This is a genomic window from Streptomyces sp. WI03-4A, from assembly GCF_033792105.1.
Taxonomy (GTDB): Bacteria; Actinomycetota; Actinomycetes; order Streptomycetales; family Streptomycetaceae; genus Streptomyces; species Streptomyces collinus_A.
This window is the reverse complement of record NZ_JARAUO010000048.1, coordinates 1-57,289: the sequence shown is the minus strand read 5'-3', so window position 1 is coordinate 57,289 and position 57,289 is coordinate 1. Positions and strand designations below refer to the sequence as shown.

The 57,289-nt window shown below is 71.6% G+C and carries 49 protein-coding genes and 1 pseudogene (1 of these 50 cut by a window edge); 17 read left to right on the top strand and 33 right to left on the bottom strand.

Annotated features, from left to right (window positions below; genetic code table 11):
• Together PV343_RS34510 and PV343_RS34505 are read right to left on the bottom strand one after the other, a co-directional pair.
• Window positions 1-457 carry the start of a MerR family transcriptional regulator gene (locus PV343_RS34510; RefSeq protein ID WP_319150970.1) on the bottom strand. Its footprint begins 611 nt before the window's first position, so the window shows 457 of its 1,068 coding nt (coding positions 1-457); the start codon lies at window positions 455-457; the stop codon falls past the left edge of the window.
• Between the two features lie 84 nt (window positions 458-541).
• Window positions 542-1,009 carry a DUF4240 domain-containing protein gene (locus PV343_RS34505; protein WP_319150989.1) on the bottom strand — a complete coding sequence of 156 codons (468 nt, stop codon included), beginning with the start codon at window positions 1,007-1,009 and terminating at the stop codon, window positions 542-544.
• Window positions 1,010-1,106: 97 nt separating this feature from the next.
• Here PV343_RS34505 and PV343_RS34500 point away from each other — a divergent pair, with 97 nt between their 5' ends.
• Both PV343_RS34500 and PV343_RS34495 read left to right on the top strand, forming a co-directional pair.
• Window positions 1,107-2,012 carry a helix-turn-helix domain-containing GNAT family N-acetyltransferase gene (locus PV343_RS34500; RefSeq protein WP_319150969.1) on the top strand — a complete coding sequence of 302 codons (906 nt, stop codon included), beginning with the start codon at window positions 1,107-1,109 and terminating at the stop codon, window positions 2,010-2,012.
• Between the two features lie 429 nt (window positions 2,013-2,441).
• Window positions 2,442-3,608, top strand: coding sequence for a PP2C family protein-serine/threonine phosphatase (locus PV343_RS34495; RefSeq protein WP_319150988.1), 1,167 nt, complete (start codon window positions 2,442-2,444; stop codon window positions 3,606-3,608).
• A 160-nt stretch (window positions 3,609-3,768) separates the two neighbouring features.
• Here the strand turns inward: PV343_RS34495 and dapD are convergent, their stop codons facing one another.
• The 3 genes from dapD to PV343_RS34480 form a co-directional block, all read right to left on the bottom strand.
• The gene (gene dapD, locus PV343_RS34490) at window positions 3,769-4,755 is read right to left on the bottom strand and encodes a 2,3,4,5-tetrahydropyridine-2,6-dicarboxylate N-succinyltransferase (RefSeq protein ID WP_319150968.1); all 987 of its coding nucleotides are present in this window, start codon (window positions 4,753-4,755) and stop codon (window positions 3,769-3,771) included.
• A gap of 74 nt (window positions 4,756-4,829) precedes the next feature.
• Complete coding sequence (locus PV343_RS34485; RefSeq protein WP_319150967.1) at window positions 4,830-5,363, bottom strand: TetR/AcrR family transcriptional regulator; 534 nt, start codon at window positions 5,361-5,363, stop codon at window positions 4,830-4,832.
• Complete coding sequence (locus PV343_RS34480; protein WP_319150966.1) at window positions 5,363-5,683, bottom strand: DMT family transporter; 321 nt, start codon at window positions 5,681-5,683, stop codon at window positions 5,363-5,365. The genes PV343_RS34485 and PV343_RS34480 overlap by 1 nt, the downstream gene beginning before the upstream one ends.
• 202 nt (window positions 5,684-5,885) lie before the next feature.
• Between PV343_RS34480 and PV343_RS34475 the strand changes: the two genes are divergently transcribed.
• Window positions 5,886-6,719 carry an AbfB domain-containing protein gene (locus PV343_RS34475; protein WP_319150965.1) on the top strand — a complete coding sequence of 278 codons (834 nt, stop codon included), beginning with the start codon at window positions 5,886-5,888 and terminating at the stop codon, window positions 6,717-6,719.
• Between the two features lie 81 nt (window positions 6,720-6,800).
• Here PV343_RS34475 and PV343_RS34470 read toward each other — a convergent pair whose 3' ends face one another.
• The 8 genes from PV343_RS34470 to PV343_RS34435 are packed head-to-tail and all read right to left on the bottom strand — an operon-like array spanning window position 6,801 to window position 13,369.
• Window positions 6,801-7,133 (bottom strand): metal-sulfur cluster assembly factor, encoded by a 333-nt coding sequence (locus PV343_RS34470; protein ID WP_020939292.1) that lies wholly within the window; start codon window positions 7,131-7,133, stop codon window positions 6,801-6,803.
• Window positions 7,130-7,597 carry a Fe-S cluster assembly sulfur transfer protein SufU gene (gene sufU / locus PV343_RS34465; protein WP_319150964.1) on the bottom strand — a complete coding sequence of 156 codons (468 nt, stop codon included), beginning with the start codon at window positions 7,595-7,597 and terminating at the stop codon, window positions 7,130-7,132. Before sufU ends, PV343_RS34470 begins: the two co-directional genes overlap by 4 nt.
• A gap of 16 nt (window positions 7,598-7,613) precedes the next feature.
• On the bottom strand, window positions 7,614-8,870 hold the full coding sequence (locus tag PV343_RS34460; RefSeq protein ID WP_319150963.1) for a cysteine desulfurase: 1,257 nt from the start codon (window positions 8,868-8,870) through the stop codon (window positions 7,614-7,616).
• A complete protein-coding gene (gene sufC / locus PV343_RS34455; protein ID WP_319150962.1) occupies window positions 8,867-9,631 on the bottom strand; it encodes a Fe-S cluster assembly ATPase SufC in 765 nt (254 codons plus the stop codon). The genes PV343_RS34460 and sufC overlap by 4 nt, the downstream gene beginning before the upstream one ends.
• A gap of 7 nt (window positions 9,632-9,638) precedes the next feature.
• Complete coding sequence (locus tag PV343_RS34450; protein ID WP_010987727.1) at window positions 9,639-9,959, bottom strand: bifunctional 3-phenylpropionate/cinnamic acid dioxygenase ferredoxin subunit; 321 nt, start codon at window positions 9,957-9,959, stop codon at window positions 9,639-9,641.
• Window positions 9,956-11,140 carry a Fe-S cluster assembly protein SufD gene (gene sufD / locus PV343_RS34445; protein WP_319150961.1) on the bottom strand — a complete coding sequence of 395 codons (1,185 nt, stop codon included), beginning with the start codon at window positions 11,138-11,140 and terminating at the stop codon, window positions 9,956-9,958. The genes PV343_RS34450 and sufD overlap by 4 nt, the downstream gene beginning before the upstream one ends.
• A gap of 58 nt (window positions 11,141-11,198) precedes the next feature.
• A complete protein-coding gene (gene sufB / locus PV343_RS34440) occupies window positions 11,199-12,620 on the bottom strand; it encodes a Fe-S cluster assembly protein SufB (protein WP_225828092.1) in 1,422 nt (473 codons plus the stop codon).
• A complete protein-coding gene (locus tag PV343_RS34435; RefSeq protein ID WP_319150960.1) occupies window positions 12,617-13,369 on the bottom strand; it encodes a helix-turn-helix transcriptional regulator in 753 nt (250 codons plus the stop codon). The genes sufB and PV343_RS34435 overlap by 4 nt, the downstream gene beginning before the upstream one ends.
• A gap of 206 nt (window positions 13,370-13,575) precedes the next feature.
• Here PV343_RS34435 and PV343_RS34430 point away from each other — a divergent pair, with 206 nt between their 5' ends.
• The 4 genes from PV343_RS34430 (at window position 13,576) to PV343_RS34415 (ending at window position 17,244) form a co-directional block, all read left to right on the top strand.
• Window positions 13,576-14,391, top strand: coding sequence for an AAC(3) family N-acetyltransferase (locus PV343_RS34430; RefSeq protein ID WP_319150959.1), 816 nt, complete (start codon window positions 13,576-13,578; stop codon window positions 14,389-14,391).
• A gap of 31 nt (window positions 14,392-14,422) precedes the next feature.
• A complete protein-coding gene (locus tag PV343_RS34425; RefSeq protein ID WP_319150958.1) occupies window positions 14,423-15,400 on the top strand; it encodes an ABC transporter ATP-binding protein in 978 nt (325 codons plus the stop codon).
• A gap of 47 nt (window positions 15,401-15,447) precedes the next feature.
• Window positions 15,448-16,164 (top strand): ABC transporter permease, encoded by a 717-nt coding sequence (locus tag PV343_RS34420; protein WP_319150987.1) that lies wholly within the window; start codon window positions 15,448-15,450, stop codon window positions 16,162-16,164.
• A gap of 69 nt (window positions 16,165-16,233) precedes the next feature.
• Window positions 16,234-17,244, top strand: coding sequence for a COX15/CtaA family protein (locus PV343_RS34415; RefSeq protein WP_319150957.1), 1,011 nt, complete (start codon window positions 16,234-16,236; stop codon window positions 17,242-17,244).
• A 24-nt stretch (window positions 17,245-17,268) separates the two neighbouring features.
• On the opposite strand, the gene PV343_RS34410 is transcribed toward PV343_RS34415, so the two are convergent.
• From PV343_RS34410 to PV343_RS34395, 4 genes are all read right to left on the bottom strand, one after another.
• The gene (locus PV343_RS34410; RefSeq protein ID WP_319150956.1) at window positions 17,269-18,042 is read right to left on the bottom strand and encodes a nucleotidyltransferase domain-containing protein; all 774 of its coding nucleotides are present in this window, start codon (window positions 18,040-18,042) and stop codon (window positions 17,269-17,271) included.
• Between the two features lie 366 nt (window positions 18,043-18,408).
• A complete protein-coding gene (locus tag PV343_RS34405; RefSeq protein WP_319150954.1) occupies window positions 18,409-19,515 on the bottom strand; it encodes an amidohydrolase family protein in 1,107 nt (368 codons plus the stop codon).
• A gap of 289 nt (window positions 19,516-19,804) precedes the next feature.
• Window positions 19,805-20,125, bottom strand: a complete 321-nt coding sequence (locus tag PV343_RS34400; RefSeq protein WP_166662821.1) for a hypothetical protein — start codon at window positions 20,123-20,125, stop codon at window positions 19,805-19,807.
• Between the two features lie 90 nt (window positions 20,126-20,215).
• Window positions 20,216-21,205: a heme o synthase gene (locus PV343_RS34395; RefSeq protein ID WP_043475208.1), complete on the bottom strand. Its 990-nt coding sequence runs from the start codon at window positions 21,203-21,205 to the stop codon at window positions 20,216-20,218.
• A 380-nt stretch (window positions 21,206-21,585) separates the two neighbouring features.
• Between PV343_RS34395 and tkt the strand changes: the two genes are divergently transcribed.
• From tkt to PV343_RS34360, 7 genes are all read left to right on the top strand, one after another.
• Window positions 21,586-23,673, top strand: coding sequence for a transketolase (gene tkt, locus PV343_RS34390; protein WP_319150952.1), 2,088 nt, complete (start codon window positions 21,586-21,588; stop codon window positions 23,671-23,673).
• A gap of 33 nt (window positions 23,674-23,706) precedes the next feature.
• The gene (gene tal, locus PV343_RS34385; RefSeq protein WP_319150951.1) at window positions 23,707-24,825 is read left to right on the top strand and encodes a transaldolase; all 1,119 of its coding nucleotides are present in this window, start codon (window positions 23,707-23,709) and stop codon (window positions 24,823-24,825) included.
• A gap of 1 nt (window position 24,826) precedes the next feature.
• Window positions 24,827-26,365 carry a glucose-6-phosphate dehydrogenase gene (gene zwf, locus PV343_RS34380; RefSeq protein ID WP_020939309.1) on the top strand — a complete coding sequence of 513 codons (1,539 nt, stop codon included), beginning with the start codon at window positions 24,827-24,829 and terminating at the stop codon, window positions 26,363-26,365.
• On the top strand, window positions 26,362-27,462 hold the full coding sequence (gene opcA, locus PV343_RS34375) for a glucose-6-phosphate dehydrogenase assembly protein OpcA (RefSeq protein WP_319150949.1): 1,101 nt from the start codon (window positions 26,362-26,364) through the stop codon (window positions 27,460-27,462). The genes zwf and opcA overlap by 4 nt, the downstream gene beginning before the upstream one ends.
• Window positions 27,459-28,241, top strand: coding sequence for a 6-phosphogluconolactonase (gene pgl / locus PV343_RS34370; protein ID WP_319150948.1), 783 nt, complete (start codon window positions 27,459-27,461; stop codon window positions 28,239-28,241). Before opcA ends, pgl begins: the two co-directional genes overlap by 4 nt.
• Window positions 28,242-28,442: 201 nt before the next feature.
• Window positions 28,443-28,943: a lamin tail domain-containing protein gene (locus PV343_RS34365; RefSeq protein ID WP_319150947.1), complete on the top strand. Its 501-nt coding sequence runs from the start codon at window positions 28,443-28,445 to the stop codon at window positions 28,941-28,943.
• A 26-nt stretch (window positions 28,944-28,969) separates the two neighbouring features.
• Window positions 28,970-29,419: a hypothetical protein gene (locus PV343_RS34360; RefSeq protein WP_319150946.1), complete on the top strand. Its 450-nt coding sequence runs from the start codon at window positions 28,970-28,972 to the stop codon at window positions 29,417-29,419.
• Window positions 29,420-29,490: 71 nt separating this feature from the next.
• Here the strand turns inward: PV343_RS34360 and PV343_RS34355 are convergent, their stop codons facing one another.
• The 7 genes and pseudogenes from PV343_RS34355 to PV343_RS34325 all read right to left on the bottom strand — a co-directional run bounded on the left by PV343_RS34355 (window position 29,491) and on the right by PV343_RS34325 (window position 41,164).
• Window positions 29,491-33,144 carry a DUF3320 domain-containing protein gene (locus PV343_RS34355; RefSeq protein ID WP_319150945.1) on the bottom strand — a complete coding sequence of 1,218 codons (3,654 nt, stop codon included), beginning with the start codon at window positions 33,142-33,144 and terminating at the stop codon, window positions 29,491-29,493.
• A 232-nt stretch (window positions 33,145-33,376) separates the two neighbouring features.
• Window positions 33,377-34,315, bottom strand: a pseudogene (locus PV343_RS34350) (DUF4011 domain-containing protein); the annotation flags it as partial.
• A gap of 229 nt (window positions 34,316-34,544) precedes the next feature.
• Complete coding sequence (locus PV343_RS34345; protein ID WP_319150944.1) at window positions 34,545-35,384, bottom strand: carbohydrate ABC transporter permease; 840 nt, start codon at window positions 35,382-35,384, stop codon at window positions 34,545-34,547.
• Window positions 35,381-36,739 (bottom strand): ABC transporter permease subunit, encoded by a 1,359-nt coding sequence (locus tag PV343_RS34340; protein WP_319150943.1) that lies wholly within the window; start codon window positions 36,737-36,739, stop codon window positions 35,381-35,383. Before PV343_RS34340 ends, PV343_RS34345 begins: the two co-directional genes overlap by 4 nt.
• Before the next feature lie 6 nt (window positions 36,740-36,745).
• The gene (locus tag PV343_RS34335) at window positions 36,746-38,074 is read right to left on the bottom strand and encodes an ABC transporter substrate-binding protein (protein ID WP_319150942.1); all 1,329 of its coding nucleotides are present in this window, start codon (window positions 38,072-38,074) and stop codon (window positions 36,746-36,748) included.
• Window positions 38,075-38,123: 49 nt separating this feature from the next.
• Window positions 38,124-39,758 carry a glycoside hydrolase family 13 protein gene (locus tag PV343_RS34330; RefSeq protein ID WP_319150941.1) on the bottom strand — a complete coding sequence of 545 codons (1,635 nt, stop codon included), beginning with the start codon at window positions 39,756-39,758 and terminating at the stop codon, window positions 38,124-38,126.
• A gap of 134 nt (window positions 39,759-39,892) precedes the next feature.
• A complete protein-coding gene (locus PV343_RS34325; protein WP_319150940.1) occupies window positions 39,893-41,164 on the bottom strand; it encodes an ABC transporter substrate-binding protein in 1,272 nt (423 codons plus the stop codon).
• A 128-nt stretch (window positions 41,165-41,292) separates the two neighbouring features.
• Here PV343_RS34325 and PV343_RS34320 point away from each other — a divergent pair, with 128 nt between their 5' ends.
• The 3 genes from PV343_RS34320 to PV343_RS34310 are packed head-to-tail and all read left to right on the top strand — an operon-like array spanning window position 41,293 to window position 44,894.
• Window positions 41,293-41,808 carry a PadR family transcriptional regulator gene (locus PV343_RS34320; RefSeq protein WP_319150939.1) on the top strand — a complete coding sequence of 172 codons (516 nt, stop codon included), beginning with the start codon at window positions 41,293-41,295 and terminating at the stop codon, window positions 41,806-41,808.
• Window positions 41,805-42,572 carry an ABC transporter ATP-binding protein gene (locus PV343_RS34315; protein ID WP_319150938.1) on the top strand — a complete coding sequence of 256 codons (768 nt, stop codon included), beginning with the start codon at window positions 41,805-41,807 and terminating at the stop codon, window positions 42,570-42,572. The genes PV343_RS34320 and PV343_RS34315 overlap by 4 nt, the downstream gene beginning before the upstream one ends.
• Before the next feature lie 39 nt (window positions 42,573-42,611).
• Window positions 42,612-44,894 carry an FtsX-like permease family protein gene (locus PV343_RS34310; RefSeq protein WP_319150937.1) on the top strand — a complete coding sequence of 761 codons (2,283 nt, stop codon included), beginning with the start codon at window positions 42,612-42,614 and terminating at the stop codon, window positions 44,892-44,894.
• Window positions 44,895-45,260: 366 nt separating this feature from the next.
• Here the strand turns inward: PV343_RS34310 and pgi are convergent, their stop codons facing one another.
• The 9 genes from pgi to PV343_RS34265 all read right to left on the bottom strand — a co-directional run.
• Entirely contained in the window at window positions 45,261-46,913 is a 1,653-nt protein-coding gene (gene pgi / locus PV343_RS34305) for a glucose-6-phosphate isomerase (protein WP_319150936.1), read from the bottom strand.
• 882 nt (window positions 46,914-47,795) lie between these two features.
• The gene (locus PV343_RS34300; RefSeq protein WP_003976875.1) at window positions 47,796-48,131 is read right to left on the bottom strand and encodes an RNA polymerase-binding protein RbpA; all 336 of its coding nucleotides are present in this window, start codon (window positions 48,129-48,131) and stop codon (window positions 47,796-47,798) included.
• 210 nt (window positions 48,132-48,341) lie between these two features.
• Window positions 48,342-48,572 (bottom strand): preprotein translocase subunit SecG, encoded by a 231-nt coding sequence (gene secG, locus PV343_RS34295; protein WP_319150986.1) that lies wholly within the window; start codon window positions 48,570-48,572, stop codon window positions 48,342-48,344.
• Window positions 48,573-48,686: 114 nt separating this feature from the next.
• The gene (gene tpiA, locus PV343_RS34290; protein WP_319150935.1) at window positions 48,687-49,463 is read right to left on the bottom strand and encodes a triose-phosphate isomerase; all 777 of its coding nucleotides are present in this window, start codon (window positions 49,461-49,463) and stop codon (window positions 48,687-48,689) included.
• A 5-nt stretch (window positions 49,464-49,468) separates the two neighbouring features.
• Entirely contained in the window at window positions 49,469-50,680 is a 1,212-nt protein-coding gene (locus tag PV343_RS34285; protein ID WP_319150934.1) for a phosphoglycerate kinase, read from the bottom strand.
• A 151-nt stretch (window positions 50,681-50,831) separates the two neighbouring features.
• Window positions 50,832-51,839 (bottom strand): type I glyceraldehyde-3-phosphate dehydrogenase, encoded by a 1,008-nt coding sequence (gene gap, locus PV343_RS34280; protein ID WP_319150933.1) that lies wholly within the window; start codon window positions 51,837-51,839, stop codon window positions 50,832-50,834.
• Window positions 51,840-52,158: 319 nt separating this feature from the next.
• Window positions 52,159-55,122 (bottom strand): M14 family metallopeptidase, encoded by a 2,964-nt coding sequence (locus PV343_RS34275; RefSeq protein WP_319150932.1) that lies wholly within the window; start codon window positions 55,120-55,122, stop codon window positions 52,159-52,161.
• A 151-nt stretch (window positions 55,123-55,273) separates the two neighbouring features.
• Window positions 55,274-56,263, bottom strand: a complete 990-nt coding sequence (gene whiA, locus PV343_RS34270) for a DNA-binding protein WhiA (protein WP_319150931.1) — start codon at window positions 56,261-56,263, stop codon at window positions 55,274-55,276.
• Window positions 56,254-57,289, bottom strand: a 1,036-nt coding sequence (locus PV343_RS34265) for a uridine diphosphate-N-acetylglucosamine-binding protein YvcK (RefSeq protein ID WP_319150930.1), incomplete at its 5' end; no start/stop codon positions are given. The genes PV343_RS34265 and whiA, both read right to left, overlap by 10 nt.

Below are 57,289 nucleotides of genomic sequence, written 5' to 3'. Positions count from 1 at the left end.
GCGAGGGCAGTTCGGGGTCGGTGCTGACGGCGAACCGGACGGCGTCCAGTGCGGCTGCCAGCTCGGGTGCGGCGCCGGGCATCCGGACAGTGGCGGTACGAAGCGAGGTCATGGCGTTCTCCCGTTGATCGAGTAGCGCTCGGAGCGCGGAGAACTCGCCGCGGGCATCGGACAGCCCTTGTTCGAGACGGCCGAGGTGGGCCGTGAGCAGCTTCCGGACCAGATCGGTGTCCGCGCCGGACCAGCTGGCCAGCACGAGCCTGATGTCCGGCAGCGGCATCCCGGCCCGGCGCAGGCGGGCCAGCAGCCGGGCCTCCTCGAGCTGCCCGGGCTCGTACCAGCGGTATCCGCTCACCGGATCCACCCAGGCCGGGACCAGCACACCGGCACGGTCGTAGAACCGCAGGGCGCTCACCCCCAGACCGCTGTCACGGGCCATCTCGCCAATGCTGCGCATGTCGTTCTCCACACCCCGCACTCTGAGCCCTGCACAAGGTCGAGGGTCAACCGTCCTCCGGCCCGCCGAGTCGCTACGTCGGCCTCAGGCCCGCAGGCGTGACCAGCCGTCCCGGTTGGAGAAGGTCTCGAAGCAGTAGCGAGTGGACCGCTCCCACTCTTCGCCGGTCGCCAGTTCGTACGCCCTGTCCGGCACGTAGAGGAGCGACTCGCCGTCGCACGTGGAGGCGGTGTACGGGGCGAACCGGTCCACGTCGAAGAACACCGACTCCCAGACGGACCGGCCGGCGGCCACCACGGCGCAGCGTGCGTACAGGAAGCTGTCTGCGGACTGCGGGAAGGGCGCACCGTCTCGCAGCGTCAGGTCGGCGACCGGCAGAGTGCCGAACTTCTCTAGATCAAGACGGTACAGAGCCTCAGCAAGACGCTCGGCGAAGCCCTGGATGTCGTGCACCGGGTGCGTACTCAGCTCCGCGGCAAGCCGGAGGCAACCGGCTTCATCGGCCTCGCCGTCCAGAGTGCCTATCAGCGCCCAGAAGGCGGCCCAGGTCATGATCACGGGCAGAGCGTACTCCCGCCCGCCCACATCACAACGCGGGCGAAATGTCATACCTTGACCTCACCCGATATTCTCTGACTATAGTCAGAGAATGGACTCGACGCAGATCGACCAGGTACGGCGGTTCAACCGCACCGTCACCGAACGCGTGGGTGTGCTCCACGACGACTACCTGGGACGCGACCGGCCCATCAGCGAGGCCCGGCTGCTCTGGGAGATCGGCGAGCAAGGTCAGGACGTGCGACGGCTGCGTCAGCGCCTCGGGCTGGATTCCGGGTACGTCAGCCGACTGCTGCGCTCCCTCGAGACCGACGGCCTGGTGACGGTCGAGCCGCACCCCGAGGACAAGCGGGTGCGCAGCGTCCGACTCACCGACAAGGGCCGCGCGGAGCGTGCCGTACTCGACCGTCGAAGCGACGAGCTGGCCGGTTGCCTCCTGGAACCGCTCAACACGAGCCAGCGCGCCCGGCTGGTCGCCGCCATGGCCGAAGTCGACCGGTTGCTGACCGCCTCGACGGTCGTGCTGGACGACGTCGACCCGGGCCACCCCGACGCCGAGCACTGCCTGCGGTCGTACTTCACCGAGCTTCAGGAACAGTTCGAGACCGGCTTCGACCCCGCGCGGAGCCTGCTGCCCGACGCGGGCGAACTCCGGCCTCCACACGGCCTGTTCCTCGTGGCCCGGCTGCACGGCGAGCCCGTCGGCTGCGCCGGTCTGAAACTGCCGCCCGGCGCGCCCGCCGAGGTCAAGCGCATGTGGGTCGCACCTTCCGTCCGGGGCCTCGGACTCGCCCGCCGGTTCCTGGCCGAGCTGGAAGCACGGGCCGCCCAGCACGGCCGCGACGTACTGCGCCTGGACACCAACAAGGTGCTCAGCGCCGCGATCGGCCTGTACCACGCATACGGCTTCCAGGAAGTAGCCCCCTTCAACGACGAGCCCTACGCCCACCACTGGTTCGAAAAACGGATCACCGCGTCATCGGGTGACCGGCAGTGAAGGCGAGCGGCAGCCCGCAGCGGCGAATCCCCAAGCCGGAGCGCCCGGTCACAGGGGAGGAGAAACGGCTTCGCCGACCCCAAGACTGGATCGACACCCGCTCAATGGCGCCCAGCGCTCACACACGAGCGCCCTCCCGGGCCGTCCCAGGGCCGTGACGTCGGCCCGTCGAACCGACCGGGGGCCGGTGAGAGTCTCGGCTCTGCCGGCCTCGTGCCGGAGCAACTGTGAGGGCGCGCCTCAGGGCCTCAGGGCGGCCACCACGACCGACTCGTATCGACCGTCTTCACTTACCGTGACAGCCATGCATTGACGCTCACCGTGGCAGTGTCCACGCTGGTAGCGGGGGCCGTGGAAAGGATCGCGATCGTGAGTGGTGGAAGGAGTGAGCTCCCCCGGCTGCTGACGGCAGCGGAGAGGGCAGCGCCTGTGGAGGCCGTCGATGTGATCGCCGCGGACCTGCAGCGGCGTTTCAGGGCCCGAAGGGTCTCTTTCCTCCTCGTGGACCTCACGGGGAAAGCGGTGGTGCGGCTGTCCACCGCCGGTGCCGCGGAAGCGGGGCGGGAGCAGATCCCGATGGCCGGCAGCGTCTACGACAAGGTGATCCGCACCCAGCAGCTGTACCAGGAAGCGACTGGCCAGGGACAGTGGGTGATCGTGCCGGTCACCAACCGGGGCGACGCCATCGGGCTGCTGGAGCTGCTCCTGCCGGCCGCTCCCAGTGAGGGTGTCCTTGAAGCGGTCGGGGAAGCCGCCCACGTGCTGGCCTACGTCGTGATCGCCAACGGCCGCTTCACCGACCTGTACACCTGGGGCAAACGCTCCAGGCCCCCCACCCTGGCCGCCGAGATCCAGTACCAGCTGCTGCCTGCGTCACTGTCGTGCGAGGCTGCGCAGTTCACACTGTGCGGGAGCCTGGAGCCCTCCGCAGCCCTCAGCGGCGACACCTTCGACTACGCCCTCGACCGCGACACCCTGCACGTGTCGGTGACCGATCCCATGGGCCACGACATCGACGCCGCCCTGGCCGCCACGGTTTTGGTGGCCGCTCTGCGCGGTGCCCGCCGGGCAGGAGCCGGCCTGGCCGAGCAGGCCCACCTGGCCGACCAGGCTCTGGCCGACCACAGCCACGGTCACGCCACCGGGCAGTTGCTGCGCATCAACCTCCACACCGGGCGGGCACAACTCGTCAACGCCGGTCACCCTTGGCCACTGCGCATGCGAGAGGGCACCGCGGAGACGATCACCTGCGAGGTGGACCATCCCTTCGGGCTGTCCGTGCGTGTGCCCCACCCCTACCGCGTTCAAGACCTTGATCTGCGCCCCGGTGACCGTCTGCTCATGCTGACCGACGGCATGCTCGAACATCACGGGGAGCAGATCGACCTGCCTGCCCTGCTGGCGAAGACCCGGGATCTGCACCCGCGGGAGGCCGCGCTGACGCTGACCTCCGCAGTCCTGGACGCTGCCGGCGGCCAGCTCGAAGACGATGCCACCGTGATGTGCCTGGACTGGCACGGCCCTCAGAAGACCCAGCGACACGTCAGCTCCGGCGCGGACACTCTGCAAGCCTCAGCCGCCCGCGCGAAGCGGTAGCGAGGGGCCAGGGTCTCCGACCAACGCACGAGCGCCCTCCCGGGCCGTCCTCGGGCCGTGGAAGGGCGCTCAATGGTGACCATCGTCGACCGGTGCCGACAGCTCGGCAGCAGGCCAGAGCGTTGATCGGTGAGGCGGCCGCAGATCACGGCCGCCGCGATCAGTTGTGGCTGTGCAGGATGTCGTTCAGCCCGCCCCACACCGCGTTGTTCGGCCGGGCCTCCACCACGCCCGTGACCGAGTTGCGGCGGAAGAGGATGTTGGAGGCGCCGTTGAGGTCGCGGGCCTTGACGATCTGGCCGTCGGGCATCGTCACGCGGGTGCCCGCGGTGACGTAGAGGCCCGCCTCGATGACGCACTCGTCGCCGAGCGCGATGCCGACGCCCGCCTCGGCGCCGATCAGGCAGCGCTCGCCGATCGAGATGATCACGTTGCCGCCGCCGGACAGCGTGCCCATGGTGGAGGCGCCGCCGCCGATGTCGGAGCCGTTGCCGACCACGACGCCCGCGGAGATGCGGCCCTCGACCATGGAGGTGCCCAGCGTGCCGGCGTTGAAGTTGACGAAGCCCTCGTGCATGACCGTGGTGCCCTCGGCGAGGTGGGCGCCGAGGCGGACCCGGTCGGCGTCGGCGATCCGCACGCCCTTGGGGGCGACGTAGTCCGTCATGCGCGGGAACTTGTCGATCGAGGTGACCTGGAGGTGCAGGCCCTCGGCGCGGGCGTTCAGCCGCACCTTCTCGATGTCGTCCACGGCGACCGGGCCGAGCGAGGTCCAGGCGACGTTGGCCAGGTGGCCGAAGATGCCGTCGAGGCTCTGGCCGTGCGGCTTGACCAGGCGGTGCGAGAGCAGGTGCAGGCGCAGGTAGACGTCGTGCGCGTCGATCGGCTTCTCGTCGAGCGAGGCGATGACCGTGCGGACCGCGACCACCTCGACGCCCCGGCGGGCGTCCGGGCCGATGGCCGCGGTCGCGCCGCCGCCGAGCAGCTTGGCGGCCTGCTCGGCGGTGAGCCGCTCGGTGCCGGCGGGGCCGGGCTCGCCGACCAGCTCGGGGGCCGGGAACCAGGTGTCGAGAACGGTGCCGTCGGAGGCGAGGGTGGCGAGGCCGGCGGCGACGGCGCCGGTGGTGCGGGAAGCAGTGTCGGTCATGTGGGAAAACCTAACGTGAGGGGGCCTGCGTGGGCGAACCCGCGCGGGGGGCGTCTCAGGTGCCGGGCGCGGGTTCAGGGGATCACCCGAGCCAGCACGGCGCGCGCGTACTCCTCGTCGTACGAACCGCCGGTCAGCAGCACCTGGAGGCAGATGCCGTCCATCAGCGCGAGCAGCGCCCGCGCCGTGACCGCGTCCGTGCGGCGGGCCAGTCCCTCCGCCGCCCGTTCGGTCCACTCGGCGGCGACCGGCCGCAGCGCCGGCCGCCGCAGCGCGGCGAGGTACAGCTCGTACTCCAGTTCCACGCCCGTCCGCTCGCCGCCCAGCCACTCCCCCAGCGCCCCGGCGAGCTGCGCCGCGAGGTCTCCGTGGCCGTCCTCGGGCAGCCGCTCGGCCAGCACCCGGGCGAACCCCTCGTTGGTCTGCCGCAGTGCCGCCACCATCAGCTCCTCCAGGGTGGCGAAGTGGTACGTGGTGGAGCCGAGCGGGACGTCCGCCTCGGCGGCGACCGAGCGGTGGCTGAGCCCGGCGATGCCCTTGCGGCCCACCACCCTGATCGCCGCGTCGATGATCCGCTGCCGCCGCTCCGGATCGTGTCTGCGGGCCATCAGTGGGCGCCGCCCAGGTTCAGCACCACCACGCCGCCGACTATCAGCACGATCCCGGCGACCTTGGCCGCGCTCAGCCCCTCCCCGAACAGCAGCAGGCCGAGGACGGCGATGGCCGCCGTCCCGACCCCGGACCAGATGGCGTACGCCGTGCCGATCGACACCGTCCGCAGGGTATGGGCGAGCAACGTGAACGAGACGAGGTAGCCCACGGCCGTCACGAGCGAGGGCCCGAGCCTGCTGAATCCCTCGCTGTACTTCATCGCGGTCGTCGCGGCGACCTCGGCGGAGATGGCTCCGGCGAGCCACAGGTATCCCATGTGTACGAGCGTACACATGCAATGTGTACGGGTGTACGGATGAGGCGGTATCAGTTTTCGCGGCCATCGCTTGCCGAAACGCCGTACGGCGCTCCCCCGGCTCCACTAATGTGCGGCACTCGGCCTCACATCGGCCTCACACGTCATTCACCTCACCCTCACGCCCCCGGCCGCGCTGCCGGGCGGCGGTGGAGAACCACGCATGCCCGACGACACCCCCCGCCCTCCGCACCGGCAGCCGTGGGAGCACGGCTGGGACCCGGACGCCTCCCGCACCCCCGGCACCCGAAGACTCTGGCTGGCCGGGGCGCTGGCCCTGGCCACGATCGCGGCCGGTGCGACCGCGATAGCCGTGAACGACGGGGCCGCGAGCGGGAAGACCGCCTCGCCCGCGACCCCCGGAGCCCCCACCGACAGCGGCCCGGGGCTGCTGTCCTTCACCTCACCCTCGCCGGGCGCGACCGCCCCCTCCGGTGCGGCCCCGCACCGGTCCGGGGCCACGCCGTCCGGCACCGGCGCACCGTCCGCCACCGGCCGTGCGTCCGGGCACCCGGACCGCCCTGCGGACGGTCCGGCCAAGTCGCCCGACACGCACGGAAGTTCGCCGAAGCCGTCGTCCGGGCGGCGGTCGGTGCGCTCGCTCAACCATCCCGACCGCTACTGGCACGTCAGCGACGGACTCGTACGGCTCGACCCGGCCGGTTCCGCCGCCGAGCGCCGCGACGCCACCTTCACGGTGGTCAAGGGGCTGGCGAAGGCGGGCTGTTACTCCTTCGCCACGGCCGACGGCGGCTACCTGCGGCACCGGAACTTCCTGCTGCGCGCCGAACACGACGACGGATCCCGGCTGTTCGAGCAGGACGCCACCTTCTGCCCGCGCACGTCCGCGTTCGCCGACGCCGTCATGCTGGAGTCGGTCAACTACCCCGGCCGCTACCTGCGCCACCAGGACTTCCAGCTGAAGCTGGACCCGTACCAGAACACCGACCTCTACCGGGCGGACTCGGCGTTCCTGCTGGTGGCCGGGCTGGCCTGAGCACGCGGAAGCGGCGGCACCCAGGAGGTGCCGCCGCTTCCGGCGCGAGGTCCCGCGCGAGGTTCCCGCGCGAGGGGTCGCTCAGACGTTGAAACCGAGCGCCCGGAGCTGCTCCCGGCCGTCGTCGGTGATCTTGTCGGGGCCCCACGGGGGCATCCAGACCCAGTTGATGCGCAGCTCGTTGACGAGGCCGTCCGTGGCGGACTTGGCCTGGTCCTCGATGACGTCCGTCAGCGGGCAGGCCGCCGAGGTCAGGGTCATGTCGATCGTCGCGATGTTCGCGTCGTCGATGTGGATGCCGTAGATCAGGCCGAGGTTGACGACGTCGATGCCCAGCTCGGGGTCGACGACGTCGTACAGCGCCTCGCGGAGTTCTTCCTCCGAGGCCGGCTTCAGCTCAGCGGTCTCGCTCATGCGGTCTTCCTTTCGGCTTCGGCGCCACTCAGCGCCTGGGCCGTCGCGTCCTTCCACGCCATCCAGCTCAGGAGGGCGCACTTGACCCGCGCGGGGTACTTGGAGACGCCGGCGAACGCGACCGCGTCCTCCAGCACTTCCTCCATGGCGTCGTCCGGCTCGATCCTGCCCTTGGACTGCATCAGCTCCAGGAAGGTCTCCTGGATCTTCTGCGCGTCGGTCAGGTCCTTGCCGACCAGCAGCTCGTTCAGCACGGAGGCCGAGGCCTGGCTGATGGAGCAGCCCTGCCCCTCGTAGGAGACGTCCTCGATCGTCGTGCCGTCGTACTTCACTCGGAGGGTGATCTCGTCGCCGCACGTCGGGTTCACGTGGTGCACCTCGGCGTCGCCATCCCGAAGACCACGCCCGTGCGGGTTCTTGTAGTGGTCCAGGATGACTTCCTGGTACATCGAGTCCAGCTTCACGGTGTCGACACGCCTCTCAGCCGAAGAAGTTCCGTACGTGCTCCAGCCCCTCGACCAGTGCGTCGATCTCGGCCGGCGTGGAGTACAGATAGAACGACGCTCGCGTGGTCGCAGGAATTCCGTAGCGCAGGCAGACGGGCCGCGCGCAGTGGTGGCCCACGCGTACCGCGATGCCCTGCTCGTCGAGGACCTGACCCACGTCGTGCGGGTGGATGTCACCCAGCGTGAAGGAGATCGCGGCCCCGCGGTCCTCGGCCGTGGTCGGGCCGATGATCCGCAGGTCCTGGACCTCGCCCAGCCGGCGCACCGCGTACTCGGTGAGCGCGTGCTCGTGGGCGAGGATCTTGTCCATGCCGATCGAGTTCAGGTAGTCGATCGCGGCACCGAGGCCGACCGCCTGCGCGATCGGGGGCGTGCCCGCCTCGAACTTGTGCGGCGCCGGGGCGTACGTGGAGGAGTGCATCGAGACGGTCTCGATCATCTCGCCGCCGCCGAGGAACGGGGGCAGGTCCTCCAGCAGCTCCTGGCGGCCCCACAGGACGCCGATGCCGGTCGGGCCGCACATCTTGTGGCCGGTGAAGGCCACGAAGTCGGCCTGGAGCGCCTGCACGTCCAGCGGCATGTGGGGAGCGGCCTGGGAGGCGTCGATGCAGACCAGCGCGCCGACCTCCTGGGCGCGGCGCACTATCGCCTCGACCGGGTTGATCGTGCCCAGGATGTTCGACACCAGCACGAAGGAGACGATCTTCGTCTTCTCGGTGATGACCTCGTCGATGTTGGAGAGGTCGAGCCGGCCCTCGTCGTCCAGCCCGAACCACTTCAGCTTCGCGCCGGTGCGCTGCGCGAGCAGCTGCCACGGCACGATGTTGGAGTGGTGCTCCATCTCGGTGATGACGATCTCGGTCTCGTGGTCCACCCGGTAGGGCTCGTCGGCCCAGCCCAGCATGTTCGCCACGAGGTTCAGCGACTCGGAGGCGTTCTTGGTGAAGATCACCTCGTCGCGGCTGGGCGCGTTGACGAACTCCGCGACCTTGTCACGCGCACCCTCGTAGAGCGCCGTGGCCTCCTCGGCGAGGACGTGCACGCCGCGGTGGACGTTGGCGTTGTAGCGCTCGTAGTACTCGCTCAGGGCGTCCAGCACCTGGCGCGGCTTCTGCGAGGTGGCCGCGTTGTCCAGGTACACGAGCTTCCGGTCGTCGTGGACCAGCCGGTCCAGGATGGGGAAGTCCTTGCGGATCGCCTCGGTGTCGAGGAGGCCCGGCAGCTGCGTCACGCGGATACGCCACCCTTCGTGTATGCCTCGTAGCCCTCGTCCTCCAGCTTGTCGGCGAGCTCGGCGCCGCCGGACTCGACGATCCGGCCGGCGGAGAAGACGTGGACGAAGTCGGGCTTGATGTAGCGCAGGATGCGCGTGTAGTGCGTGATCAGCAGGGTGCCGACCTCGCCGGTCTCGCGGACGCGGTTGACGCCCTCGGAGACGATGCGGAGCGCGTCGACGTCCAGGCCGGAGTCGGTCTCGTCGAGGATCGCGACCTTCGGCTTGAGCAGTTCGAGCTGGAGGATCTCGTGGCGCTTCTTCTCACCGCCGGAGAAGCCCTCGTTGACGTTGCGCTCGGCGAAGGACGGGTCCATGTTGAGACGCTCCATGGTCTCCTTGACCTCCTTCACCCAGGTGCGCAGCTTGGGGGCCTCGCCGCGGATGGCGGTGGCGGAGGTGCGCAGGAAGTTGGAGACCGAGACGCCGGGGACCTCGACCGGGTACTGCATCGCCAGGAACAGGCCCGCGCGGGCGCGCTCGTCGACGGACATCTCCAGGACGTCCTCGCCGTCGAGGGTGACGGTGCCCTCGGTGATCGTGTACTTCGGGTGACCCGCGAGCGAGTAGGCGAGGGTCGACTTGCCGGAGCCGTTGGGGCCCATGATGGCGTGCGTCTCGCCCTGCTTCACGGTGAGGTCGACGCCCTTGAGGATCTCCTTCGTGGCGTTGTCGGCCTCGACGGTGACGTGCAGGTCTCGGATTTCAAGCGTTGCCATGGGTGCCTCAGGACTCCTGGGTGAGGGAGACGAGCACGTCGTCCCCTTCGATCTTTACGGGGTATACGGGGACGGGACGCGTGGCCGGGAGGCCGGACGGCTTGCCGGTGCGCAGGTCGAAGGCGGAGCCGTGCAGCCAGCACTCGATCTGGCAGTCCTCCACCTCGCCCTCGGAGAGCGAGACGTTCGCGTGGGAGCAGATGTCGTTGATGGCGAACACCTCGCCCTCGGTCTTCACGACCGAGACCGGCGTGCCGTCGAGTTCCACCCGCTTCGGGGTGTCCTCCTCCAGCTCGCTCAGCCCACAGGCGCGTACGAAGGTCGTCATGCGACCGAAGCCTCCAGCTCCTCCTCGATCTTGGCGAGCAGGCGCTCCTCGATGTCGGTGACACCGATCTGCTGGACCAGCTCGGCGAAGAAGCCGCGGACCACCAGGCGGCGGGCCTCGAGTTCCGGGATGCCGCGCGCCATCAGGTAGAAGAGCTGCTCGTCGTCGAAGCGGCCGGTCGCGGAGGCGTGCCCGGCGCCGACGATCTCGCCGGTCTCGATCTCCAGGTTCGGCACCGAGTCGACCCGCGCGCCGTCCGTGAGGACGAGGTTGCGGTTCATCTCATAGGTGTCCGTGCCCTCGGCCTTGGCCTCGATGAGCACGTCACCGATCCACACCGCGTGCGCGTCGTCGCCCTGGAGCGCGCCCTTGTAGGCGACGTTGGACTTGCAGTGCGGGGTGTTGTGGTCGACGAGGAGGCGGTGCTCCTGGTGCTGACCGGAGTCGGTGAAGTACAGACCGAACAGCTCCGCCTCGCCACCGGGGCCGGCGTAGGCGACGCGCGGGTGCAGGCGCACGAGGTCGCCGCCGAAGGTGACCACGAAGGACTTGAAGGTGGCGTCGCGGCCGATCAGCGCGTTGTGCTGGCCGACGTGGACGGCCTTGTCGTCCCAGTCCTGGACGGACACGACGGTCAGCTTGGCGCCGTCGCCCAGAACGTAGTCGACGTTGGCGGCGAGCACGGCGTCACCGGTGTGGTCGATGACGACGACGGCCTCGGCGAAGGCTCCCAGCTCGATGACCTGGTGGCCGTAGGCGACCCCGCCCTCGCCGTGCACGGCGATGCGGATCGGCTCGGTGAGGACCGTCTCCTTGGGGACGGTGACCACGCCGGCCTTCTCGAACGCCGAGAACGCCTGGGCGGCGACGCGGTCCACGGGGGTGCCCGCGCGGCCGATCCGTGCGTCGTCGCGGCCGACGGTCTCGACGGTCACGCCCTCGGGGGCCTGGACGTCCACCTTGACGCCGTCGCCGGTGGCGACCGCGGTGCCGTCGTGCAGCCCGCGGAGCCGCTCCAGCGGCGTGAACCGCCACTCCTCCTCACGGCCGTGGGGGACGGGGAAGTCCGCCACGTCGAAGGACGGGGGCGCGCTCATGCGGGTGGCGACGGTCGACTCTGCGGCCACCGCGATCTGGCCCGCGGTGGTGGACCCCACGGGGATGTTCTGAGCCTCAGCCATGGCTGTCGGTCTGCTCTCTTCCTTCGTCAGAAATTGCTGGCTGCTGTCCGGGCGGGTCTCAGCCGACCGCGCCCTCCATCTGCAGCTCGATCAGCCGGTTGAGCTCGAGGGCGTACTCCATGGGCAGTTCCTTGGCGATCGGCTCGACGAAGCCGCGCACGATCATGGCCATCGCCTCGAACTCGCTGAGACCGCGGCTCATCAGGTAGAAGAGCTGGTCCTCGGAGACCTTGGAGACGGTCGCCTCGTGGCCCATGGACACGTCGTCCTCACGGACGTCCACGTAGGGGTACGTGTCGGAGCGGGAGATGGTGTCGACCAGCAGCGCGTCGCAGAGCACGTTGGACTTGGAGCCCGCGGCGCCCTCGCCGATCTCGACCAGGCCGCGGTAGGAGGTACGGCCGCCGCCGCGCGCCACCGACTTGGAGACGATGTTGGACGAGGTGTTCGGCGCCATGTGGACCATCTTGGAGCCGGCGTCCTGGTGCTGGCCCTCGCCCGCGAAGGCGATGGAGAGCGTCTCGCCCTTGGCGTGCTCGCCCATCAGGTAGACGGCCGGGTACTTCATCGTCACCTTGGAGCCGATGTTGCCGTCGATCCACTCCATGGTCGCGCCCTCGTAGGCGACGGCACGCTTGGTGACCAGGTTGTAGACGTTGTTCGACCAGTTCTGGATGGTCGTGTAGCGGCAGCGGGCGTTCTTCTTGACGATGATCTCGACGACCGCGGAGTGCAGCGAGTCCGACTTGTAGATCGGGGCGGTGCAGCCCTCGACGTAGTGCACGTAGGCACCCTCGTCGACGATGATCAGGGTCCGCTCGAACTGGCCCATGTTCTCCGTGTTGATACGGAAGTAGGCCTGGAGCGGGATCTCGACGTGCACGCCCTTCGGCACGTAGATGAAGGAGCCGCCGGACCACACGGCCGTGTTCAGCGCGGCGAACTTGTTGTCGCCGGCCGGGATGACGGTGCCGAAGTACTCCTTGAAGAGCTCCGGGTGCTCCTTCAGGGCGGTGTCGGTGTCGAGGAAGATGACGCCCTGCTCCTCCAGGTCCTCGCGGATCTGGTGGTAGACGACCTCCGACTCGTACTGGGCGGCGACACCGGCGACGAGGCGCTGCTTCTCGGCCTCCGGGATGCCCAGCTTGTCGTAGGTGTTCTTGATGTCCTCGGGCAGGTCCTCCCAGGACTCCGCCTGCTTCTCCGTGGAGCGCACGAAGTACTTGATGTTGTCGAAGTCGATGCCCGACAGGTCCGAGCCCCAGTTCGGCATGGGCTTCTTCTCGAACAGCTTCAGACCCTTGAGGCGCAGCTTCGTCATCCACTCCGGCTCGGACTTCTTGCCCGAGATGTCACGGACGACGTCCTCGTTCAGGCCGCGCCTGGCAGAGGCACCGGCCACGTCGGAGTCGGCCCAGCCGTATTCGTACTTGCCCAGGCCCTCGAGTTCGGGGTGGGCAGTCTCCGTGGGGAGAGTCATGCGGGGTTCCTCCCGGCCGTGCTTGCAGATGCGTTGTCGCTGGTCTTGGAAATCTTGGGGATGAACGTGGTGCAGACGCCGTCGCCGTGGGCGATGGTCGCCAGTCGCTGGACGTGGGTACCCAGCAGCTCCGCGAAGATCTCCGTCTCCGCCTCGCACAGCTGCGGGAACTGTTCCGCCACGTGGGCGACCGGGCAGTGGTGCTGGCACAGCTGTTCGCCGACCGGTGCGCTGCGCGCCGTAGCAGCGTACCCGTCCGCGCTCAGGGCCTTGGCCAGCGCTTCGGCGCGCTTGTCGGGCCCGGCCTCCTCGACCGCCGCACGGTAGGCGCCCGCCTGGGCGGCGATCCGGGCGCGGGCGAAGGCGGCCACCGCGTCGGCGCCGCCCTCCTGGTCGGCGATCCAGCGCAGGGCGTCCGCGGCGAGCGCGTCGTACGACTGGTCGAAGGCGTCGCGGCCGCAGTCGGTCAGCGCGAACACCTTGGCGGGGCGGCCGCGGGTGCGCGTGCCGTAGACCCGCTGCTCGCGCGCCTCGACGACGTCGTCGGCGACCAGAGCGTCCAGGTGGCGCCGCACGGCGGCCTGGGTGAGCCCCAACCGCTCGGCCAGCTCGGCGACGGTGGAGGGGCCGTGGTCCAGGATCGACCGCGCGACCCGGTTGCGCGTCGAGCGGTCCGACCGCACCCCGGCCGCGAGCTCCTCGTGCGGGGTCCCCGTGGGGGTCTCCCGAGCCTCGCCGTCGTATTTCACAACACCATTGTTGCGTAATTCCTCGGAGACTGACAAGCGCCGTCCGGATCACCCCACGGTGCCCTGCGTCACTTAGGCATACCTAATCCGACCTGCGGAAACGACCCCTGACCAGCCGCGGGCCGGCCGCGCACCGCCGCCCGCCGCCCCGGCCGGCCGGACAACTCGGTGGCGCCCCCGGGCCCGCTCGGGAAGACTCCCGGAACATGCCGACACCCGCCGCGACCGGCCCTCTTGTCACCCGGGACACCGTCAGCACACAGCTGCGGCGGCTGGGTGTGGAGACGGGCGAGACCCTGCTCGTGCATTCCTCGCTCAGTTCCCTCGGCTGGGTCAACGGCGGCGCCGTCGCCGTCGTCCAGGGGCTCCTCGACGCCCTCGGCACTTCCGGCACGCTCGTGGTGCCCACCCAGTCGGGTGACCTGTCCGACCCGGCGGTGTGGCAGCATCCGCCGGTGCCCCCCGAATGGTGGGCCACGGTCCGCGCCACCATGCCCGGCTACGACCCGCTGGTCACGCCCTCGCGCGGGGTCGGCGTGATCCCGGAGACCGTGCGCACCTGGCCGGGCGCCCTGCGCAGCGCGCACCCGCAGACCTCCTTCGCCGCGCTCGGGCCCCGCGCGGCCCACGTCGTGGCGGACCACGCCACCGACTGCCGGCTCGGCGAGCGCAGCCCGCTGGCCCGGCTGGAGCGGCTGGGCGCCCGGGTCCTGCTGCTCGGCGCGGGCTACGGCGCCTGCACCAGCTTCCACCTGGCCGAGTACCGCATCCCCTCCCCGCTGGTCGTGGTCGGCCGGCCGGCCCCGGGCGGCGGCTGGGAGACGGTGACCGAGGTGTCGATCACCTCGGACCGGTTCGACGAGCTCGGCCACGACTTCGAACGGGACCGGCCGGTCGTGCGCGGCCGGGTCGGGGCGGCCGAGGCGAGGCTGTTCCCGGTCGCGGAGGCCGTGGCCTACGCCGAGCGCTGGCTGCCGCTGCACCGGCCCCGTGAGGAGTACCTTCCGCACCCGCCCGCATGAGGGCCGCGGCGGCTCCCTAGACTCTGGATCCATGCGAAGTGAGCCCGCCCAGCCGTCTCCCGACCACCACCCCCCAGGAGGACGCTTCGCGCCGCACCCGGTCATCGAGGTGCAGGGCCTGGTGAAGCGGTACGGCACCAAGACCGCCGTGAACGGCCTCGACCTGGTGGCCCGGGCCGGAGTCACCGCCGTACTCGGGCCCAACGGGGCGGGCAAGACGACCACGATCGAGACCTGCGAGGGGTACCGGAGGCCGGACTCCGGCACGGTGCGCGTCCTGGGCCTCGACCCGGTCCGCCAGTCCGCCGAGCTGCGCCCCCGCATCGGCGTGATGCTCCAGTCCGGTGGTGTCTACTCCGGCGCCCGCGCTGACGAGATGCTGCGCCACGTGGCCCGGCTGCACGCGCACCCGCTGGACGTGGACGCGCTCGTCGAGCGCCTCGGCCTCGGCTCCTGCGGCCGGACGAGCTACCGGCGGCTGTCCGGCGGCCAGCAGCAGCGGCTCGCGCTCGCCATGGCCGTCGTGGGCCGCCCCGAGCTGGTGTTCCTCGACGAGCCGACCGCCGGCCTCGACCCGCAGGCCCGCCGCGCCACCTGGGACCTGGTGCGCGACCTGCGCGCCGACGGCGTCTCCGTGATCCTCACCACGCACCACATGGACGAGGCCGAACAGCTCGCCGACGACGTCGCGATCGTCGACGGCGGCCGGGTCATCGCCCAGGGCTCCCCGGAGGAGCTGTGCAAGGGCGGAGCCGAGAACACCCTGCGCTTCACCGGCCGCCCCGGCCTCGACGTGGCCTCGCTGCTCAAGGCGCTGCCCGCCGACTGCACGGCGGCCGAGCTGACCCCCGGCGGCTACCGGGTCGTCGGCAAGGTCGACCCGCAACTGCTGGCCACGGTCACCTCGTGGTGCGCCCAGCACGGAGTGATGCCGGACCGGATCTCGGTGGAGCGGCACACCCTCGAGGACGTCTTTCTGGAACTGACCGGCAAGGAGCTGCGGTCGTGAGTGTCGGTACCTACGCCCCGAAGCCGGGTGCGGCGCCCCTTCCGCGCATGATCGCGGCCCAGGCGGCGCTGGAGACGAAGATGCTGCTGCGCAACGGCGAGCAGCTGCTGCTGACGGTCGTGATCCCGACCCTGCTGCTGGTCCTCTTCAGCTCCGTCGACATCGTCGACACCGGCGCCGGCAAGGCGGTCGACTTCCTCGCCCCGGGTGTCCTGGCCCTCGCGGTGATGTCCACGGCCTTCACCGGCCAGGCCATCGCGACCGGCTTCGAGCGCCGCTACGGCGTGCTCAAGCGGCTCGCGGCCTCCCCGTTGCCCCGCTGGGGCCTGATGACCGCGAAGACGGCCTCCGTGCTGGTCACCGAGGTCCTCCAGGTGATCCTGCTGACGGTGATCGCCTTCGCGCTGGGCTGGTCCCCGCACGGGAACCCGGCCGCCGTCCTGCTCCTGCTGGTCCTCGGCACCGCCGCCTTCTCCGGTCTCGGGCTGCTGATGGCCGGCACCCTGAAGGCGGAGGCGACGCTGGCCGCCGCCAACCTGGTCTTCCTGCTGCTGCTCGTCGGCGGCGGGGTGATCGTGCCGCTGGAGAAGTTCGGCACGGCCGGTCAGCAGGTGCTCGGGCTGCTGCCCATCTCCGCGCTCTCCGACGGGCTGCGGGCCGTGCTCCAGCACGGGTCCGGCACGCCCTGGGGCGACCTGGGCGTCCTCGCCGTCTGGGCGGTCGTGGGGCTGGCCGCCGCCGGGAAGTTCTTCCGCTGGGAGTAGCCGGGCGGGACCCTCGGGTCGTGCGCGGGAGGGGACCCTCGTGAACGCGTGCACAAGCGGCGGCCTACCATGGTGCGCGTGCCAAAGCTGAACCGTGCCGACGCCGTAGTGGCCGTGCGCAACCCGCTCGCCTTCGTCGCCGACCGCTGGACCCCGGATCCCCGGACCGTGCAGCGGGCGGCGCTCGCCGCGCTCGTCATGTCGGTGATCATCGTCGTCACCGGCGGCGCCGTGCGGCTGACCGGGTCGGGCCTCGGCTGCCCGACCTGGCCGACCTGCACCGACGACTCGCTGACCACCACCCGGGCCATGGGTTTCCACGGGGTCATCGAGTTCGGCAACCGCATGCTGACCTACGTGCTGTGCGCGGCCGTCGGCTGGGCCATCGTCGCGGCGCGCGCGCAGAAGCCGTGGCGGCGCGCGCTGACCCGGCTGGGCTGGGCGCAGTTCTGGGTGGTCATGGGCAACGCCGTGCTCGGCGGGATCGTGGTCCTGGTGGGCCTGAACCCGTACACGGTCGCCGCGCACTTCCTGCTCTCCTCGGCGCTGATCGCCGTCGCCACGGTGATGTGGCAGCGCACCCGCGAGGGCGACGGGGCGCCGCGCCCGCTGGTCGGCAAGGCCGTGCAGCAGCTCGTGTGGTTCCTGGTGGCCGCATCCACGCTGCTCATCGCGGTCGGCACGGTGGTGACCGGGTCCGGGCCGCACGCGGGTGACTCCAAGGAGGTCGCGCGGATCCCGATCGACTGGGAGACGGTCAGCAAGCTGCACGCCGTGCTCGCCTGGATCGTGGTGACGCTCACCTTCGCCCTGTGGTTCGTCCTCAAAGCCGTCGACGCCCCCCGGGGGCCGCTCGGCCGTACCCGCGAGCTGTTCCTGATCCTGCTCGCGCAGGGTGTCATCGGCTACGTCCAGTACTTCACGCACCTGCCCGAGATCCTGGTCGGACTGCACATGCTGGGCTCCTGCCTGGTGTGGATCGGCGTTCTGCGGGTGCTGCTGTCGCTGCGCGAACGACCGGAGGACGCGCTCGACCTGCCCGGCCCCTCGGCCGAGGTACCGGTCGGCACCCGCGCCTGAGCCACATCTGAGCCGGGCCTGCCGTCAGCCGTACGTCGCGACCAGCGCGTCGATCGCGGGCCCCAGGTAGGCGCGAGTCAGCTCGGCCCTGACAGCGAGCCGGTGGCCGTCCGCGGGGGCTGGGTCCGGTCCGGGTGCGGGGTCCGGTCCAGGGACGGTGTCGGGGTAGCGCCGCCGTTCGATGTCCGCGACGACCTCCTCGGGCGCCCCGAGCCGGCGCAGCTCCCCCAGCGCCTCCCGTTTGGTGACGAGCCGGCCCTCGCGCAGGGTCACCGTGGCGCGGGCGAAGGTCAGCAGGCCCAGGTCGACCCAGATGTCCTGCCGCCACAGCCGGGCCTTGTCCACCGCGGGCCGCCAGTAGTCCCGCTGGTCCCGGACGACGAAGCCGCGCAGTCGCGCGTCCGGCACCTCGGGGAGCAGCCCGGCGGGCGCCTCGCCGGACAGCACCCGGCCGAAGTCGTGCAGCTCGCGCCGGGTGACGGGGGTGACCGGCCGGCGCATCAGCCGGCCGTGCGCCCAGGTGAGGTGCGGCCGCGCGGAGTCGTCCAGGGTGCCCGGGGCGACGTAGCTGCAGTGCAGCCGGCCGGCGAGCGGCTCGGCCCGCAGCCGCCGGTGCGCCGTCGCCACCTTGCGCACGGTCCCGAGCCCCGGCGGCTCCCGCAGCACCGCGATCAGGTCGAGGTCACTGCGCCCCTCCTGGTAGTCCCCGCCGGCCAGCGACCCGTGCGCCCAGACGGCACGGGTCCCCAGCGGCGCCAACTCCCTGAGGAAGCGCGCGAGAAGCACGTCGGTCGGCATCGCCCCAGTCTGCGGGGAACCGCTGCCGCGGTACACCCCGCGGGTGCGGCATGCCCTCGGAGCACGGCGAGCCCTGGCCGCTCGGACGGCGTCCCGCTCCCGCCGGGACCCGGCGCGCGCGGCGGGTGCCGCCCCACAGGGGCCGCGCCGCCCACGGCGGCGGGAGTGCCCGCACGCGTGGGGCCCGGCCCTTTGCCGCCGCCGGGGAGGGACCCGCCGCGCGGGCCGCGCAAGCCACCGTTTCCCGGGCCCGTCGATGCGCTCGCCCGCATGGGCCATGACCCCTCGGGCAGCGCGCCTCCGACGTGCCCAGCGCCCACTCGGGCGCCCCGGCAGCCGCCCCCCGCCGAGCCCCCTCGCTCCCCCTCACTCCAGCCCGTACACCCGCCGTGCGTTCCCCGCCGCCACCATGTGGGCCACGCGCTGGGCGTCCTCCGGGCACCAGGCGCCGTCGGCCACCCAGGTGCCGAGGACGCGGGCCAGGGACTCGCGGAACAGGTGGGCGCCGACGACGTGGAGTTCGGGCAGGGCGTGGGCGCCGCTGGAGAAGAGGATCTTGCCGAAGGGGGCGAGTTCCAGGATCTCGGCGAGGACGGTGGCCGCGCGGGCGCCGGTGCGGACGAGGGCCGCGCCGGAGTCCGCGTAGACGTGCGGGAACACACCGGCCAGATGGGCGGCGTGCCGGTGATACGGGTAGCCGTGCAGCAGGATCAGGTCGGTGCCGAGCCCCGCCGTGGCCCGTACGAAGTCGGTGAGCAGCACCGGGTCGGTGCGGTCGATGCGGGAGCCGGGCTCGCCGAGTCCCGCGTGCAGTTGCAGGGGCAGGCCGGAGGCTACGGCGATCCACAGCAGGTGCCGCAGCAGCACCGGGTCCGTCAGCTCGCCGCCCACCCGCCGCCCGGCCAGCCAGCGGCCGGCGGCGCCCCGCACCTCGCCCGGCCCCGGGGGTTCGGGGGCCAGGGCGAGACCGTGCCGGAGGCAGGCGACGGAGGTGAAGGCGACCGCCCCGGCGGCCGCGCCGTGCACCGACTCGGCGAGGTTGGCGAGGAAGGACTCGACGGTGCCCGAGGTGTCGGCGACCTGCTCGGCGAGCAGTTCGAGGCGGACGATCTCCCGGGCCTCGGCGTCGCCCGTGGAGGCCATCTCGTCCGGGCCGGTGAGGTCCCCGGGCAGCCCGGTGTCGACCAGGTAGGTGGTGATGCCGCTGCCCCGCAGCAGCCTGCGGCCCGCCTCCAGCACGCCGAGTTCGCGGCGCCGGGCGAGGTAGCGGGCGGGCGGGCAGTGCGGTTCGAGGCCGAGCAGGGGCGGGCACCAGCGGCGTACGGCGAAGCCGGTCTGGGTGTCGAAGAGGGTGGTGCCCGGGGCCGGCGGGCCCGCGGTCCGGACGAGCTGGGCCTCGAAGGTGCCGAGACCCAGCTCCGTGCGCAGTACGCCGTGGCAGTACTGGTCCACGAGGGACGGCGTTTCGATCATTCCGGCTCCCCGGGAGGACGCGTGGGCGCTGCGCTGGCCTACAGGTCCTAACGGGTGAGCGGGGTGTCAGGTCGCGGTCCGGCCACGGTCCGGTACCGAAGCGCGCCCGCCCGCGGGCCGCGCTCCGGCGCACAACCGCAGCTCGACCGCGGCCCGGCGGCGGCCCGTCCGCTGGTCGGGACGCTGCTCAGGCACTCCTGAGCAGCGACCGTACGCTGCTCAGGCGCTCCTCGGCCCCGACCGTACGCGGCCCGAGCGCTCCACGGCCGCGCCGGCCGACCGACCGCGCCTAGCCGCCGACCTGGATGCCGGCCATCCGCTTCCACTCGTACGGCCCCGTCGCCACCTTCGCGGCGAACTCGCCGTCGAAGGACTCGTGGACGGTGATGCCGGCCTTCGCCACCGCCTGCTCGGCGGTCGCGGTGTCCGGGGCCACCAGGTCGCCCCAGCCGCCGTCCTCGCCGACGAGCACGATCCGGGCGCCGCGCTCGCCGATGTGGGCCACCTGGCCCTCCGCACCGCCGTGCGCCTTGGCGAAGGCGGTGATCTGCCGGGCGAGCTTCGCCGCCGTGCGCTCGGCCTTGGGGTCAACCTGCTGCGTGTCTGCCATGGCCAGGATGCTACCGACGGGTAGATCGAACGGCGACGGGAGGGGTGCGTGGCCTTGGCCACGCACCCCTCCCGTCGGGAGTCAGGACGTTCAGCGCAGGAACGGGTCCACCGCGACCGCGACGAACAGGATCGACACGTAGGTGATCGACCAGTGGAAGAGCCGCATCTCCTTCAGCTTCGCGCCGGTCACCTCGGCCTTGGCGCGGTTCTGCAGCCCGTGGGCCTCCCACAGCCAGAACCCGCCGGCCGCGAGCGCGACCAGGGTGTAGAACCAGCCCGTGTAGCCGAGCGGGGTCAGCAGCAGGGAGACGGCGACCATCACCCAGCTGTAGATCACGATCTGCCGGGCGACCACCTTGTTGGAGGCGACCACCGGGAGCATGGGCACGCCCACGCGCGCGTAGTCGTCCTTCACCTTCATGGACAGCGGCCAGTAGTGCGGCGGCGTCCAGAAGAACATGACGAGGAAGAGGACGACCGGCGCCCACGACATGGAGTTCGTGACCGAGGACCAGCCGATCAGCACGGGCAGACAGCCGGCGATGCCGCCCCAGACGATGTTCTGCGAGGTACGCCGCTTGAGGATCATCGTGTAGACGACGACGTAGAAGAGGAGCGCTCCGAGCGAGAGCCAGGCGCTCAGCCAGTTGACGGTCAGCCCGAAGAGCAGCGTCGAGACGACCGCCAGCGTGATGCCGAAGGCCAGGCACTCGCGCGGGCTCACCATGCCGGTGACCAGCGGGCGCTGCGAGGTACGGTCCATCAGGGCGTCGATGTCCCGGTCGATGTACATGTTCAGCGCGTTGGCGCCGCCCGCCGAGAGGTAGCCGCCCAGACAGGTCAGCAGCACCAGCCCGAGGTCGGGCACGCCCTGCTGCGCCAGGAACATCACCGGCACCGTGGTGATGAGCAGCAGCTCGATGATCCGCGGCTTGGTCAGCGCCACGAACGCCTTGACACGGGCCCCGAACGGCCGGTGAACCGGGCTCCGGCTCGCACCGGCGAGCACACCCTCCCCCAGGGCCTCAACGGCCTGGGAGGTGGCCCCAGGACGGGATTCGACGGCCGTCACGCACACCCCTGACAGAGACATCCCAGCAAGCCTCCCCGTGTGAGGTCCCGGTAAAAGGCTCGCGCGTACCACGCCACTTTAGACGTTGCCCATACCCCGGCCTTCGCGGGGGTGGGCTCGTGTTGACGGGCGGCCCGTTTGAGATCTTGGGTGACTCGATTGAGCGGTCAGATGAGCGGCTCCGTATTCATGTGCCGAATATGTCTTCGGCCAGTCGGGAGGCGGATCTCCGAGAGTCCCGGCAGTCTGGAATGACTCGAAAAAACGCACGTCCTTACGGGGGTAGGCTCGACAACGGCCGGTGGGCAGGCAGTGCACCGGCGGCCGGGTGAGGGCACGTCCCGAAAGACCGGCGACCGACATGTGGAGAGGAGCCCTGACCCAGGGTGAGCACCAAGCCGACCACCACAGACCTTGAGTGGACCGACCTGGACCAGCGGGCCGTGGACACCGCCCGTGTTCTTGCCGCCGACGCCGTACAGAAGGTCGGCAACGGCCATCCCGGAACGGCGATGAGCCTGGCCCCGGCCGCATACACCCTCTTCCAGAAGGTGATGCGGCACGACCCGGCCGACCCGGAGTGGGTCGCGCGTGACCGCTTCGTGCTGTCCGCCGGCCACTCGTCCCTGACCCTCTACACGCAGCTCTTCCTGGCCGGCTTCGGCCTGGAGCTGGACGACCTGAAGGCCTTCCGCACCTGGGGCTCCAAGACGCCGGGCCACCCGGAGTACGGGCACACCAAGGGTGTCGAGACCACCACCGGCCCGCTGGGCCAGGGTGTGGCGAACGCGGTGGGCATGGCCATGGCCGCCCGCTACGAGCGCGGTCTGTTCGACCCGGAGGCCCCGCAGGGCGAGTCCCCCTTCGACCACTACATCTACTGCATCGCCGGCGACGGCTGCCTGCAGGAGGGCATCTCGGCCGAGGCGTCCTCGCTGGCCGGCCACCAGAAGCTGGGCAACCTGATCCTGCTGTGGGACGACAACCACATCTCGATCGAGGGCGACACCGAGACGGCCGTCTCCGAGGACACGGTCAAGCGGTACGAGGCCTACGGCTGGCACGTGCAGCGGATCGCCCCGAAGCCGGACGGCGACCTCGACCCGCACGCCATCTACAACGCCATCGAGGCCGCGAAGCAGGTCACCGACCGGCCGTCGTTCATCGCCATGCGCTCGATCATCGCCTGGCCGGCCCCGAACGCGCAGAACACCGAGGCCGCGCACGGCTCGGCGCTCGGCGACGACGAGGTCGCGGCCACCAAGCGCGTCCTCGGCTTCGACCCGGAGCAGGCCTTCGAGGTCTCCGAGGAGGTGCTCGCCCACACCCGCCAGGCCCTGGACCGGGGCCGCGAGTACAAGGCGGAGTGGGAGAAGTCCTTCCAGGAGTGGCGCGACGGCAACGCCGAGCGCGCGGCCGACTTCGACCGCATCAGCGGCGGCGAACTGCCCGCCGGCTGGGAGGAGAAGCTCCCGGTCTTCGAGACGGGCAAGGCCCTCGCCACCCGTGCCGCCTCCGGCAAGGTACTCCAGTCGCTCGGCGCGGTGATCCCCGAGCTGTGGGGCGGCTCCGCCGACCTCGCCGGCTCGAACAACACCACCATCGACAAGGACAGCTCCTTCCTTCCGGTGGGCAACCCGCTGCCCGAGGCATCCCCGTACGGCCGCACGATCCACTTCGGCATCCGCGAGCACTCCATGGGCGCGGAGCTGAACGGCATCACGCTGCACGGCAACACCCGCGTCTACGGCGGCACCTTCCTGGTGTTCTCCGACTACATGCGCAACGCGGTGCGGCTGTCGGCCCTGATGCACCTGCCGGTGACGTACGTCTGGACGCACGACTCCATCGGTCTCGGCGAGGACGGCCCCACCCACCAGCCGGTCGAGCACCTCGCCTCGCTGCGCGCCATCCCGGGTCTGAACGTCGTCCGCCCGGCGGACGCCAACGAGACCGCGATCGCCTGGCGCGAGATCCTCAAGCGCTACACCAAGGAGTTCGGCAAGGGCGCCCCGCACGGCCTCGCGCTGACCCGCCAGGGCGTGCCGATCTACGAGCCCAACGAGGACGCGGCGCGCGGTGGTTACGTGCTGTTCGAGGCCGAGGGCGGCGAGCCCCAGGTGATCCTGATCGCCACCGGTTCCGAGGTCCACGTCGCCGTCGAGGCCCGCGAGCAGCTCCAGGCCGAGGGCGTGCCGACGCGCGTCGTGTCGATGCCGTCGGTCGAGTGGTTCGAGGAGCAGGACCAGGGGTACCGGGACTCCGTGCTGCCGCCGTCCGTCAAGGCCCGTGTCTCGGTCGAGGCGGGCATCGGCCTGACCTGGCACAAGTATGTCGGGGACGCCGGCCGCATCGTTTCCCTGGAGCACTTCGGTGCCTCCGCCGACGCCAAGGTCCTCTTCCGCGAATTCGGTTTCACCGCCGAGAACGTGGCCGCCAAGGCGCGGGAATCCATCGCCGCCGCCCAGCGCTGACGCTCATATACGACACGTAGGAGATGTAATTCCATGACAGACGCACTCAAGCGCCTCTCCGAGGAAGGCGTCGCGATCTGGCTGGACGACCTGTCGCGCAAGCGGATCACGTCCGGCAACCTCGCGGAACTGATCGACCAGCAGCACGTCGTGGGCGTCACCACCAACCCGACGATCTTCCAGAAGGCGATCTCGCAGGGCGACGGTTACGACCAGCAGCTCTCCGACCTCGCCGCGCGCAAGGTCACCGTCGAAGAGGCCATCCGCATGATCACGACGGCGGACGTCCGCGACGCCGCCGACATCCTGCGCCCGGTCTTCGACGCCACGGACGGCCAGGACGGCCGGGTCTCCATCGAGGTCGACCCGCGTCTCGCGCACAACGAGAAGGCGACCGTCGCCGAGGCCCGTCAGCTGGCCTGGCTCGTCGACCGCCCGAACACCCTGATCAAGATCCCCGCCACGATGGCGGGCGTCCCGGCGATCAGCTCGGTCATCGGTCTCGGCATCAGCGTCAACGTCACCCTGATCTTCTCCCTGGAGCGGTACCGCGCCGTCATGGACGCCTACCTCTCCGGTCTGGAGCGGGCCAAGGAGCGCGGCCTGGACCTGTCGAAGATCCACTCCGTGGCGTCCTTCTTCGTGTCCCGCGTGGACACCGAGATCGACAAGCGGCTGGAGGGCATCGGCACCGAGGAGGCCAAGGCGCTGCGCGGCAAGGCCGCCGTCGCCAACGCCCGGCTGGCGTACCAGGCGTACGAGGAGGTCTTCTCCTCCGACCGCTGGAACGCGCTGGAGAAGGCGGGCGCGAACAAGCAGCGTCCGCTGTGGGCGTCGACCGGTGTGAAGGACCCGGCGTACCCGGACACCCTCTACGTCACCGAGCTGGTCGCGCCGAACACGGTCAACACCATGCCGGAGGCCACGCTGGAGGCCACCGAGGACCACGGCGAGATCACCGGCGACACCGTCTCGGGCACCTACGAGCAGGCGCGTGCCGACCTGGACGCGCTGGAGAAGCTCGGCGTGTCGTACGACGACGTCGTGCAGGTGCTGGAGGAGGAGGGCGTCGAGAAGTTCGAGGCGTCCTGGAACGACCTGCTCAAGTCCACCCAGGCGGAGCTCGAGCGCCTCGCCCCTTCGGAGGGCTGACTTGTCACCCGTTTCCGGTTCCGGAGCGAACCCGCTTCGTGACCCGGCCGACCGACGGCTCCCGCGCATCGCGGGGCCGTCGGGTCTGGTCATCTTCGGTGTCACGGGCGACCTGTCCCGCAAGAAGCTGATGCCCGCGGTGTACGACCTCGCCAACCGGGGTCTGCTGCCGCCGGGCTTCTCGCTGGTGGGCTTCGCCCGCCGCGACTGGGAGCACGAGGACTTCGCCGAGGTCGTCCACGACGCGGTCAAGGAGCACTCGCGCACCCCGTTCCGTGAGGAGGTCTGGCAGCAGCTCATCCAGGGGATGCGCTTCGTCCAGGGCACCTTCGACGACGACGAGGCGTTCGAGCGGCTGCGGGCCACCATCGAGGAGCTGGACAAGGCGCAGGGCACGGGCGGCAACTTCGCCTTCTACCTGTCGGTGCCGCCGCGCTCCTTCCCGGTGGTCATCCAGCAGCTCAAGAAGCACGGCCTCGCCGACCAGACCGAGGGCTCCTGGCGGCGGGCGGTCATCGAGAAGCCGTTCGGGCACGACCTGGCGTCGGCCGAGCAGCTTAACAAGGTCGTGCACGAGGTGTTCGAGCCGGACCAGGTGTTCCGGATCGACCACTACCTCGGCAAGGAGACCGTCCAGAACATCCTGGCGCTGCGCTTCGCCAACACCATGTTCGAGCCGATCTGGAACCGGTCCTTCGTGGACCACGTGCAGATCACCATGGCCGAGGACATCGGCATCGGTGGCCGAGCGGGCTACTACGACGGCATCGGCGCCGCCCGTGACGTCATCCAGAACCACCTGCTCCAGCTGCTCGCGCTGACCGCGATGGAGGAGCCGGCCTCCTTCGGCGCGGACGCGCTGGCCGCCGAGAAGACCAAGGTGCTCGGCGCCGTACGGCTGCCCAGGGACCTGGGCCGCTCCACGGTGCGCGGCCAGTACGCGGCCGGCTGGCAGGGCGGCGAGAAGGTCATCGGCTACCTCGAAGAGGACGGCATCGACGCCAAGTCGAAGACCGACACCTACGCGGCCGTGAAGCTGGAGATCGACAACCGCCGCTGGGCGGGCGTCCCCTTCTACCTGCGCACCGGCAAGCGGCTGGGCCGCCGGGTCACCGAGATCGCCGTGGTGTTCCAGCGGGCCCCGCACTCCCCCTTCGACCACACGGCGACGGAGGAGCTGGGCTCGAACGCGGTCGTCATCCGCGTCCAGCCCGACGAGGGCATCACGGTCCGCTTCGGCTCCAAGGTGCCGGGCACCTCGATGGAGATCCGGGACGTGTCGATGGACTTCGCCTACGGCGAGTCGTTCACGGAGTCCAGCCCGGAGGCCTACGAGCGGCTGATCCTGGACGTGCTGCTCGGCGACGCCAACCTCTTCCCGCGCACCGAGGAGGTCGAGCTGTCCTGGCAGATCCTCGACCCGATCGAGCGGTACTGGGACAAGCACGGCAAGCCCGCGCAGTACCGGTCGGGCACCTGGGGACCCGTGGAGGCGGACGAGATGCTCGCACGAGACGGACGGAGCTGGCGCCGGCCATGAAGATAGACCTGACCGGCACCACCGCCGGTGCGATCAACAAGGCGCTCGTCAAGGGCCGCCGCGCCATCGGCACCCCCGCCGTCGGCATGGTCCTCACCCTCGTCATCGTCACCGACGAGGAGAACGCCTACGACGCCCTGAAGGCCGCCAACGACGCCTCGCGCGAGCACCCGTCGCGCACGCTGGTGGTCATCAAGCGCGTCTCCCGCTCCCCGCGCGACCGCACGTCCTCACGGCTGGACGCCGAGGTGCGGGTGGGCGCGGACGCGGGCACCGGCGAGACGGTCGTGCTGCGGCTGTACGGCGAGGTGTCCGACCACGCCGACTCGGTGGTGCTGCCGCTGCTGCTGCCGGACGCCCCGGTGGTCGTGTGGTGGCCGGTGAACGCCCCGCTGGACCCGGCGAAGGACCCGCTGGGCGCGCTGGCCCAGCGCCGGGTCACCGACACCTACACCGCCGAGGAGCCGGTGCGGGAGCTGTCCGCCCGCGCCGAGACCTACAAGCCCGGCGACACCGACCTGTCCTGGACCCGGATCACGCCCTGGCGCTCGATGCTGGCGGCGGCCCTGGACCAGGTGGTCTGCGACGTGGAGACCGTCGAGGTCGAGGGCGAGGAGTTCAACCCGAGCTGCGAGCTGCTGGCGATGTGGCTCGCGGACCGGCTGGACGTCCCCGTCCGGCGCTCGCTGTCCTCGGGCCCGGGCCTGACCGCCGTCCGCATGACCACCAGCGGCGGCCCGATCGTCCTGGACCGCGCCGACGGCTCACTGGCCACCCTGGCCATCGACGGGCAGCCGGCCCGCGCGGTGGCGCTCAAGCGCCGGGACACCGCCGAGCTGATCGCGGAGGAGCTGCGCCGGCTCGACCCGGACGACACCTACGCGTCGGCGCTGCGCTTCGGCGTGGACCGGCTGGCCACCGTCCCGGAGCCCGCGTCCGGCGAGCGGTCCGGCGAGGACATTCCCGACTCCCCTGACAGCACCGAGGGTTCCGGCGAGCCGGTCGCGGAGCCGGAGCCGGAGCGGCGGGCGGCCAAGGCGCCGGCCAAGAAGGCGGCCGCCAAGCGGGCCCCGGCGAAGAAGGCGGCGGCGAAGTGAGCACCCCTCAGCTCGTCGTGCACCGCGACAAGGACCTGATGGCGCAGGCCGCCGCGGCCCGCCTGATCACGAAGATCGTGGACGCCCAGGCCTCCCGGGGTCACGCGTCCGTGGTCCTCACCGGCGGCCGCAACGGCAACGGCCTGCTGGCCGCGCTGGCGACGGCACCGGCCCGGGACGCCATCGACTGGGGCCGCCTGGAGCTGTGGTGGGGCGACGAGCGGTTCCTGCCCGAGGGCGACCCGGAGCGCAACGTCACGCAGGCCCGCGAGGCCCTGCTGGACTCCGTACCGCTGGACCCGGAGCGCGTGCACGCCATGCCCGCCTCCGACGGCCCGCACGGCGCGGACGTGGAGGCCGCGGCGGAGGCCTACGCGCAGGAGCTGGCGAAGGCGGCCGGCCCCGAGAACCACGGCGCGGTGCCGTCCTTCGACGTCCTGATGCTGGGCGTCGGCCCGGACACCCATGTGGCCTCCCTGTTCCCGGAGTTGCCGGCGGTACGGGAGACCGAGCGGACGGTGGTGGGCGTCCACGGCGCCCCGAAGCCCCCGCCGACCCGGGTCACCCTGACCCTTCCGGCGATCCGCTCGGCCCGTGAGGTCTGGCTGCTCGCGGCCGGCGAGGACAAGGCGGAGGCCGCGGCCATCGCCCTGTCGGGCGCGGGCGAGATCCAGGCTCCGGCGGCCGGGGCGTACGGCCGTTCCCGCACCCTGTGGCTGCTGGACTCGGCGGCGGCCTCACAGCTGCCGCGGTCGCTGTATCCGCCGGCGTCGCCGTGACCATCTGAATCTCCGCGGAACGAGGGCGGCAGGGGACGACTCCCCTGCCGCCCTCGCCGTATGCGCCGGCTCCCCGTCAACAGGTCCTCGGCCGACCCCTGTTCGCCATCCCTCCTTCACCATCTCCACGAAAGATTCATACAACACTCAACTTTTATGTATGCTCTGGGCGCATCGATCGCACCACTGAGGGGGGACCTCATGCGCATACGCCTCACCCTGGCCGCCACCGCCACCGCCGTCGCCGCCACGCTCGCCGTCGTCATCGCCGCTCCGGCGCAGGCCGCCGAGTACTCCTCGGCCCTGAAGATCAAGGGCGCCCAGTACGACGCACCGGGGCGGGACTCGAACCGCTGCGCCACGGGCAACAGCAAGAGCGAGTACCTGACGGTCCGGAACTACTCGCGCACCGCGAAGGTGAACCTCAAGGGCTACGTCGTCAAGGACGCCACCGGCAACAGGTTCACCTTCCCCTCGAACCACTACCTCGAGCCCGGCGACTACGTGAAGCTGCGCGGCGGCCACGGCACCGACTCGGACGCCAAGAACGTCGTCTACCGCCAGAACTGCAACTTCATCTGGAACAACGACAAGGACACCATCTACCTGTACAAGCCCTCCGGCGCCCACGCGGACACCCACGCCTACACCAGGTCGCGCGACGACCGGGACGGCAACGGCTACATCACCTTCCACGGCTGACAGCGCGGCGTCCGAGGAGGGTGACCATGCATCCGTACAAGAGCCCGAACCGCCGCGTCCGGCTGTGGGCGGCGGCCGTGGCCCTGCTGGCCGCCGGCGCCGCCGGCTGCGGGTCCGCGGACGACGGCGCGGCCAAGGCGTCGACGCCCGCGCCCCGGCCCACCGTGACCGTCACGTCGACGGCCACGGTGACCGCCACGCCCGAGCCCGGGCCGACGGTCACGAAGACGAAGACCGTCAGGAAGCCCGGACCGACCGTCACCGTGACCGTCACCCGGGCCGCCTCCGGCACCGTGCGCAGCGGCAACACCGGCACCGGCACCGGCACGTGCTCCATACGCTCCAACGCGGGCAACTGCTACGCGGCGGGCCAGTTCTGCCGGAACAGCGATCACGGCGCGACGACGACCACCGCGAGCGGCAGCCGGATCAGATGCGCCTACAGCTCCAACGCCTGGCGCTGGACGTACGCCTGATCCACGCGGACGGGGGGAGGGGGCGGTGGCCGTGGCCACCGCCCCCTCCCCCGTGTGCCGTCTGCGCCGCGTCAGGCGCGCACGGCGTTGACCCGCTCGGGTCCGCCCTCCAGCCGGCCGCGGACGCGGAGTTCTGCCACGTCGGCGGCGAGGCGGTCGCGGATGTCCTTGCCGGTGCGGCGCCAGCCGAAGAACTCGGCGGCCAGTTTGATGAGTTCGTCCTCGGACATGCCGGGGCACTCGGCGGCCAGCTCGTACAGCGCCAGGTGCCGTTCGGCCGGTGCGACGTGGACGACCTTGCGGGGCGTGGTGCCCTCCTCCGGGTGCCGGGCCTTCGGCCGCTGCCTGCCCGTCGTGTCGTAGAAGGCGTCGGCCTCCGCCGCCCGCCCGGAGCGGACCAGGGTGCGGGCCACCTCCCGGACGTTGTCCCGGATGCGGGCGCCCGCGCGCTGGACGCCCCAGGCCTCACGGGCGCGCTGGACCAGCAGGTCCTCGTGGATGGGGCCTTCGGCCTCGATGACCTGGGCGAGCACCTCGCGCAGCGCGGGCCGCGCCTCCGGGGTGTGCAGTTCGAAGTGCGGCACGACCGCCGGGACCGCGCCGGCCCGGTACGGGTCGCTCCAGTCGCGTTCCGTCACGGCCTCGACGGGGACGCGCTCGAACTCCACCGCCGTGTCCTGCCGCGGGCCGCCGCTCACCGGGGCGGCCGGGGCGGCGTCCGCTTCCGGTACGTCCCCGGCCGGCGCTGCCGGTGCCGCCGCCGGTGTGCCCAGCGGACCCTGGGCGACGGCCTGTTCGACGGCCTCCCGCAGGCGCAGTTCGGCGGCCGCGCGGCCCCGGTACCAGTCCGTGCCCCAGATGCGGTGCAGCCGCCAGCCGAGTCCGTTCAGGACCTGCTCGCGCAGCCGGTCCCGGTCCCGGGCGGCCTTGGAGGAGTGGTACATGGCACCGTCGCACTCGATGCCGAGGGCGTAGGCGCCCGGCAGCCCGGGGTGGCGCACGCCGAGGTCGATGCGGTATCCGGCGACGCCGACCTGCGGCTGGACGCGGTAGCCCCAGCCGCGCAGGACCGCGAGCACGGACTCCTCGAACGGGCTGTCCGGTTCGGCGTCGGACTGGACGACGTCCCGGGCGAGGACCGCGGGGCCGTTCTCGGCGTACTCGAGGTAGCGCTTCAGGTACTGCACGCTCTCGTTAAGGCTGTCCTGCAGGCTCGTGCCGCGGAAGGAGGCGACCACCTCCATCCGGTAACGGGCGCGGGTGACGGCCACGTTGAGGCGGCGCCAGCCACCGGCCTTGTTGATCGGACCGAAGTTGCGGCCCACCTTGCCGTGCTCGTCGGGTCCGTAGCCGACGGACATGATCATCACGTCGCGCTCGTCACCCTGCACCGACTCCAGGTTCTTGACGAAGAAGCCGTCGAGGCGGTCGTCGGTGAAGCAGCGGTCGAGGTCGGGACGGGCCAGCCGGGCCTGCTGGACGGCCTGGTCGATGGCCGAGGCCTGTGCCTGGGAGAGGGCGACGACGCCGAGGGTCCTGCCGGGACGGGTGTCGAAGTGGTGCAGCACACGCTGGGCGACAAACTCGGCCTCCGCCTGGTTGTCCCGGCGTCCGCCCCGGTCGTAGACGCCGTCGGCCTTCAGGAAGGCGACACCGACGTCGTTGCCCTCGTCGAGGGCGCCGGGGAAGGTGATCATCGAGTTGTCGTAGAACTCGCGGTTGCTGAAGGTGATCAGGTCCTCGTGGCGGCTGCGGTAGTGCCAGCGCAGCGGCAGTTCCCGCATGGCGCCGGCCTTGCACGCGTGCAGCAGCGACTCGAAGGAGTCCGGTACGTCGTCCGCGTACTCGTCCGAGTCGTCCTCGACGGAGGAGTCGAAGAACGAGGTCGGAGGGAGCTGTTTGTCGTCACCGGCGACGATCAGCGTGCTGCCGCGGTAGACGCAGTTGACCGCGTCGCTGGGACGGACCTGGGAGGCCTCGTCGAAGACGACCACGTCGAAGTGGAAGTCGGACGGCAGGAACTGGCTGACCGTCAGCGGGCTCATCATGAAGCAGGGCTTGACGGCCTGGACGACCTCCCGGGTCCGGCCGAGCAGCTCGCGCACCGGCATGTGCCGGGTCTTCTTCTCCGCCTCCCGGATGATGACCGCGGCGGCCCCGCCGGCGAACCGGCGCGGCCGGCGCTTGTTGCACGCCTCGGTCACCGCTCCGGCGGCGGCCGCGACCAGCCGCCGGTCGGCGTCCCGGAAGTCGGCCACGCGGGCGTCGAGGTCGTCGGCACGGGTGCTGCGCAGCCGGGGGTCGGTGGCCAGGACGCCGTCCGCCCAGGCCCGCAGCAGCGCCTGGACGACCACGTCGGGCAGCCGCTCCGGGTCGAGTCCGCGTTCGGCCGCGCCGGCGACGAGGCCGTCCGCTCCGTGCCGGGCGAGCACCGCGACACCGTCCCGGTGGGCGTGCCACACCTCGGGCCCCTCGGGATCGTCGCGCAGCGCGCCGACGACCCGTTCGGCCTGGTCGAGGGGGCCCAGCAGCGAGGCGGACAGCTGGGTGCGGCGCGGGGTGTCGAACAGGTCGAGCAGGTCGGTCACGGAGCGGGTCCAGCGCTCGGCCCGGGCCTCGGCGGCGGAGCACCAGGCGGCCAGGGCCCCGCGGACGCTCTCGGCCAGCAGGCCGGGGAGCGGATCGGTGTCGGCGTCGTCGGCGAGACGGTCGACGAGCGGTTCGCGGGGCGCGGCCCCGCGACTCGCCGCCTCGATGCGGTCGGCCGTCGCCAGCGCCCGTTCCAGGTCCGCGTACGCCTCCGGGGTGCGCGGGGTGTAGCGGCCGAGCAGGGCGGAGTGCGCGTCGGCCAGCCGGGTCACCTCGGCGGCGGCCCGCTGCCAGGCCAGCGCCTGCTCCAGCCGGCCCGTCAGGGCCTTGTCCCAGGCGCCGGCGCGGGTGAGCGCGGCCACGGCGGCCCGGTCGGCCTTGTACTGCGCCGAGAAGCGGGCCATCAGCCCGCGGTGCTGCTCGGCGAAGCGTCCCGCGATCGCGGGGAGGTCGCCGGCGGTGAGGACCTGCTCGCCGAACACGTCGGCGGCGGCCGCGCGGGCCGCGGCCGCGGCGTCCAGGGCCGTGCGCAGCTCGTGCGCCACCGTGTGGGCGCGGCGCAGGACGTCGCCGTCGAACCATCCGCGCGGCGGGCGGTGGCCGGCGGCCGTCAGGTCGGCCAGCTCGCACAGCGCGAACGCGGCCTCGGGGTGGTCGGCCTTCGGCATGCCGAACAGGTCGGCGAGCTGGGCGACCTGGCCGGTGACGTCCTCCGGCAGGGTGCCGTCCGCCGGGGCCGCCGCCCGGTCGGGGAGCCCGGCCCGCAGGGAGCGGACGAGTTGCTGTGTCTCGCGCACCGAACGGGGTTCGTCCTGGGTGACGGCGAAGGGTCGGCGCCCGGACACCGTGAGCAGGGCGCCGAGCGCGTCGGCGGCCTCGGAGACCACCTGGTGCGCGGAGGTGCCGACCAGGCCCCGCCACGGGAAGGCGTCGCCCTCGGCCGCGGGTCGCCAGGCACGGGCGACCGCCTGGGCCGCGGCGGCGAGCTCCTGCAGGGCACCGGCGGTCAGGGTGCGGACGACGTCGGCGTTCTCGGCGGCCGGCGCCAGCCTCGGCGTATCCGACTGCTCCAGCAGCACCAGGCGGCCGAGGACGTCGTGCAGGCTCTGCCCCAGGGGGTCGCGGGTCTCGTTCATGGCCGCCGCATACGCGGACAGCTCCTCGCGCAGTCTGCGCGCGCTCCAGTTCGTGCTCGGCGGCGCCGGTGACGCGGACCTCGGTGGTCAGCATCCGGGCGAGTTCGGTGGCCACGGCCTTCTTACTTGTGTCACCGCTGTGCAGCGCCATGACGAAGTCGCCGAGTCCGACCCCGCGCAGCCGGTTGCGGACGACGTCGAGCGCGGCGGCCTTCTCACTGACGAACAGCACGCTGCGGCCGGCGTGCATGAGCGCGGCGATCATGTTGGTGATGGTCTGGCTCTTGCCGGTGCCGGGCGGGCCGCTCATCACGAAGGAGCGGTGGTCGAGGGCGGCGGCGACGCACTGGCGCTGCGAGGCGTCCGCGTCGAGGACCAGCGGGGTCCGCTCGGGAAGCTGGACGTCGTCGATGCGGTCCAGGTCCGGGGGCTCGAAGGCGATCAGGTCGTCGGGCAGGCCCGCGTCGGGCCCGAGGGCGACGGCGCGCACCAGCGGGTGCGCGAGGATCTGCTCCTCGTTGGTCTGGAGGTCCTGGTACATGGCCTCGCGGTGCGAGGCGAACAGGCCGAGCACCACGCGCTCCTGGACCGACCAGCCCTTGAGGCCGGCCGCGACCGCGCGGGCCGCGGACAGCACGCCCGCGAGGTCGGCGGTGTCGGTGCCGGTGACGCGTGACCAGTCGATGCCGGTCCGCTCGAGTTTCACCCCGAGGGCCGGGTTGTGCACGCGCTCCTGGTCCTCGGCCGGCCGGAGCCGGTAGCGGCGGTTGCCGTCCCGGACCAGCTCGACCGGGACCAGGAGCAGCGGCGCGGCACTGCTCTCGTGGGCGTCGGCCTCCCGCCAGTCGAGCATGCCGACGCCGAGCCAGAGCACCCACAGGCCGTAGTCGTTGTACATCTGGCCGGACCTCTGGCGCAGTTGGTAGAGCGCGGCGTCCAGTGAGGCCTGGCTGTTCTTCTGGGTGACGATCCCGGGACGGGTCTGCCGGCCGGTCGTCTCCCCCGGGTCGCCGGCCTTCTCCAGGCCGACGCCCGCGGCCTGCTCCTGGACGGGCGCGAACTCCCAGCCCCGCGCGAGGTCCGCGAGCAGGTCCTCGGCGCGGGGGGAGGCGATCTCGAGGGTCGAGGTCCTCGTATGGCGGAAGTTGAGCAGCCGGTTGCGTCCGCCCATGTCCAGCAGTGAGTTCCGCCAGCTGTCGAGGACGGCCTTCATCTTGGACTGGGGCTGGTGGGCCATGTGGTGGATACCTCCCGAGCGGCACGCACAGGGGTAGCCACCCTCACAGGCCCCCCGGAGACACCTGCCTATCAGTCAGTTGCTCCTGACACGCCGGTGATCCACGAGACGGTATGTATTTGTTGTGAAAGGGATGCACGCATGATGTGCACGTACGGTTCGGTCACTTGACCGAGCCAGCCATCACGCCCTGCACGAAGTGCCGCTGGAAGGCGAAGAAGACGACGACCGGGACGATCAGGGAGAGGAAGGCGCCCGGGGCCAGGACGTCGATGTTGCTGCCGAACTGGCGTATCTGGGACTGGAGCTGCACGGTCAGCGGCTGGGAGGAGCTGTCGGCGAACAGCAGGGCCACCAGCATGTCGTTCCAGACCCACAGGAACTGGAAGATGGCGAGCGAGGCGATCGCCGGGCGGCCCACCGGCAGGACCAGGCGGGTGAAGATGCGCCACTCGCTGCCGCCGTCCATCCGGGCCGCCTCCAGCATCTCCTTGGGCATCTCCGCGAAGTAGTTCCGCAGCAGGAACACCGCGAACGGCAGGCCGTAGGCGACGTGGAAGAGGACCACACCGGGGATGGTGCCGAACAGGCCGAGCTGCCCGAAGAGTTTGGCCACCGGCAGCAGGCCGATCTGCACCGGCACCACCAGCAGGGCGACCACCAGCAGGAAGAGCGGTTCGCGGCCGGGGAAGTCCAGCCAGGCGAAGGCGTATCCGGCGAGTGCCGCGATCACGACGACCAGGGTGGTCGCCGGCACCGAGATCAGCACGGTGTTCCAGAAGGCCTGCGTCATGCCGGAGTTCTTCAGCAGCGCCGCGTAGTTGTCGAGGGACAGCCGGCCCGGACTGGTGAGCGCGGTCCACCAGCCCCCCTTGGCCGTGTCCTGCGCCGAGCGCAGGGAGGACACGAACAGTCCCGCGAGGGGGGTCAGCCAGACCAGGCCGATCACCACGAGGAACGCCTGGACCAGGCCGTTGCCCAGGCCGCGCCGGATCGCGTTCATCGCTGGCTCCTTCGGAATCGGCGGACGTTGATGACCATCGCGGGGATCACCAGGAGCAGGAGCAGCACGCCGAGCGCACTGCCGAGTCCTTGGTTGTTGCCGCCGCCGAAGGACACGAGCCACATCTGCGTCGCGAGCACCGTGGCGTCCTCCTGCACCGGCCCTGGCGCGATGATGTAGACGAGGTCGAAGACCTTCATCACGTTGATCACGAGGGTCACGAAGACGACCGTGAGCACGGGGGCGAGCAGCGGCACGGTGATGCGGCGGAAGATCTGCCACTCGTTCGCGCCGTCCATCCGGGCCGCCTCCAGCGCGTCCCGCGGGAGGGCGGCGAGACCCGCGCCGATCAGGACCATCGCGAAGCCGGTCCAGATCCACAGGTACGCCCCGATGATCGCCGGGGTGACGAGGGCCGGGCCGAGCCAGGAGACGCCCTGGTAGGGCGGGGCGAAGTTGCCGGCCGGCAGCTTCACGGCGTACGAGCCGTCGTCGAGGCCGGTGAAGCGGAAGGAGCCGTCGCCGGCGGTCGTGGTGCTCGCGACCGTCCGTCCGTCGCGGGTCGCCTCGACCTTCATGCCGGGCAGCCCGCTCTCCTTCGGGTCGACCTTGCCGGGCCTGCCTCCCCCGCCGGGTGTGAAGTCCAGGTAGACGACGCCGCGCAGCTCACCGGGGGCGGCCCGGTGGGGGGCCGCGGCGGCGGGCGAGGCGCCCTGGGGCAGGTTCTTGGGCAGCACCCCGACCAGGCCGAGGGCCACCGAGTCACCCGGGGACAGGGCGGTCGCGGTCAGGTACGAGCCGTCCCGCCCCCGGGTGAGGTCCTGTCCGTCGCGCGCCCGCGCCGTGGGGTACGACGAGGTGCCCGCGAAGGCGTCGTGCACCGAGACCACGGCGGCGTTGAGGACGCCCTTGTCGGGGTCCTCGTCGTAGGCGAGCCGGAAGATGATGCCGGCGGCCAGGAAGGAGACCGCCATCGGCATGAACAGCAGCAGTTTGAACGCGGTGGCCCAGCGGACCTTCTCCACCAGGACGGCCAGGATCAGGCCGAGGCCGGTCAGCAGGGCCGGGGCGACGACGACCCAGATGGCGGTGTTGCGGATGGCCTTGACGGTCGCCGGGTCGCGGAACATCTCGGTGTAGTTGCCGCCGCCGACGAAGCGGGTGCCGGACGCGTCGAAGAAGCTGCGTCCGACGGAGAACAGCACCGGGTAGACGACCAGCGCGCCGAGCAGCAGCAGCGCCGGGAAGACGAAGAGCAGGGCGACGATCCGGCCCCGCCGCCGGGTGCGACGCCTGCGGGTCGCACCGGCGGCGGGCGGGCTCGCCTCTTTGTGCACGAGCGTGGTGGCGGTCATCGCGGATCAGTCCTGGTAGGCCTTGGCCGCGGCGGACTCCAGCTTCGCGGCGGTGCCCTTCGGGTCCGACGGGTCGCGCAGGAAGTCCTGGAGCAGCTTCCACTCGCCCGCGCCCTTGGTGCCGCCGAAGGCCGCCGGCGCCTGGTCGGACATGTCGAAGCGGACCGAGTCGCCGGCTCCGACGAGGGACTTGGCGGTGGCGCGGGTGACGTCGTCGCCGTAGGAGGCGAGGTCGAGCTTCCTGTTCGGGGACAGGAAGCCGCCCGCCTTCGCCCAGACGGCCGCCGCCTCGGGGGTCGCCAGGTACTCCAGGAGCTTCATGCCGGCCTTGGCGTTCTTGCCGTCCTTGAGGACGACGGCCGCGTCGCCGCCGCTGACCACCGGGGCCTTGCCGCCGCCGACGGCGGGGAACGGGAAGAAGTCGGCGTCCTTGCCGATGGTCTTCTGGAACTGGTCGTGGGCGACACCGGCGACGAAGTCGCCCTCGTAGACCATGCCGGCCTTGGGCTCGGGTCCGAACACCTTCTCCACCGAGCCGGGGAAGTCGGTGTTGAGGGCCTCCTTCTGACCGCCCGCGACCAGCTGCTTGTCCTTGAACAGCTTGCCCAGGGTGGTGAGCGCCTCGACGACGGAGGCGTCGGTCCACTTCAGCTTGTGCGCGGCGAGGGCGTCGTACTTCTCGGGTCCGGCCTGCGAGAGGTAGATGTTCTCGAACCAGTCGGTGAGGGTCCAGCCGTCCTGGCCGGCCACGGAGAAGGCGGCGAGCCCGGAGTCGGAGACGGTGTGGCCGGCCTTCAGCATCTGGTCGTAGGTCTTCGGCGGCTTGACGCCGGCCTGGGCGAGCGCGTCGGGGCTGTACCACACGGTCGACTTGTGGGCCGCCTTGAAGTAGAGGCCGTACAGGGTGCCGTCGACGCTGCCGTACTTCTTCCAGACGGGCGCGAAGCCCGCGTCCACCGACTTCCGGGTGGTGGCGGACAGCGGCTTGAGCCAGCCCTTCTTGGCGAACTGCTGGAGCACGCCGACCTGCGGGACCATCACCACGTCGGGCGCGTTGCCGCCCTCGATCTTGCTGCCGACGACGGTGGAGACGTTGTCGCCGGTGGACGTGAACTGCGTCTTGGCGCCGGTCTTCGCGCTGAACGCGTCGAGCACCTTCTGGAAGTTCTTCTGCTCGCTGCCGGACCAGACGCCGGCCACGGTGACGGTCTGGCCGTCGAGCGCCTTGTCGCCGCCGCCCGCGGAGACCGGGCCGCCGCCGCCGCAGGCGGTCGTGCCGAGTGCCAGGGCGAGGGCGGTGCAGCCGGTGAGCAGGGTGGTGCGTCGTCGCATCATCGTTGATGTCCCTTCAGGGGTGGGCTGACGAGGGTGGAGCGGGGAGGGATCAGAGGGCGGTGCCGTCGCTGATCCACCAGGCGGCCGTGGAGCCGGGGAGCACCCCGGGCGGGCAGGGGCCGCTGGACAGCAGGGGGGTGCCGGAGACCGGCGCGGGGGCGGGGGCCGTACCGAAGTTGACGGCGCAGACGAGGTCGTCGCCGCGGGCGAAGGCGAGGACGTCCGGCGGGGAGTCCAGCCAGCGCAGCGTGCCTTCGCCCAACTGCGGCAGTGCGGATCGCAGTTGGAGGCCGTCGCGGTACAGGTGCCAGAAGGAGCGGGTGTCGGCGAGGGCGCGGTCGGTGGCGTACTCGGCGAAGTAGTCGGGCTGCGGGAGCCAGGGCCGGGCGCTCTCGACGCCGGAGGTGAAGCCGAACGGGGACGCCTGCCCGGACCACGGCAGGGGCACGCGGCAGCCGTCCCGGACGCGGGCGCGGCTCCCGGTGCGGCGGAAGATCGGGTCGGTGAGCACGTCGTCGGGCAGGTCGACGACCTCGGGCAGGCCCAGTTCCTCGCCCTGGTAGATGTAGGCGGCGCCGGGCAGCGCGAGCATCAGCAGCGCGGCGGCGCGGGCGCGGGCGGCGCCGAGGCCGCTGCCCTCGGGGGCGGGCTCGCCGTAGCGGGTGACGGTGCGCACCTGGTCGTGGTTGTTGAGGACCCAGGTGACCGTGGAGCCCGTGCCGGCGATGTCCTGCATGGCCTCGGAGACGACCTTGCGGAAGGCGTCGGCCTCCCAGGGGGCGCCGAGCAGGTCGAAGAAGAAGGCCTGGTGGAGTTCGTCGGGGCGGACGTAGCGGGCGTGCTCGCGGGCGGTGGGGACCGAGACCTCCCCGACCAGCAGCCGCTCGCGGCCGTCGCGCGCGGTGTACTCCTCGCACACCGACCGCCAGTGCCGCCACACCTCGTGCACCTCGGGCTGGTTCCAGGCGAGCGGGTTGACCGAGTCGCGGGTGCGGGCGTCGGCCTCCGGGTCGTCCGAGTCGGGCAGGTCCGGGTGCTTGTAGAGGCCGGCGGCGACGTCGATGCGGAAACCGTCCACCCCGCGGTCCAGCCAGAACCGCAGGACGCGGTCGAACTCGGCGGGTATCCCGGGGTTGCGCCAGTTCCAGTCCGGCTGCTCGGGCGTGAACATGTGCAGGTACCACTGGCCGGGCCGGCCGTCCGCCTCCGTGATGCGGGTCCAGGCCGGGCCGCCGAACATGGCGTGCCAGTTGTTGGGCGGCTCGTCGCCGCCGGGGCCGCGGCCGTCGGCGAAGTGGAAGCGGGCGCGGGCGGGGCCGCCGGGTCCGGCGGCGAGGGCCTCGGCGAACCACGGGTGCTCGCTGGAGCAGTGGTTGGGGACGATGTCGAGCAGCACCTTGATCCCGAGCCGGCGGGCGGCGGCCATCAGCAGGTCGAACTCGGCGAGGTCGCCGAAGAGGGGGTCGACGCCGCAGTAGTCGGCGACGTCGTAGCCGTGGTCGTGCTGGGGCGAGGGATAGAAGGGGCTCAGCCAGATCCCGTCGACGCCGAGCTTCTTCAGGTACGGCAGTCCGGTGCGGACCCCGGCCAGATCGCCGATGCCGTCCCCGGTGCTGTCCAGGAAGCTGCGGACATACACCTGGTAGATCACCGCGTCGCGCCACCAGTGGTACTTACTCAACATGTATGCATGTTAGGTAGGCGTGTCGTGAGGGTGTCAATGAAAAGAACAGAGCTACCGAGGAGTTGGGTCACCAAAACAGGACTTAAAGGGGCATCCTGAAGGCAGATGAGATATCCGCGTTACCTAACAAGTAACTAGCGGTGGGAGATGGCGGCCAGTTCCCGCGCCAGCCGGCGCACCGCGGCGGCGGGCGTCTCGTGCCCGGTCAGCGCGTCCTGCACGACCGCCTGCACCACCAGGCTCACCTGGTCGTAGCGCGGGCTCTTGGGCCGGGGCTCGGCCGTGCGGACGGCATCGCGCAGGATCGGCAGATAGGGGAATCGCCGGACGAGCGCGGGGTCTTCGTAGAGCGCGGCGCGTACGGGCGGCAGCGCGCCCCGGGTGAGCACCTGGCGCTGGACCGGCTCGCTGGTGAGGTAGGCGATCAGCCGGGCGGCCGAGTCAGGGTGCCGCGCGTGCGTGTTGACGGCCAGGTTGGAGCCGCCCAGGACGCTCTTGCCCGGGCCGTCGGGCCCCGGCAGCCGTACGGCGCCGATCTTCCCGGCCACCCTGGAGCCCGGGGCCGAGGCCACGGCGTAGGCGTAGGGCCAGTTCCGCAGGAAGAGCAGCCGGCCGTCCCGGAACGCCTCCTTGGACTCCTCCTCCTTGTACGTCAGCGCCGCCTTCGGGATCCAGCCCTCGCGCACACCGCGGGCGAGGAAGCCGATGCCCTCGCGGGCCGCGTCGGAGTCGACGGTGACCCGGGCGCCCTCGTCGCCGAGGATCGTGCCGCCCGCCGAGTACACGGCCTCGGCCGCGTTGACCGTCAGGCCCTCGTAGGGCAGGAGCTGGCCCGCGTAACCGCCGAGACCGTACTTGGGCGCGACGGTCTTCGCGTCGTGCTCCAGCTCGGCCCAGGTGCGCGGCGGCGGCAGACCCTCCTTGGCCAGGACGTCCTTGCGGTACAGCAGCAGCCCCGCGTTGGTGACGTACGGCACCGCGTACAGCCGGCCGTCGTACGTGGCCGTGTCCACGACCGGCCGCAGGAAGCTGCGCAGCGGGAAGCGGTCCGGTGGCAGCGGGCGGATCCAGCCGGCCGCCGCGAACTCCGAGGTCCAGTTGACGTCGATGTTGAGGACGTCGAACCGCCCCCGGTCGCCGCCGCGCAGGTCGGTGGTCATCTGCGCGTGGGTCTCGTCGGCGGAGTCGGGCAGCTCGACGAGGGTGACCTTCTCGGCGGGGTGGGTGCGGTTCCAGCCCCGCAGGAGCGGGTCGAGGTAGTTGGTGAGATCCCCGGCGGTCGCGAGGGTGAGCGGCCCGCGGCCGCCGTCGGCCGCCTCGCCGGTCCGGGTGCCGGAGGCCACGTAACCACTGAGGACCACGGCGAGAACCAGGAGCCCCCTACCGGCGGCGCGCATCCACCGCATAGGTTCCTCCCTGAACACGTACACCGGCCCCGGGCACCCGCGCCCGCGGTCAGAGGCCATGTATACCTGTTAGGTATGGGCGATACTAGGGCCTGGAGCACATTGCCGTAGACAGGAGGACAGCACGAGTGCGCCTGCCCCTCCTGGCACTGCTCGCGCGCGGCCCGGCCCACGGTTACGAGCTGAAGCACGACCTTGAGCAACTGCTGGGCTCCGCGTACCCTCAGCCCAACGTCGGCCAGATCTACGTCACCCTCGGCCGCCTCGAGAAGTCGGGACTGATCGAGGGCGAGGACGTCGAGCAGTCCAGCCGGCCCAACAAGAAGGTCTACCACCTCACCGACGCCGGGCGGGAAGCGCTGCACGCCTGGTTCGAGGAGACCGAGGACGAACCGCGGGTCCGGGACGAGTTCTTCATGAAGCTCGCGCTCGCCCCGCAGACCGGTCTCACCGACCAGATCGCCCTCATCAACCGCCAGCGGCGCCAGTACCTCAACACCATGCGCAATCTGTCGAAGCTGGCCGCGGCCGAGAACCGGGACAACCGAATCGCCCATCTGCTGATCGAGGGCGCGATGCTGCACCTGCAGGCCGACCTGGACTGGCTGGAGCGGTGCCAGGAGGAACTGGAGGACCTCGAGTGAGTGACGGCCGGTCTTCCGCGCCCGGCCCGGCCGCCGTGCTGCGGGCCGAGGGCCTCGTCAAGACCCACCACGGCGAGGGTGCGCCCGCGCACGCCGTGCGCGGGGTCGACCTGAGCGTGGCACGGGGCGAGTTCGTGGCGGTCACCGGGCCCTCCGGCGCCGGCAAGTCCACGCTGCTGCACCTGCTCGGCGGCCTCCAGCGGCCCGACCGGGGCAGCATCTGGCTCGACGGCCGGTGCACGGACACCTTCGGCGAGGCCCGCTGGGCGGTGGAGCGCCGCAAGGCCATCGGGATCGTCTTCCAGTTCTTCAACCTGGTGTCGAACCTGTCGGTCGCCGACAACGTCGAGCTGCCCGCGCTGCTCGCGGGCGTGCCGCCGAAGAAGGCGCGCGGCGAGCGTGAGGAACTGCTCGCCGAGCTGGGCCTCGAGGGCAAGGAGCGCAGCATGCCGGGCGAGCTGTCCGGCGGCGAGCAGCAGCGGGTCGCGCTGGCCCGTGCCCTGGTCAACCATCCCCCGCTGCTGCTGGCCGACGAGCCCGCCGGCAGCCTGGACAGCAAGGGCACCCGCGAGGTGATGCGGCTGCTGTCCCGCTTCCACGCGCGGGGCCAGACCATCGTGCTGGTCACCCACGACGCCCGGCTGGCCAGCGCGGCCGACCGCGTCATCAGCTTCTTCGACGGCCGCATAGCCGACGACGCCACGCTGGACGGCACCCCGTCCCGCCGCGGCGGCGCCTCCGGCGTGCTGGAGCTGAGGGACTGATCCGGGTGCACGACCGTTCGACGACCGGAGGCTGAGGCCGTGCGCGCCACCCTCCGCTGGGCCCACTCCGACCTGCGCACGCACCGCGGCGAGGCGCTGTTCATCACGCTCGCCACCGCCGGCATCGTCGCCTCGCTGCTGCTGGCCGCCGCGCTCTTCGGCTACGCCACCAACCCCTGGCAGCGGACCTTCACCGAGGCGCACGGTGCGCACGTGTGGATCCACACCGCCGCCTCCACCGACGTCCGCAAGCTCGCCCGGCTGGACGGCGTCGAGTCCGTCGCCGGTCCCTACCGGACGGAGTCCACCACCGTCGCCGCGCGCGGCACCCGGGCCGCCGTCGAGCTGCGCGGCACCCCGGACCTGCCCACCGTCGGCCGGCCGCTCGTCACCGCCGGCCACTGGCTCGACCCGGCCGAGCCGGACGGCGTGGTCCTGGAGAGCCGCCTGGCCCGGGCCCTGCTCGCCGAGCCCGGCGACACCCTCACCCTGCCCGGCACCGCGCGCACCCTGACCGTGGAGGGCATCGCCGACAGCGCAGAACCCGGCTACAGCCCGGGAGCCCAGCCGGGCCTGGTCTGGGCGCTGCCGCCCGCCGTGCGCGCCGACGCCGGCCGGGTGACCGGGCTGCGCCTGAAGGACCCGGGCGACACCGACTACGCGGTGCAGCGCGCCGTCACGGTGCTGGGCGCGGGCACGGTCGGCGAGGTCTCCACCTGGCAGCAGGAGCGGGCCGCGGCCCAGGGCGAGAACCGGCTCCTCGGACAGGTTCTCGGCCTGTTCGGGCTCGGCGCCCTGGCCGCCGCCGGCTTCGCCGTGCACGGGGCGATCGGCACCCGCATCCGCGGCCATCTGCGGGACATCTCGGTGCTCAAGGCGATCGGCTTCACGCCCGGCCAGGTGGTGCGGATCTTCCTGCTCCAGCACCTGGCGTTCGCCGCGCTCGGCGCGGTGGCCGCGGCCGCGCTCACCGAGGGCCTGGGCACCCGGGTCCCGGGACGGCTCGGCGACGCGGTGGGGGTGTGGCAGGGGCTGCCCGGGCACACCGTGACCCTGTCCGCCGTACCGGTCGGCGCGGTGCTGTTCATCGGCCTGACCACGGGGCTCGCCGCCTGGCGGGCGGGCCGGGTGCCGCCGGTTCCGGTGCCCCGCCCGGCGGCACCGGCGGGCGGCCGGCTCACCGCCGTCGCCCGCCGCGCGCTGGGCCTGCGGCTGCCGGCCGCGCTCGTCCTCGGCTGCCACAAGGCGTTCGCCGGGCGCGGCCGCTCACTGGCCGGCGTGGCCCGCCTGACGCTGCCGCTGCTGCTGATGGTGGTGGCGATGAGCGCGTGGACCACCCTGGACCGGTTCCACAGCAGCCCCGGGCGCGTGGGCCTGCCGGCGGCGCTCTCGGTCCGCTCGGACGGGGACATGGACGACGCCGGCGTACGGGCCCTGCTGGCGGCGGACCCCGGTGTCGGCGCCGCCTACCCGGGCGTCGAGCTGGCCGCGCTGCTCCCCGGCCAGACCGGGACGGTCGCCCTGCGCGGCCTCGGCACCCGCGCCCACCCCTACCCGTACACCCTCGCCGAGGGCCGGACCGCCCGCGGCTCCGACGAGGCGGTGGCCGGCCAGGGCATGCTCGACCTGGTGCACGCGCGGGTCGGGGACTGGGTGCGGATCACCGTGGGGGAGCGGCCGCAGATCCTGCACATCGTGGGCCGCAGCATCGAGCCGCAGAACGCCGGGCGGGTCGTCACGACCTCCCTGGACACCCTGCGGGAGAACGACGCGCACCTGTCCCCCGCCTTCTACCAGCTCCGCCTGCTCCCCGGCGCCGACCCGCGGCGGGTGGCGTCCGCCCTGACCCGGGCCGGCCACGGGCACCTGGACGTGCACCCGGTCACCAACCCGGCCGACGGGCTCTCGCCGCTGCGCGGGGTCGTGACCGCGCTGATCGCCGTGCTCGCCCTCATCGGGCTCGTCGAGCTGCTCACCGCGATCGGCGGCACCGTACGGGAGAGCGAGCGGGACGTCCTGGCGCTGCGGGCGATCGGCATGTCACCGCGGCAGATCACCGCGATCACCGTCACCGCGACGACCTGCACGGCGCTCGCGGCGGCCGTCGCCGCCACGGCCCTGGGACTGCCGCTGGCCCACCGGCTGATCGACGCCCAGGGCGGTTCGAGCGGCATCGGCGCCGGCATCGCCCAGTCCCCCTCCCCCGCCCTGCTCCTGCTGCTGGGCACGGGCGCCGTCCTCGGCGCGGCGGCCCTCTCCGCCCTCCCCGCGTCCCGCGCGGCCCGCCGCCGCCTGGCGGACACGCTGAGCGCGGTGTCGTGAGCGGGCTCCGCGCCGCGCGGTGCGGCGCGGAGCTGGGCGCGCAGCGGGGGGCGGAGAAGGGGGCGCGCCGCACGGATGTGGCGGCCGGGTCGAGGGCCGGGTCGGCTGGTGCGTCACGGCCCGGCCCGGGGCGGCTCCTCCGGGCTCTCGGGGGCCGGTTCGGTCGTGCCGGTGATGCTGTGGGGCCGGCCGGAAGCCGGGGCGGCGAAGGCGTCCCCATGGTCCGCCGGCACGCCGAGCGCCTGTCCTGACGCGGGCGGGGCGCCCCCGCGAAGCGGTACCGGGCCGGCGGGAGGGGGACGGCCGAGCCGCTCGGGACCGGTGCGGCCCCCGCCCGGTCGGGGCCGGGCCGCACCGGGGGTCGGGTCAGGCCCGGCCGCGCAGCTCGCGGTACTTGGCGACGAGGGCCTGCGTGGAGGTGTCCAGGCCGGGGACCTCCTTGCCCTCGGTCAGGGCGGGTTCGACGCGCTTGGCGAGGACCTTGCCGAGCTCCACGCCCCACTGGTCGAAGGAGTCGATGTTCCAGATCGCGCCCTGTACGAACACCTTGTGCTCGTAGAGGGCGACGAGCTGGCCGAGGACGGACGGGGTCAGCTCGCGGGCGAGGATCGTCGTCGTGGGCCGGTCGCCCGGGAACGTCTTGTGCGGGACCAGCTCCTCGGGCACGCCCTCGGCGCGGACCTCCTCGGCGCTCTTGCCGAAGGCGAGGGCCTGGGTCTGGGCGAAGAAGTTGGCCATCAACAGGTCGTGCTGGGCCTTCAGTTCACCGCTCAGCTCGGCGACCGGCTCGGCGAAGCCGATGAAGTCCGCCGGGATCAGCTTCGTGCCCTGGTGGATGAGCTGGTAGTACGCGTGCTGCCCGTTGGTGCCGGGCGTGCCCCAGACCACCGGCCCGGTCTGCCACTCCACCCGCTTGCCGTCCCGCGCCACGTACTTGCCGTTGGACTCCATGTCCAGCTGCTGGAGGTACGCCGTGAACTTGGACAGGTAGTGGCTGTACGGCAGCACCGCGTGCGACTGGGCGTCGTGGAAGTTGTCGTACCAGATGCCCAACAGCCCGAGCAGCAGCGGCACGTTGGCCTCGGCGGGCGCGGTGCGGAAGTGGTCGTCGACCAGGCGGAAACCGTCCAGCATCTCGCGGAAGCGGTCCGGGCCGATCGCGATCATCAGGGACAGGCCGATGGCGGAGTCGTACGAGTAGCGGCCGCCGACCCAGTCCCAGAACTCGAACATGTTGGCCGTGTCGATGCCGAAGTCCGACACCTTCTCCGCGTTCGTGGACAGCGCCACGAAGTGCTTGGCCACGGCCGAGTCGTCGCCGAGCGCGTCCACCAGCCACGAGCGGGCGGAGGTCGCGTTGGTGATGGTCTCGATGGTGGTGAAGGTCTTGGACGCGATGATGAACAGCGTCTCGGCCGGGTCCAGGTCGCGGGTGGCCTCGTGCAGGTCGGCGCCGTCGACGTTGGAGACGAAACGGACGGTGAGGTCGCGGTCGGTGAAGCTGCGCAGCACCTCGTAGGCCATCGCCGGGCCGAGGTCGGAGCCGCCGATGCCGACGTTGACGACGTTCTTGATCCGCCTGCCGGTGTGGCCCGTCCACTCCCCCGAGCGGACCCGCTCGGCGAAGCCGGCCATCTTGTCCAGCACGGCGTGCACGGCCGGTACGACGTTCTCACCGTCGACCTCGACCACCGCGTCGGGCGCGGCCCGCAGCGCGGTGTGCAGCACCGCCCGGTTCTCGGTGACGTTGATCTTCTCACCGCGGAACATGGCGTCCCGCAGACCGAAGACGTCCGTCGCGGCGGCCAGCTCGCGCAGCAGCCGCAGCGTCTCGTCGGTGACCAGGTGCTTGGAGTAGTCGATGTGCAGGTCACCGACCTGCAGGGTGTACCCGGTGCCGCGCCCCGGCTCGGCGGCGAACAGGTCCCGCAGCCCGGTACCGGCCAGTTCCTCGCGGTGCTTCTCGAGAGCGGTCCACTCGGGCGTCTGGTTGAGCCTGGTGCGGCCGTCTGCGTTCATATCCGACTTCAGCCTTCTTTCCTGCGCCTGTCCTGCTGTGTCCCTTGCCCCGCTGCCGGTCCCAACCTAGTTGATCAGGGCCGGCGACGAGCGGTGGTGACGCCGTCCAAGCGGGCAACAAGAGGTACGTCCGGCTGACGCGCCGGTGTCAGCACGGTGACGAACGGACGGGACCCGGGGCCGAGGAGAGCCGGCGGCAAGGCCGAGGACAGCCCGGGGGCGGGCCCGAGCCGGGCCGGGGGCGGGGCCGCGGGGCAAGGGCCGAGGGCGGAGTTCGCCCAGCAGGTACGGGGCGCGGGCCAATGGGGTTTCAGCGGGTCACCGGCCGCTCGCGGGGCGCAGGCCGAGGGCGGAGATCGCCCAGCAGGTACGGGGCGCGGGCCAATGGGGTTTCAGCGGGTCACCGGCCGCTCGCGGGGCGCAGGCCGGGGGCGGAGTTCGCCCAGCAGGTACGGGGCGCGGGCCGAGGGAGTTTCAGGGGCCGCAGGGCAGGGGGTACGCGGGCCGAGGGGGCCGCAGGGGGTCGCCGGGCGGAAGCGGGGCGGGGGCCGAGGGTGGAGTTCGGGCGGCAGCCCGGGGCGCAGCCGGGTACAGAGTTCGCCCGGCGTGCCCGGAGCGCAGGCCGAAGAGGGCGCCGGGCAGGCGGGGCGCAGGCCGCGGGCGGAGATCGCCGTGCAGGCCGGACGCAGGCCGAGGGCGGTGGTTCGCCGTGCGGCCCCCGGGCGCAGCCCCAGGGGCGTGCGGGCAGGCGGAGGCGCGGGGGCGTCGGGCGCACGGGAGCGGGCCCGCGGGCAGCACGAAGCAGGCCGGGGCGCGCCCCGCCGCCGGCGTCGGCCGGGACGGCGGCGGCCGGGCACCCGAGGGCACCCGGCCGGTGAAGTCCTAGATCTCGCCGCGCAGTTTGGCGAGTGCCTCGGCGAGGATCGCCTCGCCGTCCGCGTCGCTGCGCCGCTCCCGTACGTACGCGAGGTGCGTCTTGTACGGCTCGGTGCGCGGCGGGTCCGGCGGGTTGTCCCGGTCCTGGCCTGCCGGGAAGCCGCAGCGCGGGCAGTCCCAGGTTTCGGGAACCTGCGCGTCGCTGGCGAAGCTCGGCTGCGTCTCGTGCCCGTTGGAGCACCAGAAGGAGATGCGCAGACGCGGCGCGGACTCGCCACGCTCGGCCTCGCCCATCGGCCCCGCTCCGACCCGGCTTCCCCGGATCGCGTTGCCACTTGCCACGGTCGTAACTCCCTGCGTGATGGTGCCGCGAAGCGAGTCGGCGTTCCGCTTCGCCGCGAGCGCCTCAGTCTACGTAAGGCCCAACGCGCGTCCAGTGATTGGAGTTACAGCCCCCGCACCTAGACGCAAGCCCCATGATAGGCCGCGCCCTGGGGCGCGTACCGGACATGGGGCCTTACGTACGGATCGAGCGTGTGCGCGACGCGCCGGTCAGCTGTTCGTCTTCATGAGGATGCCGAGGACGATGATGCACGCGAACCACAGCAGACCGATGACGATCGTGATGCGGTCGAGGTTGCGCTCGGCGACCGAGGAACCGCCGACGGAGGACTGCATACCGCCACCGAACATGTCGGACAGGCCGCCGCCCTTCCCCTTGTGCATCAGCACCAGCAGCATCAGCAGCAGGCTGAAGACGATCAGGGCGATCGAGAACCCCAAAACCACGGCTGGACCAACTTCCTCGGATTCGGATGGACTGCGGGGGCACAGCACCACGGCTGTGCCCCCGCAAGAGTACGACGTATCGTCGCTACCGCCTACTCACGGACCTGATCACTGGTCGCGGAAGCGCACGATCTTGACGAACTCGTCGGCGTCCAGCGAGGCACCGCCGACCAGGGCGCCGTCGATGTCGGCCTTGGCCATGATCTCGGCGACGTTGCCGGCCTTCACGGAGCCGCCGTACTGGATGCGGACCTTGTCGGCCACGTCCTGGGAGTACAGCTCGGCGAGCTTGCCGCGGATGGCCGCGCAGACCTCCTGGGCGTCGTCGGCGCCGCAGACCTTGCCGGTGCCGATGGCCCAGACGGGCTCGTAGGCGATCACGATCGTCTCGGCCTGCTCGGCCGGGAGGTCCTTCAGACCGCCCTCGACCTGGGCGAGGGTGTGGGAGACGTGGTCGCCCGCCTCGCGGACGTCCAGCTCCTCGCCGACGCACAGGATCGGGGTCAGGCCGTGCTTGTAGGCGGCCTTGACCTTGTTGTTCACGACCTCGTCGGTCTCGTGGTGGTACTGGCGGCGCTCGGAGTGGCCGATGGCCACGTACGTGCACTTGAGCTTGGCCAGCATCGGACCGGAGATCTCACCGGTGTAGGCGCCGGAGTCGTGCGCCGAGATGTCCTGGGCACCGTACTTGATCTTGAGCTTGTCGCCGTCGACCAGGGTCTGCACGGAGCGCAGGTCGGTGAAGGGCGGCAGGACGGCGACCTCGACGGCCTCGTAGTCCTTGTCGGCCAGGGCGAAGGCGAGCTTCTGGACGTGCGCGATGGCCTCGAGGTGGTTGAGGTTCATCTTCCAGTTGCCCGCCATCAGCGGCGTGCGCGTGCTCATCGAGGTCAGTCCTCCAGTGCGGCGAGGCCGGGGAGCGTCTTGCCCTCGAGGTATTCGAGGGAGGCGCCGCCACCGGTCGAGATGTGGCCGAATGCCTTCTCGTCGAAGCCGAGCGTACGCACGGCCGCGGCGGAGTCACCACCGCCGACGACGCTGAAGCCGTTCGAGTCGACGAGGGCCCGGGCGACCGCCTTGGTGCCCTCGGCGTAGTCGGGGTGCTCGAAGACGCCCATGGGACCGTTCCAGAAGACGGTCTCGGCGTCGGCGAGCTTCGAGGCGTAGAGCTCTCGGGTCTTGGGGCCGATGTCCAGGCCCTCCTGGTCGGCGGGGATCTTGTCCGCGTCGACCACGGTGTTCTCGGTCGGCGCCTTGGCCTTCAGGTCCGGGAACTCCCGGGAGACCACGACGTCGACGGGGAGCAGCAGCTCCACACCCTGCTTCTCGGCGCGCTCCAGGTACTCGGTGACGGCCGGGACCTGGTCCTCCTGGAGCAGCGAGATGCCGACCTCGTAGCCCTTGGCCTTGAGGAAGGTGTAGGCCATGCCGCCGCCGATGAGCAGCCGGTCGGCCTTGCCGAGGAGCTGGTCGATGACGGCGAGCTTGTCGGAGACCTTGGCGCCGCCGAGCGCGACGACGTAGGGGCGCTTGACGTCGTCGGTGAGCTTCTTCAGGACGCCGACCTCGGTGGCGATCAGGTAGCCGGCGTAGTGCGGCAGCCGGGCCGGGAGGTCGTAGACGGAGGCGTGCTTGCGGTGCACCGCGCCGAAGCCGTCACCGACGTACACGTCGGCGAGGGCGGCCAGCCGGTCGGCGAACTCGCCGCGCTCGGTGTCGTCCTTGGCGGTCTCGCCCGGGTTGAAGCGCAGGTTCTCGATGACCGCGACCTGGCCGGGCTGGAGGCCGTCCACGGCGTCGTGGGCGGCGGGGCCGACGGTGTCCTGGGCGAACGCGACCGGCGCGCCGAGGAGTTCGCCGAGCCGCTCGGCGGCGGGCAGCAGCGAGAAGGCGGGGTCCGGGGCGCCCTTGGGTCGGCCCAGGTGCGAGGCGACGACCACCTTGGCGCCGGCCTCGGCGAGCGCCTTGACCGTGGGCAGGACGGCGCGGATGCGGCCGTCGTCCGTGATGACGCCGTCGGCTAGCGGGACGTTGAGGTCGGCACGGACGAAGACCCGCTTGCCGTCCACGCCCGCGGAGAGAAGTTCGTCGATGGTCTTCATGAGAGTGGGCTCCTGAGGAGGGCTCTTGTTCCTACGAGGCTCGATCTTCGCAGGTCGGCCGGGGCCGCCTGCACGCACGTCAGGGCCCGGGCAGCGCGACGTCGCGCTGCCCGAGCCCTGCGTTGACGCATCGGCTGCCCGTTGCGGCCGATCAGAGCTGGTTGCCGACGAAGACCGTGAGGTCCACGAGGCGGTTGGAGTAGCCCCACTCGTTGTCGTACCAGCCGAGGATCTTCACCGAGGTGCCCTCCTGGACCATGGTCAGGGAGGAGTCGAAGGTGCAGGACGACGGGTCGCCGACGATGTCCGAGGAGACGATCTCGTCCTCGGTGTAGGTCAGGTAGCCCTGCAGCTCGCCCTCGGAGGCCTTCTTGAAGGCGGCGTTGACCTCGTCCTTGGTGACCTCGCGCGAGAGCTCCACGACGAGGTCGGTGGCCGAGCCGGTCGGGACCGGGACGCGCATCGCGATGCCGTCGAGCTTGCCCTTGAGCTGCGGCAGGACCAGCGCGGTGGCCTTGGCGGCACCGGTGGTGGTCGGGATGATGTTCTCGGCGGCGGCACGGGCGCGGCGCAGGTCCTTGTGCGGGAAGTCCAGGATGCGCTGGTCGTTCGTGTACGCGTGCACCGTCGTCATCAGGCCCCTGACGATGCCGAAGTTCTCGTCGAGGACCTTCGCCATCGGCGCCACACAGTTGGTGGTGCAGGAGGCGTTGGAGATGACGTGGTGCTTCGCCGGGTCGTACTTGTCCTGGTTGACGCCCATCACGATGGTGATGTCCTCGTCCTTGGCCGGGGCCGAGATGAGGACCTTCTTCGCGCCACCGGCGATGTGCTTGGCGGCGTCTTCCTTCTTGGTGAAGATGCCGGTCGACTCGATGACGATGTCGACGCCCAGCTCACCCCACGGGATGTCGGCCGGGTTGCGCTCGGAGAGCACCTTGATGGTGTGGCCGTCGACGGTGATGGTGTCGGCGGTGTGGGTGACCTCCTGCTTGAGGCGGCCCAGGATGGTGTCGTACTTGAGCAGGTGGGCGGTGGTCGCGGTGTCACCCAGGTCGTTGACAGCCACAACCTCGATGTCGGCACCCTGCTCCAGCAGCGCGCGGAAGTAGTTGCGTCCGATACGGCCGAAGCCGTTGATGCCTACGCGGATCGTCACGAACCGATCTCCTCGTTGGTACGCCGGCCATGCGGTGCCGGCGAGCTGTATTTGGGATGTCCCCGACCACCCCCGACCCTACCCCTCTGGGTGCCCCGGAGTGACATCGAGATGCCGCATAAAAGGGCAGGCGGTCCGTACCGGCCAGTAGGGTACGGACCACCTCGGATCGGCGGTCGTTTCACGGGTCTTTGTTATGTAATGCCGCTGCCCTTCGACGCCGTTTTCACTCGTTCGTGAGCGGGTCGGCTCACCTGATGAGTGCCGTTTTCGCGCACCGTTGAGAGAGGGTCCCGCTCACATGTCGAGTCAGCGCGTCTCAACTGCCGAGCGAGACGAACGCCTTCCTCATCAGGGCGGCGCGATCGGCCGCCGACGGCACCTGTTCCAGACCGAAGCCCAGGAGCACGGTGTCCTTCGTGGTGACCGCTCCGTAGGTGCGGAAGAGGGTTCCGGTGCGCGTCCAGTCCTTCAGGACCGCCGGGCTGCCCGGGGGCGGTCCGGACACGTGCCACGCGCCGAGCGACGTCTCGAAGCCCTCGGTCTCCTTCGCGTTGCCGCCCACGACGAGGGACGCGTCGTCGGCGAGCACGCCGTGTCCGCCGCTGCCCGGGTCGGTGATGTAGGCGAGGGAGATCTCCACCGACTTCCCGGCGTACGCGCTCAGGTCGAAGTCCGCCCGCTGCCAGCCGCTGGAGCTGCCGGTGAGGCTGTGCCACGCCCCGGAGGTACCGCCGGCGGTGCAGGAGTTGTCCGCGAGGGTCAGGTAGTGCCGGAGCCAGGGGTGCTCGCGGATCAGGAACCCGGCCCCGCACTCCGCGGGCACGGCCGACGTGGTGGCGCCGGACGCCTCCGGGAGCGTGGTCCAGTCGTCGCCGCCCACCGTGTGCGCCTCGAGGACCGCGTGGTCGTACCCGCGCTCGGTGTCCCACAGCAGCCGGGTGCTCAGCGTGGGCCGGTCGGCGGCACTCACCCCGGTGAGGTCGACGGTGCGGGTCAGGCGCTTGTAGGCGTCGTCGGTGTGGACGGCGGCGGCCATGGAGGAGCCGCTGTACGGCCCGTAGGGGTTGACCGTGCCGGCGAACTGCCCCGCCCCCGCGCTCGCGAACTGCGGGTACGTCGCGGCCGGCAGCTCGTCCGACGTCACGCCGTAGGTGCCGGCCCGGTCCAGCGGGTTGCCGGGCGCGTCGCCGAGGGCGCCGGTGTAGCCGGCCAGGCCGCCGGAACCGGTGAAGCCGGTGGCTCCCTTGGTCGACGTACGGCTGTAGGCGCCCAGGTAGTACTGGCTGAAGTCGTCCGAGGGCGTGCCGTCGCCGAGGTCGACGCTGCCGCCGGCCAACTCGCCCGCCTCGATCAGCCGGCCGCCCTCGTTGAGGTAGGCGCGCAGCTGGAGCTGGGTGGCGTTGCCCGGACCGTTCGCGCCCGAGTAGTGCACGACGGTCCGGAAGTGGCCGAGCACGCCGAGCGCGTCGGGCGCGCCCTGCGTGGCGACGTCCCAGACGACGGCCCGGTGACCGGCCGCCCGCAGCGCGTCGGCGTACGTCCGCGCCTGCGCGGCGGCCGTGCCCTCCTCGGCGACCACCAGCGTGTCGGCCGCGGGCCGCTCGGCGACGGTGTAGGTGAAGCGGGAACTCGCCGTCTTCCGGCCGTGTCCGCCGCGCCCGGCCTCACCGGTGAACCACACCTCGACCTTGTCGCCCGGCCTGCCGCCCGGCACCTTCGCCCGGTACTCGTCGAAGTAGAGGTCGTCCTCGCCACCGTACGTCTCGCCGCCCTTCCAGCGCCTGAGCGCCAGGTCGTGCGTACGGCCGCCGTTGACGCGGTACTTGAGCTCCTTGTGCCGGACCGCCTTGCGGACGACGACGGAGACCTGCTGGTCCGTGCCCCGCGCGTACGAGGTGGCGAACGCGCCCGGGGTGAAGTCGGCGGCCTTCAGGCCGACCGGTGAGACCGGCCGATCGGGGTGGGCGGCCGTCTCGGCGACGGAGAGCGCGAACGGGACGTTCTTCGCGAACTCCTGCTGGATCAGCTTCTCGTCGTCGGGGAAGTTGAAGACCGACTGGCAGTCGTCGGGGTTCCAGGCGTCGTTCGGGTCGACGTTCGACGCGGTCTCGCACGTCGACATCTCGGGGGTGAACATCCCCATGCCGTTGACGTTCGAGGCGTGGCCGTCCGCCTCGCCGTTGGTGGTGTACAGCTCCGAGGAGACCTGCGAACGGTAGCCCGGGATCGCCGGGTTGTCGGGGGTGCCGGCGAGCGCCTTGTACAGGACGTCGTCCGGGGTCGGGGTGGCGACCTGCCATCCCACGCCGTACAGCAGCAGTTCCGCGGCGGAGTGGTAGTTGATGCCGTAGGTGAAGTGGACGCGCTTCTCGAAGCCGTCCAGGGCCTTCGTCTCCGGCTCGGACTCGGGGGTCGCGCCGCGGTAGGTCTCACTGGTGGGGTTCGGGGACGAGCCCTCGTCGTCGTAGCCCCACTTGTAGGGGAAGTTGCGGTTGAGGTCGACCCCGTCGCCGGTGCTGATGGCGCCGTCGCCGTTGTTGTCCCGCAGGTTCTTGCGCCACAGGCGGGTGGAGGAGTCCTTGAACGTGTAGTCGTAGCCGTCCGGGTTGGCCGAGAGCACGAACCACAGTTCGGTGGAGTCGACGATCCGCCGCACGCGCTTGTCGGACTTGTATCCGTCCAGGTAGTAGTGCATCAGACGCCGGGTCATCTCCGGGGTGATCCACTCGCGCGCGTGCTGGTTGGACATGTACAGCACCGCCGGCTTGGAGCCGTCCTTGGACTTCCTGGCGTCCTTGGTCAGCCGGAGCGCGAGGATGTCCTGGCCGCCGACGGTCCTGCCGATGGACTCGACCTTGGTGAGGCCGGGGTGGGCCTGGGCCGTGCGGAGGATCTCGTTCTTCAGGCCGCCGCTTCCGCTGTACGGCCGGAACACGCCCTGGGAGGCGTCCTCGACGCGCTTGAGGGACCTGGCCGAGACGGTGCGCTCGGTGAGGTGCACGCCCCGCCGTTCGAGCTTCCCGGCCTGCTCGTCGGTCAGGTAGACCTCGACGGTGCTCCGGCCCTTGCCCGTCACCTGCTCACCGAGCTCCTGGCCGTCCTGGCCGGCCTCCAGGAGCAGCGGGATCTGTTTACGGGTGATGTCGGCGCGGAAGACCTTGACCTCGTCGGGGTCGGACGGGGCAGGGCTTCCAGTCTGTGCGCGAGCGATGGGTGCAAGGGCCGCTCCCCCGATCAGGAGCGTGCCGACAGCGAGGATCGATCTCGCTCTGTGTCTCATGAACCCCCCTTGCGGTGGTTCGCCACAGTGGCGAACAGGTTGCCAGGCTCATGTCACCTCATGATCGAGTCAAGAGCGCCTCGTGGACACGAAAACGCCGGTGCCGGCCACCCGTTCGGGCGCCGGCACCGGCGGATCGGAGGGGTCCGGATCAGCCCGCGAGGTTGTCCGCCAGCTCGTCGCTGAGGTTGGCCTCGGTGCTGGGGATGCCGAGGTCGGAGGCGCGCTTGTCGGCCATCGCCAGCAGGCGGCGGATCCGCCCCGCGACCGCGTCCTTGGTCAGCGGCGGGTCGGCGAGCGCGCCCAGCTCCTCCAGCGAGGCCTGCTTGTGCTCCATGCGCAGCCGGCCGGCGGCCGCGAGGTGCTCGGGCACCTCCTCGCCGAGGATCTCCAGCGCGCGCTGCACCCGGGCACCGGCGGCCACGGCGGCGCGGGCCGAGCGGCGCAGGTTGGCGTCGTCGAAGTTGGCGAGCCGGTTGGCGGTGGCCCGCACCTCGCGCCGCATCCGGCGCTCCTCCCAGGCCAGCACCGACTCGTGCGCGCCGAGCCGGGTGAGCAGGGCACCGATCGCGTCACCGTCGCGGACGACCACCCGGTCCACCCCGCGCACCTCACGGGCCTTCGCGGCGATCGACAGCCGGCGCGCGGCACCGACCAGCGCGAGCGCGGCCTCGGGACCCGGGCAGGTCACCTCCAGGGAGGAGGAACGGCCGGGCTCGGTCAGCGAACCGTGGGCCAGGAAGGCGCCCCGCCAGGCCGCCTCCGCGTCACAGGTGGCCCCCGAGACCACCTGCGGGGGCAGACCCCGGATCGGGCGCCCGCGGCCGTCCACGAGCCCGGTCTGACGGGCCAGCTGGTCACCGCCCGCGACCACCCGCACCACGTACCGGGAACCACGGCGCAGCCCGCCGGGAGCCATCACGATCAGTTCGGAACTGTGGCCGAAGATCTCCAGGATGTCCCGCTTGAGGCGGCGGGCCGCCATCGCGGTGTCCAGCTCCGCCTCGATCACGATGCGCCCGCTCACCAGGTGGAGGCCGCCGGCGAACCGCAGAATGGCGGAGACCTCCGCCTTCCTGCAGCAGGTCCGGGTGACGGGGAGCCGGGAGATCTCGTCCTTCACCGCTGCCGTCATCGCCATGGGCCGATCCTTCCATGCATCCGAAAAATACGGTCGTACGCGGCGGCCAACAGCTCCGGGTCGTGCCGGGGGCTTCCGTCGGTCCGGGCCACCGGCGCCAGCTCGACCGCGGCCCCGAGCCTTTTGGCCGCCTCGGTGAGCGAGTCGCGGTCGGGCACGGCGGCCTCGTCGGCCAGCACCACGTCCAGGGCGAGTTTAGGGGCGTGTCGCCCCAAAACCTCCAAATGACGCTGCGGGGAGAAGCCCTCGGTTTCTCCCGGCTGCGGGGCGAGGTTCAGGGAGAGCACCTTGCGCGCCTTGGTCTCGGTGAGCGCGTCCAGCAGGTCGGGCACCAGCAGGTGCGGGATCACCGAGGAGAACCAGGAGCCCGGACCGAGCACCACCCAGTCCGCGTCCAGGACCGCCGCGACGGCCTCCGGCACGGCCGGCGGGTCGTGCGGCACGAGGTGCACGGACTGCACCTCCCCCGGGGTGAGCGCCACGGTCGCCTGCCCGCGGACCGTGTCCACGTCGTCCGGGCGCGCCGGGTCGTGCCCCCTGACCAGCGCCTGCAGCTCCAGCGGCACGGCGGACATGGGCAGCACCCGCCCGTGCGCGCCGAGCAGCTTGCCGACCAAATCCAGGGCCTGGACATGGTCGCCGAGCTGCTCCCACAGCGCGACGATCAGCAGGTTGCCCACCGCGTGGTCGTGCAGGTCGCCCTTGGACTGGAAGCGGTGCTGGATGACCCGGGCCCAGGTCTGGCCCCAGTCGTCGTCACCGCACAGGGCGGCCAGCGCCTTGCGCAGGTCACCGGGCGGCAGCACGCCCAGCTCGTCGCGCAGGCGTCCGCTGGAGCCGCCGTCGTCGGCCACCGTGACGACGGCGGTCAGGTCACCGGTGATCCTGCGCAGCGCGGCGAGCGAGGCGGACAGGCCCATGCCGCCGCCGAGCGCGACGACCTTGGGCTGGGCTCCTCGGCGGCGCGGCCTGGCACCGCGGGCCTCGACGGGCCTGTCCGCACGGCCCTCCGGGGCGACCCGGCGC

Coding starts and splice junctions, on each gene's coding strand:
- PV343_RS34505 (WP_319150989.1), bottom strand. CDS start 1,009: ATGACCTGGGCCGCCTTCTGGGCGCTGATAGGCACTCTGGACGGCGAG.
- PV343_RS34500 (WP_319150969.1), top strand. CDS start 1,107: ATGGACTCGACGCAGATCGACCAGGTACGGCGGTTCAACCGCACCGTC.
- dapD (WP_319150968.1), bottom strand. CDS start 4,755: ATGACCGACACTGCTTCCCGCACCACCGGCGCCGTCGCCGCCGGCCTC.
- PV343_RS34485 (WP_319150967.1), bottom strand. CDS start 5,363: ATGGCCCGCAGACACGATCCGGAGCGGCGGCAGCGGATCATCGACGCG.
- PV343_RS34480 (WP_319150966.1), bottom strand. CDS start 5,683: ATGGGATACCTGTGGCTCGCCGGAGCCATCTCCGCCGAGGTCGCCGCG.
- PV343_RS34475 (WP_319150965.1), top strand. CDS start 5,886: ATGCCCGACGACACCCCCCGCCCTCCGCACCGGCAGCCGTGGGAGCAC.
- PV343_RS34470 (WP_020939292.1), bottom strand. CDS start 7,133: ATGAGCGAGACCGCTGAGCTGAAGCCGGCCTCGGAGGAAGAACTCCGC.
- sufC (WP_319150962.1), bottom strand. CDS start 9,631: ATGGCAACGCTTGAAATCCGAGACCTGCACGTCACCGTCGAGGCCGAC.
- PV343_RS34450 (WP_010987727.1), bottom strand. CDS start 9,959: ATGACGACCTTCGTACGCGCCTGTGGGCTGAGCGAGCTGGAGGAGGAC.
- sufD (WP_319150961.1), bottom strand. CDS start 11,140: ATGGCTGAGGCTCAGAACATCCCCGTGGGGTCCACCACCGCGGGCCAG.
- sufB (WP_225828092.1), bottom strand. CDS start 12,620: ATGACTCTCCCCACGGAGACTGCCCACCCCGAACTCGAGGGCCTGGGC.
- PV343_RS34430 (WP_319150959.1), top strand. CDS start 13,576: ATGCCGACACCCGCCGCGACCGGCCCTCTTGTCACCCGGGACACCGTC.
- PV343_RS34425 (WP_319150958.1), top strand. CDS start 14,423: ATGCGAAGTGAGCCCGCCCAGCCGTCTCCCGACCACCACCCCCCAGGA.
- PV343_RS34420 (WP_319150987.1), top strand. CDS start 15,448: ATGATCGCGGCCCAGGCGGCGCTGGAGACGAAGATGCTGCTGCGCAAC.
- PV343_RS34415 (WP_319150957.1), top strand. CDS start 16,234: ATGGTGCGCGTGCCAAAGCTGAACCGTGCCGACGCCGTAGTGGCCGTG.
- PV343_RS34410 (WP_319150956.1), bottom strand. CDS start 18,042: ATGCCGACCGACGTGCTTCTCGCGCGCTTCCTCAGGGAGTTGGCGCCG.
- PV343_RS34405 (WP_319150954.1), bottom strand. CDS start 19,515: ATGATCGAAACGCCGTCCCTCGTGGACCAGTACTGCCACGGCGTACTG.
- PV343_RS34400 (WP_166662821.1), bottom strand. CDS start 20,125: ATGGCAGACACGCAGCAGGTTGACCCCAAGGCCGAGCGCACGGCGGCG.
- tal (WP_319150951.1), top strand. CDS start 23,707: ATGACAGACGCACTCAAGCGCCTCTCCGAGGAAGGCGTCGCGATCTGG.
- opcA (WP_319150949.1), top strand. CDS start 26,362: ATGAAGATAGACCTGACCGGCACCACCGCCGGTGCGATCAACAAGGCG.
- PV343_RS34365 (WP_319150947.1), top strand. CDS start 28,443: ATGCGCATACGCCTCACCCTGGCCGCCACCGCCACCGCCGTCGCCGCC.
- PV343_RS34360 (WP_319150946.1), top strand. CDS start 28,970: ATGCATCCGTACAAGAGCCCGAACCGCCGCGTCCGGCTGTGGGCGGCG.
- PV343_RS34355 (WP_319150945.1), bottom strand. CDS start 33,144: ATGAACGAGACCCGCGACCCCCTGGGGCAGAGCCTGCACGACGTCCTC.
- PV343_RS34345 (WP_319150944.1), bottom strand. CDS start 35,384: ATGAACGCGATCCGGCGCGGCCTGGGCAACGGCCTGGTCCAGGCGTTC.
- PV343_RS34340 (WP_319150943.1), bottom strand. CDS start 36,739: ATGACCGCCACCACGCTCGTGCACAAAGAGGCGAGCCCGCCCGCCGCC.
- PV343_RS34335 (WP_319150942.1), bottom strand. CDS start 38,074: ATGATGCGACGACGCACCACCCTGCTCACCGGCTGCACCGCCCTCGCC.
- PV343_RS34330 (WP_319150941.1), bottom strand. CDS start 39,758: ATGTTGAGTAAGTACCACTGGTGGCGCGACGCGGTGATCTACCAGGTG.
- PV343_RS34325 (WP_319150940.1), bottom strand. CDS start 41,164: ATGCGGTGGATGCGCGCCGCCGGTAGGGGGCTCCTGGTTCTCGCCGTG.
- pgi (WP_319150936.1), bottom strand. CDS start 46,913: ATGAACGCAGACGGCCGCACCAGGCTCAACCAGACGCCCGAGTGGACC.
- tpiA (WP_319150935.1), bottom strand. CDS start 49,463: ATGAGCACGCGCACGCCGCTGATGGCGGGCAACTGGAAGATGAACCTC.
- PV343_RS34285 (WP_319150934.1), bottom strand. CDS start 50,680: ATGAAGACCATCGACGAACTTCTCTCCGCGGGCGTGGACGGCAAGCGG.
- PV343_RS34275 (WP_319150932.1), bottom strand. CDS start 55,122: ATGAGACACAGAGCGAGATCGATCCTCGCTGTCGGCACGCTCCTGATC.
- whiA (WP_319150931.1), bottom strand. CDS start 56,263: ATGGCGATGACGGCAGCGGTGAAGGACGAGATCTCCCGGCTCCCCGTC.